Origin of the sequence: Enterobacter cloacae complex sp. FDA-CDC-AR_0132, assembly GCF_003010695.1 — a bacterium.
In the GTDB taxonomy this organism is placed as follows: Bacteria; Pseudomonadota; Gammaproteobacteria; order Enterobacterales; family Enterobacteriaceae; genus Enterobacter; species Enterobacter ludwigii.
This window is the reverse complement of the sequence record NZ_CP027618.1, coordinates 4013743-4070205: the sequence shown is the minus strand read 5'-3', so window position 1 is coordinate 4070205 and position 56463 is coordinate 4013743. Positions and strand designations below refer to the sequence as shown.

The following is a 56463-nucleotide window of genomic DNA, read 5'->3' as shown; positions in this document are numbered from 1 at the left end:
AAAATGCCAGTATCGTGGAGAGGCTGATAAAAAACGTTAGCCTCAGGGCTAATGAAAAAGGGCGTCTGGGTAATTTAACGCGCATCCGGTGCCTCCAGCATATACCCCACGCCGCGGACCGTCTGGATCAGCTTCGGCTCATAGTCATTGTCTATTTTCGCGCGAAGCCGTTTGACGGCGACATCAATCGCGTTGGTGTCGCTGTCAAAATTCATGTCCCAGACCTGGGATGCAATCAGGGAGCGGGGCAGCACTTCCCCCTGGTGTCGCATAAAAAACTCCAGCAGGCTGAACTCTTTACTGGTCAGCAGGATGCGGTTCCCCGCGCGGCTCACCTTTCTGGACACAAGATCAATCATCAGATCAGCCACCTGAAACTGGCTTTCCGTGATCACCGTATTGCCCCGTCGCAGAAGCGTCCTGACGCGGGCGAGAAGCTCCGCAAAGGCAAAGGGTTTGATCAGGTAATCATCCGCGCCCAGTTCAAGACCCTTCACCCGGTGTTCAATAGTGCCAAGGGCTGAGAGTAACAGAACCGGCATTCCCTTCCCGGCGGAACGTAGCATGCGGATGATATCCCAGCCGTTAACGTCGGGAAGCATGATATCCAGAATCAGGAGGTCATACTCGGCGGTCATGGCGAGATGATATCCGGTCAGGCCATTGTCAGCGTGGTCCACCACAAACCCCGCCTCAGTCAGCCCCTTGCTGAGGTACTCCCCGGTTTTTATCTCGTCTTCAACGATCAGTATTTTCATCTTGTTCCCCTGACTGGCTGCTCTGGACATTCTAGAGAGCCTTAAGCCGTTATCAATGACTTACGTTAAGAATGACAACATTGTCATTATCCTGTCACCAGGCAAACAGGAAGCACGCTGTAGAGTAACCCTGGTAATACTCTGGACTTCATTTGAAACATTTACCAGGTCTGCCTGGACGAGAAGCGTGATGTGCACATTAAAACGACTTAGCATTAGCACAATATTTTTCCTGGCAGGCTGCGTCTCGCTGGCACCAGAATATGCGCGCCCGCCAGCACCGGTTCCGCAGCAGTTCTCGTTATCCCGAAATAGCCTCACGCCGGTGGTGGCGGGGTATCACGACAGCGGATGGCGTAGCTTTTTTACCGATCCTCAGGTCGCAGCACTGATCGCCGAAGCCCTGAATAATAACCGTGATTTAAAAATGGCCGCCCTTAAGGTTGAAGAGGCGCGCGCGCAGTTCAACGTGACGGATGCCGACCGGTATCCGCAGGTGAATGCCTCGTCAGGTGTGACCTACAGCGGTGGGCTGAAAACGGACAAGCCGACCACACAGCAGTACGACGCAGGGTTGAACCTCAGTTACGAACTCGATTTCTTCGGCAAACTCAGGAATATGAGTGATGCTGACAGACAGAACTATTTTGCCAGCGAGGAGGCCCGCCGTGCCGTGCATATCCTGCTCGTCTCCAGCGTGTCGCAGAGCTATTTCAGCCAGCAGCTGGCCTACAAACAACGTCGTATTGCCCGCGATACGCTAAAAAACTATCAACAATCCTGGGCTTTTGTTGAACAACAGCTGGTAACGGGCAGCACCAACGTTCTGGCACTTGAACAGGCCCGGGGGCAGATTGAAAGTACCCGTGCAGAAATAGCGAAAAGAGAAGGCGAGCTGGCTCAGGCCAATAATGCCCTGCAGCAGGTTCTGGGAACCTATCGCGCGCTGCCGGCAGAGAAAGGAGGCGGCGTCGATGAGATTACCCCCGTCAAACTGCCGCCTCGTCTGCCGTCAGAAATATTGCTTCAGCGCCCGGACATTATGGAAGCGGAGTATCAACTGAAAGCGGCTGATGCCAATATTGGCGCGGCGCGCGCCGCCTTTTTCCCGTCCATTACGCTAACCAGCGGGCTTTCAGCAAGCAGTACGGAATTATCCAGCCTCTTCACCGCAGGAAGCGGGATGTGGAATTTTATTCCGAAAATTGACATTCCTGTTTTTAATGCCGGAAGGAATAAAGCCAACCTCAAACTGGCTGAAATTCGCCAGCAGCAGTCAATCGTCAATTACGAACAAAAAATTCAGGCGGCTTTTAAACAGGTCGCCGACGCGCTCGCATTGCGGGACAGCATCAGTCAGCAACTCGACGCCCAGCAGCGTTATCTTGATTCGCTACATATCACCCTGCAGCGAGCCAGAGGTTTATATTCCAGTGGCGCGGTCAGTTACATTGAAGTGCTCGATGCTGAACGTTCTCTTTTTGCAACACAACAAACCATTCTCGACCTTATCTATTCCCGACAGGTGAATGAAATTAACTTATTCACCGCGCTGGGCGGTGGTTGGGTTGAGTAATTCCTTTTAATTACTCCATCAGGAAATCAAAAAATGAACAGTTTATTTAACGCGGTCGTACTGGGTGCACTCTCCGTTATATTTTCTGCAGGCCTGCATGCTGAAACACATCAGCACGGGGAGATGAGCACAGCCGCACAAGCCACGCCAGAGCAGGTTCTCGCGGGAACCGGCGTGGTGAAAGCGGTTGATCTGAGCACTAAAAAAATCACTATCGCGCACGATGCTATTCCAGCGATTGGCTGGCCCGCCATGACCATGCGTTTCACCTTTGTCCAGGCAGACGAAACTATTCTCGCCTTAAAAGCCGGCAGCCACGTTAATTTTACGTTTGTTCAGCAGGGCAATATCTCTTTACTCAAGAGCATTAAATAGCGAGAAAAAGCATGGCCTCTTTAAGAATAAAATTTGCTGCCGTCACCCTCGGCAGCCTTATTGCAGGAGGGCTGATTTCAGTTATCGCCTGGCAGTCTGTGCATTCCGCAGAAAAAACAGAACAGACCACGACGGAGAGAAAGGTACTTTTCTGGTATGACCCGATGAAGCCGGATACCCGGTTTGATAAACCCGGCAAGTCTCCGTTTATGGATATGGATCTGGTGCCGAAATATGCCGATGAAAATGACGAAAAAAGCAGTGAGGGTATTCGTATTGATCCGACGCAGGTTCAGAACCTGGGACTCAAAACGCAGAAAGTGACGCGGGGATCGCTGAATTACGCCCAGACCATACCGGCCAACGTCAGTTATAACGAATATCAGTTTGTCATTGTGCAGGCGCGTTCTGAGGGTTTCGTCGAGAAAGTGTACCCACTGACCGTGGGCGATCATGTTAAAAAAGGGACGCCGCTTATCGATATCACCATTCCGGAATGGGTAGAAGCGCAAAGCGAGTTCCTGTTGTTATCGGGTACCGGCGGAACCCCTACCCAGATAAAAGGTGTTCTGGAGCGACTACGTCTTGCCGGCATGCCGGAAGAGGATGTTCAACGACTGCGTGCGACCCGGAGTATCCAGACCCGTTTTACTATCAAGGCCCCCATAGATGGCGTGATTACGGCGTTTAACCTGCGCACGGGCATGAACATTACCAAAGATAACGTGGTGGCACAGATTCAGGGGATGGATCCGGTCTGGATCAGTGCGGCCGTGCCGGAATCCATTGCGTATCTTCTCAAAGACAGCTCGCAGTTTGAAATTTCAGTGCCCGCGTATCCGGATAAATCATTTGCCGTTGAAAAATGGAACATTCTCCCCAGCGTGGATCAAACTACCCGCACGCTGCAGGTCCGTCTGCAGGTCTCCAACCAAGACGAAAGCCTGAAACCCGGCATGAACGCCTACCTGAAACTGAACGCCAGGAGCCAGGAGATGCTGCTGATCCCATCCCAGGCCGTGATTGATACGGGCAAAGAACAGCGGGTGATTGTGGTCGATGCGGAAGGGCGTTTTGTGCCGAAAAACATTCATGTTCTGCATGAATCTCAGCAGCAGTCCGCGATTGGCAGCGGACTGAGCGAAGGCGATGCTGTCGTGGTCAGCGGTCTGTTCCTGATTGACTCCGAAGCCAATATTAGCGGTGCATTGGAGCGCATGCGTCATCCTGAAAAAACTGACGACGCGCATTCTGGCCATTAAGGAGACGATGATGATTGAATGGATTATCCGGCGCTCCGTCGCCAACCGTTTCCTGGTGATGATGGGCGCTTTGTTTCTCAGCGTCTGGGGAACATGGACTATCATCAATACCCCTGTGGATGCATTGCCCGATCTGTCTGATGTGCAGGTGATCATTAAAACCAGCTATCCCGGTCAGGCCCCGCAGATTGTTGAAAATCAGGTCACGTATCCGCTCTCGACAACCATGCTGTCGGTACCCGGCGCAAAGACCGTGCGTGGTTTTTCCCAGTTTGGTGACTCCTATGTGTACGTCATTTTTGAAGACGGTACCGACCTGTACTGGGCCCGCTCGCGCGTTCTGGAATACCTGAACCAGGTTCAGGGCAAATTGCCTGCCGGAGTAAGCTCAGAAATAGGACCAGATGCCACCGGTGTCGGCTGGATATTTGAATATGCTCTGGTGGATCACAGCGGAAAACACGATCTTGCAGAACTGCGTTCCCTTCAGGACTGGTTCCTGAAATTCGAACTGAAAACCATCCCTAACGTCGCGGAGGTTGCGTCAGTAGGCGGCGTGGTTAAGCAGTATCAGATTCAGGTTAACCCGTTGAAGCTGGCGCAGTACGGTGTCACGCTGCCCGACGTTAAACAGGCTCTCGAATCATCTAACCAGGAAGCAGGGGGATCATCCATTGAAATGGCGGAAGCGGAGTACATGGTCCGCGCCAGCGGTTACCTTCAGTCCATTGATGATTTCAATAATATCGTCCTGAAAACGGGCGAGAACGGCGTGCCGGTTTATCTGCGCGATGTGGCCCGCGTGCAAACGGGCCCGGAAATGCGGCGTGGCATTGCAGAACTTAACGGCCAGGGCGAAGTTGCTGGTGGCGTCGTGATCCTGCGCTCGGGGAAAAACGCACGTGAAGTTATTACCGCAGTGAAAGACAAACTGGAGACGCTGAAAGCCAGCCTGCCAGAGGGTGTCGAGGTGGTGACCACCTACGATCGCAGCCAGTTAATTGACCGCGCCATTGATAACCTGAGTAACAAACTCCTTGAAGAGTTTATCGTGGTGGCCATCGTCTGTGCGCTGTTCCTCTGGCATATCCGCTCTGCGCTGGTGGCGATCGTTTCTCTGCCGCTTGGCCTGTGCATTGCCTTTATCGTCATGCATTTCCAGGGGCTAAACGCCAATATTATGTCTCTGGGCGGGATTGCCATTGCCGTGGGGGCGATGGTGGATGCCGCCATTGTGATGATTGAAAATGCGCATAAACGGCTGGAAGAGTGGGATCATCAACACCCAGGGGAGCAGATAGACAACGCAACCCGCTGGAAGGTCATTACCGATGCGTCCGTTGAAGTGGGCCCGGCGCTGTTTATCAGCCTGCTGATCATCACCTTGTCGTTCATCCCCATTTTCACGCTTGAGGGACAGGAAGGGCGCCTGTTTGGGCCGCTGGCCTTCACGAAGACGTATGCCATGGCGGGCGCGGCCGCGCTGGCAATCATCGTCATTCCTATACTGATGGGGTTCTGGATCAGAGGGAAAATCCCCGCGGAGACCAGCAACCCGCTGAACCGACTGCTGATTAATGCCTATCATCCGTTATTGCTTCGCGTGCTCCACTGGCCGAAAACGACCTTGCTGATTGCGGCGTTAACTATTTTTACGGTCATATGGCCGCTGAGTCAGGTCGGGGGGGAATTTCTGCCAAAGATCAATGAGGGCGATCTGCTGTACATGCCTTCAACGTTACCTGGCGTATCGCCGGCAGAGGCTGCCGCGCTCTTGCAGACGACAGACAAATTAATCAAAACCGTCCCTGAAGTGGCCTCCGTATTTGGTAAGACCGGTAAGGCCGAAACGGCGACCGACTCCGCGCCACTGGAAATGGTCGAAACCACCCTTCAGCTTAAACCTGAAGATCAGTGGCGACCAGGAATGACGATTGACAAGATCGTTGATGAACTGGATAAGACCGTGCGTTTGCCCGGCCTGGCTAACCTCTGGGTACCGCCGATCCGTAACCGTATAGATATGCTCTCCACCGGCATTAAAAGCCCAATCGGTATCAAGGTGTCTGGCACCGTTTTGTCTGATATTGATGTCACGGCACAACGTATCGAAGCGGTGGCCAAAACCGTGCCGGGCGTGGTTTCAGCACTGGCAGAACGTCTGGAAGGCGGACGCTACATCGACGTGGATATCAACCGCGAGAAAGCATCCCGATACGGAATGACGGTGGGTGATGTGCAGCTGTTTGTCTCATCAGCCATCGGTGGCGCAACAACCGGCGAGACGGTTGAGGGCGTAGCCCGTTACCCGATCAATATCCGCTACCCTCAGGATTACCGAAACAGCCCACAGGCACTGAAACAGATGCCCATTCTGACGCCCATGAAACAGCAAATTACCCTGGGCGATGTCGCTGATATTCGTGTCGTTTCCGGACCTACCATGCTGAAAACGGAAAATGCCCGTCCTGCCAGCTGGATTTATATTGATGCCCGTGGCAGGGATATGGTGTCGGTTGTAAACGACATTAAAACCGCTATCAGCCAGCACGTAAAATTAAGACCGGGCACCAGTGTCTCTTTCTCCGGACAGTTTGAATTGCTGGAGCACGCCAATAAAAAACTGAAACTGATGGTGCCAATGACGGTAATGATCATATTCATTTTGTTATATCTGGCATTCCGTCGTGTTGATGAGGCACTGCTTATTCTGATGAGTCTGCCATTCGCCCTGGTCGGCGGAATTTGGTTCCTGTACTGGCAGGGCTTCCATATGTCCGTGGCGACCGGAACCGGCTTTATTGCCCTGGCCGGGGTGGCAGCAGAGTTTGGCGTGGTGATGCTGATGTATTTGCGTCATGCCATTGAAGCCCATCCGGCGCTAGCCCAGCGGGAAACCTTTACCGCGGAAGGTCTCGATGAAGCCCTTTATCAGGGGGCGGTACTCCGCGTGAGACCGAAAGCGATGACCGTAGCGGTTATCATTGCAGGTCTGTTGCCCATCCTCTGGGGAACCGGTGCGGGCTCAGAAGTCATGAGCCGGATAGCCGCGCCGATGATTGGAGGAATGATTACGGCTCCGCTGTTATCCCTGTTCATTATTCCGGCCGCCTACAAATTAATCTGGCTGCGAAGACATAAATAAACGCGCGACGATATTAAAAGGACACGCTGGAGTGTCCTTTTTTATGCGTATGGGGCAGGGGGTTATTCCCCGTATGGCCCAGTGACAGAAATGTCATCAGCCCGTCACGGGATAAACAGAGGTCGGTTTTTATAATCAATGATAATTCAGACGCCGATGCATTTATCTCTGACTTTTCATTCAGCGATATTGCAGAGCATGTAAACTTAGGAGATTCGACCATGAAAAAGATCCTGTTATCCATTGTCACCATTATGGCTGTCACATCATCTGGCTGGGCAGCAGAAACGATCAACATGCACGACCAGGTTAATAACGCTCAGGCAACTGCGCATCAAACCATGGCTGAGATGCACAAGAAAATGCTCAAAGCTGGCCCCTGTAATACTCCCGAATCGGCAAAGTCTTTCTCTGCGATGAATGAGCATGAGAAGGCCGCCGTTGTGCATGAAACGGCGAACAATGGGCAGTCTTCTGTTATTCACCAGCAACAGGCAGAGAAACATCGCCGTATGAATCAGGCGAATTAACTGGCGCGTGGTGGATGTCACGGGTATACGCTCCTCGAGTGAGGGGCGTTTTCAGCATCTTTTAGAAGGTCGCAGTAAGAATGCAGCCACCGCTGAGCAGTATCATGCCGATACGGAGAAGCGCTGCAGTTGGTTTGCAGACATGACCAGGCGAGGTTACAGCGCGCGAGAATGTTCTTCTCTCTGGCTATCGTTTTTCGCCATATCCATTAATAGTGCGATACCAATATAGTTACTCCAGTTAAATGCATTTTGAAGCACGACTACCGCATTGCCTTTTTGTTTATCGAAACCGATAAAGCTTGAGTAGCCGCCAATATAGCCTACCTGATAAGTAATTTTTTCCAGACCGATAAAGTCGGTGGTCCAGGCAATACCCTGTACACCATCGGCGCGTTGAATATCGGTATTACTGACTTCAGCAAAGACGCTATCCAATAAGCGATTGTCGGTTGTCGCCACGTGATAGCGGGCATACGCGGCCAGATCTTCGGCGTTACTGTATAAACTCGCTGCCGCTACCATGTTGTTGGAAAAATGCCAGTCGGGCGTCAGCTGCCCGCGCGGGATGAATTTGGGCTGATCGCCAGCATGGCCAAGCGCACGCTGCGGGTATCCCTTTAACGTCTGGGGAGTAAAACTACTGTTAGCCATTTGCAGCGGTTGAAAAATATAGCGCGAGGCTAAACTCTGAATATCTTCGCCAGTTTTGTGTTTCAGGATATAGCCAATCAGGGCATAGCCGGTATTAGAGTATTGCGGCATTTTATGCTGCGGTGCATGCCAGTTGGCTAAATAGCGCAATACGTTATCGCTATCCAGTTCGCCATAAAAGTTATCGCCACTGCTTAAATAGCTGATGAATTTTCCCAGCATCGGAACATCCATATTCTGACGGGGCAGGCCAGAGGTGTGGGTCACCAGTTCCAGTAGAGTAATTTTTTGTGCATCTGCGCTTAAGGGCGTACCCGGTGGCAGCAATGTCGACAGGTTATCGTCCCAACTCAGCCTTCCTTCGTTCACCAGACAAGCCACCACTTCCGCCGTAATCCCTTTGCTGAGCGAACCGAGGGCAAACAAGGTATTGGACCCGATCGGGTAGCGATTGGCCGCATCGGTTACGCCCCAACTGTAAAACTGCGGAGAACCGTAATTATGGATCACCGCAACCGTCATCCCGGGAACGGATTTTTGCGCCATATAGTGACGGACCACGCTATCAACGTCGCCGTCCAGCGATTTATGGGTGAGGAGTTCCTGTGTTCCTGCCGGGGAGGACATTTGCGAGAGGGTGCCACAACCGCTCAGTGACGGGATAACAAGCAGAAGCCAGCGAAAATGTTGAGTTATGTTCTGCATACCTGTCATGTGTGGTGGTCATTAGAGCGCCCGGAATGTATCACACCTGGCCTGCGTAAACGCCATTTTTCTACGCTTTAGCCGCCAGGGGCGATTTCTGCGGTTATCCCGCCTTTATTACGCAGAAATAGTGGTTTGACAGGAATAGACGTTTTACGGGTACTCATGTGCGCCGTTTGCTTTAGATAATCCCTAAAGTGCGGCGTCTGTCTGTGGAGTTGATAATCTTCCTCACTGGCGTAAATCTCATAAAAATACCAGCGGTGGGGATCATCTACGTCTGTCGCGGCATACATGGCAAGCACACCTTTTTCTATGTTGAGCGACTGAGCCATTTCAGGAAGGACAATGTTTTTGAATTCAGTCTGATATTCTGGCTTCACCTCAACTACCACCAGATTATTGATGGTCCGCCCATCGGGTATGATGTGTTTGTCCCCTGTAAATTGCGGCACCAGTGTGATTTTCAGCTTCTGATCAATCATATCAGGAGCTTGAGCAACAAACGCTTTATATGGAGAGGCATCCAGATGTTTGCGGTAGGCCAACTCGCTTGCATAAAGCTCAACCATATATGCCTGACGCGCCTTGTCACTGCGTTTCAGCGCGTACATCGCCAGCGTGCCCGCCTCATGATCAACCGAAGCGGTGATTGTTTGCCTGGCAACCTCATCAAAATGTCTGTCCCGATCGGGCGTGATGCTTATCTCAACGATATTCATCACGGGCGTATCCTGTATACCCTGACTTTTTGCAAAGGCAGGGCTACTTATTAGCAGGTAAGCTAAAAACATGAGACTCTTTTTCATGATGATCCTTTTTTCTAAACCAGAAACAGGCTACCGCGTCCAGACCTGCTTAACGTCTTTGGTATGCGGCGTATTTTGCGCCATAACCCCCGTCAGAAAGTGGGGCTGATAACATTCTTCCAGATAGCGGATCGCCTCCGGGCTCAGCTGCAGGCTCACGGCGTTTACCGCACCTTCAACATGATGTTTTTGCGTGGCACCAACAATGGGTGATGTGACCCTGGTCAGTAGCCAGGCGAGTGATATTTCCGTCATGGATACCTGATACTGTTCGGCAAGCTCGGCAACGCGTTCGATAATGATCCGATCTTGTTCTGCCGTACGGTCATACTTCCCGCGGGCGTAGTCATCCTCGACGGCTCGCCGCGTGTGGCCTTCTTTACGGGACAGGCGGCCGCTTGCCAGCGCACTATAGGGCGTCAACGCGATCCCATCCTCAGCGCATAAACCGAAGAGTTCACGTTCATCTTCACGCATAATCAGGTTGTAGTGACTCTGCATGGAAACAAAGGGCGTCAGCCCTTCGCGTTCTGCAAGCGCGTTCGCCTTAGCCAGCTGCCAGGCGTAGCAGTTTGAGATCCCTATAGCGCGCACCTTGCCGGCAGTAACGGCGGCATGCAGCGCTTCAAGCACCTCGAGAACGGGCGTGTTGTAATCCCAGATGTGGTAAATGTAGAGGTCTATGTAGTCCATACCCAGATTTTGCAGACTCAGATCCAGCGAGCGGGCTATTGCCTGTTTTCCGCGGATCCCCTCGGCAATTTGCGCGGGCGTCCGCGGCAGAAACTTTGTAGTCAGCACCACATCATCGCGCTTCGCCATATCACGCAACGCCCGGCCAACAAACCGTTCACTCGAACCGTTCTGGTAGGCGATGGCGGTATCGTAAAAATTGATGCCCTGTTCAAGTCCGTAGCGAATGATGTGCCGGCTTTCCGTTTCGTCCAGCGTCCAGCGATGCTGGCCTGTCATCGGATCGCCAAACCCCATACATCCCATGCAGATGCGAGAGACAAGTAAGTCACTTTTACCGAGCCGGGTATACTGCATCGTTATTCTCCTTCCGAATTATTCACCAATAGCGTTAAGCAGGTCGACAAGCCTTGACGCGTGCTCCCGGGCAAGCGTTTTTTGCTGGGCGATTTTCTCGGCATCCCTGTCGGCGTAGCTGATACCGCAGGTATAAATCGGTGCCAGCATCTCAAGATTGCACAGCCTTGCCGTCGTCTCGAAGACAATGAGATACTCCTCAATGGTGTGGCCAAAGAAACCGTCAGCGGTGTAAAGCGCTTGCGGTGCCCCCGTTGTGAAGGAGAGAACCAGCTTTTTACCACCCAGTTTCGCCGTGGAACCATGCGCGAAACCGTGAACAAAAACTTCATCCAGCCACTGTTTCATGAGTCCCGGGAGTCCGTACCAGGAAAAAGGGAACTGCCAGACAATCACATCGGCCCTGAGCAGGCTTTCCTGCTCCGCTCCGATATTGAATTTGCCGTCCGGATAGAGCCAGTCCAGACGACGAATTTCAGCGTCGGGCAGGGCTGTCGCCACCTCGTCAAGGATGGTGGCGTTGGCGACAGAATGGTTAAGTTCTGGATGTCCGGAAACGATAAGGATATTTTTCATTTCTATCAGTTATGTTGAATTGATGGATGTTTAACTCAGGCGTGTTTTCAGATGCAGCGTCTTAAAAAGACGGGACGTCAGCCACGCCGTGCTTTTAGTTTTTAAATTCTTCTGAGAAGAGATTTTCCCAGTTAATAAAGGAGCCAAGAGGAATGCACTCGAAGCTTAATAAGCCTGCTTTCGCCAGAGGGAATTCGGCCATTACGTTCATCGCTTCCTCGACAGCGTCACATTCAAGGAAAATAGCGACGCCGGGTCTGTCCTGACGAAAGTAGATGTCGCGGATGAGGCCTGATTTATACAGTCCCCAGGCGTGCAATGCTTCAGCAGTAAGGTGCGGTGCATATTTTTCCGGCGATGCACCCGCGGCGGGAATATCCAGACATAAAATTCGCATCAGTCGCTCCAGTAATCAGTTTTCAGTGAGAAGAGCAGAAAGTATAAGAGCCTCTATGTATGAAGATAAGGCGAGCATTGACTTAAGCATCTTTAGTCTGTACTTAATAATCAGGCGGTAATTGCTTAAGGAAAATGCTATGAATAACGCTCTTTATAATCAGATCCGCATCTTTCAGAGCATTGCGCGTGAAGGAAATATCTCGGCAGCTGCGAGGAAACTTGAAATCACGCCGCCATCCGTCAGCAATGCGCTTAAGTTGCTGGAAGAGCATATTGGTCATCCGCTTTTTGTGCGCACGACCCGGCGTATTGAGCTGACCGAAACCGGGCAACAGTTGCTGGAACAAACGGCCGCCGCGGTGGATTCGCTGGAAAAATCGCTGGAAAGCATTCGCGATCGGAATCATGAACCCTCTGGTGTGGTAAGAATTACGCTCTCGCGTTTCGCCTATCTGTTAATTCTCAAGCCTGCAATGGCTGCGTTCTGTCAGCAATACCCAAGGATTCAACTGGAAATTTCGGTCTTCGACGGTACCGTGAATATTATCGAGGAGCGTTTTGACCTGGGGATTCGTTTTGGCGATATTCTGGAGGGTGGGGTGGTAGCACGGCCGTTAATGAAACCGTTTCGTGAAGGGTTATACGCATCCTCTGCCTATCTCGCTGAACAGGGTATGCCTGAGGTGCCGGCAGATCTCAGTCATCACCGATTGATTGGTTACCGTTTTATCACTAACAACCGCATCCTTCCGTTGATCCTGAACGATCGCGGAGAACAGTTAACCGTTGAAATGCCCGGACAGTTAATCAGCAACGATATTGATGTTATGGCAGACGGAATTCGTAACGGACTGGGAATTGGGCGCTTGTTCGAACCCATCTGGCGGTTACAGCCAGATCGGGAACAATTTGTACCTGTGATGGAGAGCTTCTGGAAAACCTATCCGCCAGTGTATCTCTATTACCCGAAAAACGCGGGGAAAACGAAAAGGGTGAAAACCCTGATTGATTTTCTGATCTCCGCGACCGAGCGATAAGGTTGCGCAGGCACAGGGCGAAGTCCCGCCAGTAGTGGCGGGAATGTGTTTAACGCTGCATGTTATTGCGTGTCTGGCGGATTTGCTGGCGCCAGGCGCGATTATGAAGGGTAAATAGCAGCATCTTATAGAAGGAAGGAGATCGTATACAGAAACCGCTGAGCAGCAACATGACAACACTCACCAGTGCGGCTGTTAAATTGACGCCTGGCCAGATGGTGCCGCTCAGAGCCGCAATCAGATAAACGACCGTCAGCAGAAGGCTTATGAATGCCAGAGAAAGATGTACCCGCACGGCGCGAATGCTGCCTTTACCCATCATAAACATCGTCAGACCGTTGATGCCGGCGAACAGAAGGGCAATCAACACTACCCACACAAATACCTTTTCTGCCGGCTGATTGAGTGCGGCGAGTACGCCGTAGCCCAACCATAGCTGCGGAATAGCAAAACTGACAATCACCCCGAGGGTGCTGATTGCCGCAGGGATACCCATAGTGTGTAGCCCCACGGGCTTACCCATCTGCTGGACCAACTGCGTTTTCAGTTCTTGCAACTGTGAAGCGTTGGCATTGTTTATACGTACCGCTATGTCGTCACAGTGTTGTAGACGACGGGATAGCTCTTTAAGCATTTGAATACTCTACGCTTAATTTGGGGAAAATGACTGTAATAGTCCTACCACATAGCGCCCAGACTTGACTGTGTTCTGTGGATTTCGAATGGTGCCCGTAAGTGAACTACCAACAAATGCCGAGGCATTGGTTACCGCATTAACCAACTCACGCTGCAGTGATTTTTGCAATGATTCGCTGGGGAATCGTTTCGGATAAACACCTGCACGAATTGCAGCCTTAACTCCGGAACTGGAGATGCCAGGATTCTGAGCTTTGATGATTTCTTCTGTAATTCGTTTTCTCTCAGCACGACTAAGGCTCTGGAACCAAGTTATAACTTTACTTGAGGAAGCCGCTTTCATCAGCTTGTAAGTTTCTAATGTACCTTTCAGTGCCGTTCCAGCAGCAGCCAGCGAAATAACATCCAAGACTGTAGAAGTGGCAATATACCAGTCCTGGCTGTCCAGCCAGGCAACATCGGATCCGTGATCGTTATTAATAGCCAGCAGTCTGCCAGCTCCAATCATGCACTGCGCACCGGTCGCGAGTGCACCTGATAGACTAATTGCAGCTATTACCCCGGATCCTCCCGCAGTCATTGGTACTGCCGCACCGGCACCAAACGCCATGACCAACGTTACGATCATCGCACCACAGGCAAAACCAGTTGAGGTAATTTCAGTGGCCAGTGACGGCGCAGTGAGAGCAGCAACAACGGCTTTTTCAGCACTGTGTTGCTTGATTTCCGGCACTTTACTTATCACCACATGGCTCACGGTGCTCTGATTAGCATCCGCGATACGGCGGGAAGGGCGTACAAGCCAGCGTTGTCTACCATCGTCAAAAATAATACCGACGTTGTAAAAATTTCGCATGCAGTCCAGCTGTTCAGCCAGTTTTTTAAAATCGATATCTGCACCTGTCTGATTACCGAGACTGCGAGAAAGGTCGTAACCAGGTAAAGTGTTGTCAGGTGAAGGTTGACCAGGGAGGTTCATCAGAGAATTCCTTCGTTCCATGAGGGCAAATGACGCTTTTGTGGACTGCCTGAATATTCAAACGGCAAGCAGAGTAATTTTATGATTTCGATGATAGCAGTGTTAAAACTTTGATCCAATATCTGGGGGCCAGCCAGAATAGGTAGGAATTAGAAAAGGGTAGGATTGCCTAATTAGCATTACTCAGGAATGGATCATAATATTCAATTTAACATAATATACATTATGCGCACTTACATAGATTAAGGCAGAATCTGGCTTTTTATGGTCGTCCTTGTTCTGGTGTTTGATAGCCTCTAATGCACCTTATCTGCTCCGAATCCTCTAAACCTGCATAGCCATCTTCACTCACGCTGTTTATTCTCTGGCTTCTCTGCCGGCGCTGCATACCAGTTATCTTCCGTCACGACGACCGCGCCTTCTGGTTGCATCACAAAGTTTGGCGACATGATTTGTACATTAAACTCGTTGAAGACATCCTGAATATTGCTGTGCAGTTCATTGCGGGCCTCCGCCAGTGATTGCCCGGCACGCAGCTTCACCTGAAGTTCATAAGCAATATACCAGTCCATCAAACTCAATTGTCTTACCAGCGGCTGTTGTGACTGATCGATACATTTCGCCCGTCTGGCGGCAATCTCCAGCATGGCATGAACTTGCCGCCATGGCGTGTCGTATCCGATAGTGACACCTGTCGTCAGGTTCACGCCACCATCTGGATTTTGCGCGCTGAGATTAGTGATTTTGCCGCTAACTACGACAGCATTCGGTACGGTTACAACGTAATTCTCCCGCGTAATGATTTTCGTCGCGAGCATACCTATCTCGGTAACTAACCCTTCGTTATCCGCGACCCGAATGATGTCGCCTTTTCTCAAGGCTCTCGAGTAAATCAGTACCAGGCCACTCATGGCATGGTTCATCACCCCGGCAGATCCCAGGGTCAACATCAGCCCAAAGAATACACTGATACCTTTAAAGGCCAGTGAATTGGCCCCGGGTAAAAACGGGTATGCCGCGGACAGAGCAAATAACCACACCACTACAGAAATTAACTTCCGCGTCGCGCCGACGGTTTCAGGATGGATCCCGGGAAGGTGTAAACGCCCTGCTTCTACCTGATTTAACAAGACTTTAAGGAGTTTTAGAATGAAGGCTGTGATAAGAAAAATAATCAGGACGATCAAAATGCCCGGCATAGCCGAGACAATGGACAGTGCGATATCCCGCAGAACACGCATGGTCCAGTCACCCAGCGATGCCCCCCAAACGCGCGTCCAGGGAAACAGACTGAATGACCAACTTAGCCAGATATAAAGCCCGAGAATACCCAGAATAATCATCAGCAAAGCATACAAACGAGTCTCAATCGCGCCGACAAACCTGCGCCAGCTTTGTGGAATGATACTGCGGTTCTCAAGAATGCGGCCTCGGTAAAAACGCCTTACTCCACGCCATGACCGCCAGGCACCGTACCAGAAAACAAACAGTGCCAGCAGCCCTGCGGCCGTTTTGCCTGCCGATAATGCCAGCCACCCGGCGTCATATTGATCGCGAAGTGCCGTACGTTGTGCCTCCATTCGAGTCAGCACACGTTGAGCAGCTTCATCAAGCGTCAGGTCGTCACCCTCATCGAGATCGGCTTGTGCCAGTAACATCACCGGCTTGCCGTTCATCACAATCAGTCTTCCCGGTTGGTTGTAACGGGTAACCGGAATAATTTTCAGGGGCTCCAGAACATCCTGTTGAGAGAAATTGCGCAGCGTATTACGAATGCGCAAAACTCGCTCTTCAGGCGTGGTCAGACCGAATTTTGCCTGCAGCATTACAATCGGCTGATGGAAAATATAAACCGTTCTGGCGCGCTCCCGATCTGTCGGCTCCTGGCGCGGCTCTGCGGCTACGCTGAGAAAGGAGATTACCGAGAGCAAGCATGACACTGTAACGAGCAGGATCCTCTTCATTTCCACCCCCTGAAACGCAAGATTATTGTTATTTTTCAATACGCCCAGAGAATGGCTGATCTCTGCTTTTTGAGCATAGACCAGCTCTACTCTTCTGCAACTGTCTTAAAAAACTCACAATGCACAATATTACTTGAAATTGCACGAAATTGCCGATTAATATGAAGCCAGAAACAAAAGACGCACAAACGTGCAAACTCATGCATTTTTACTTACTGAGGTTGATATGACACAACAGTTGATTTTAATCGCCGGCCCCTATCGTAGCGGCACCGATGGCGTGCAGGCGCGCATTGATGAAAACCTTGCTCGTCTTGAAAATGCGGCGTTAGCCGTCTATCAATGTGGCCATGTTCCGGTTATTGGCGAATGGCTGGCCTTACCGTTGGCAAAAGCGGCTGGCTCGAAATCGATGGGTGATGAAATCAGTGAAGCAATGCTGTATCCCGTCGCGCACCGACTCATTGCGAAATGTGATGCTATCTACCGGATTGCCGGCGCGTCCAAAGGGGCCGATATGGACATAGAGGTGGCGCAAACGCTGGGGCTTAAGATTTACACTGCGCTTGAGGATATCCCTCAGGTTTGATGTGACCTGCCGGCCTGTCGACTTACTGACAGGCCGGATCATAAAAGCTTTTCGCGTGGGTTATGCCTTTTCCGGTTCAGAGGTCATCACCACGGAAACCCCCTTTTCTTTTACCGCGTTAATCCAGGCGCTATCGGTATCGTCTTCAACGACAATCGTGTTCACCAGCGACAGATCGCCAATCACAAAAGATGACGCGGTATTGATTTTTTCGGGGGAAGCCAGCACAACCGTTTCGGCGGCTCTGCCGGAAAATGCACGTTTGATACTCGCCTCTTCAAAATCACCGGTCGTCAGGCCCGCATCAGGATGGATGCCAGTCACTCCCATAAAGAACAGGTCCGCATGGATTTTTTCGATGCCTTCGATAGCAGCCGCGCCAACCGCAACAATAGAGTGTTTATACAGACGGCCACCGATCAGGATAACCTCAATGGAGGGATGTTCGACAAGTCCCAGCGCAATGCCTGGGCTATGCGTGACCACGGTTATCTTCAAATCAGGAGGCAGAAACGTAATCAGCTCTGACGTGGTCGTGCCGCCGTCAATGATCACCACCTGGCCGTCAGAAATCAGCTGCGCACCTTTACGGGCGACATTTTTCTTGGCATCCATCTTTACCGATTTACGCTCAGCAAACGGGGCAATGGCCGAGGATGACGGCAGCGCCCCGCCGTGAACACGCTGTAAACGCCCTTCTGCCGCCAGCTCGCGTAAATCACGCCGAATGGTATCTTCAGACACCGCGAAAAGCGTGCTGAGCGCTTTCGACTGGACCTGACCTTCAGCCTCGAGCTTTTCAAGGATCAATTGTTTTCGCTGCGTTGTGAGCATAAGGAATTCCTGATATTGCACGTTTAATCTTGAAACTGCACGACAATGCTGTTTATGATAATTACTCTACGTAAGGAGGAACAAACGTGCAATCAAAACGTGCAGATGTACGCATCATAGAAAGTGAAACACTGTCTGATAACTGGTACATCCTGAAAAAATATACCTTTGATCTGCAGCGACGCGATGGTGAATGGCAGCGGCAAAATCGCGAAGTGTACGACCGGGGAAACGGAGCCACCATCCTGCTTTATAACCGGGATAAAAAGACGGTGATCCTGACCCGCCAGTTCCGCTTCCCTGTCTTTATTAACGGGCATAAAGATGACCTTATTGAAGCTGCTGCGGGCTTGCTCGATAACATGGATCCGGAAAGCCGGATTAAAGCAGAAGCGGAAGAAGAGACCGGCTATAGCGTTTCCAGCGTTGAGAAAATTTTTGAAGCTTACATGAGCCCGGGCTCCGTCACTGAAAAACTCTATTTTTATCTCGCCGAATACCAGCCGAAAGACAGAACCAGTGAAGGCGGTGGACTCAAAGCGGAGGGTGAGGATATCGACGTACTGGAAATGACGCTGGAAGAGGCACTGCGCGGCATTGAAACGGGCAGGATTGTCGACGGGAAAACCATCATGCTGCTTTATCATGTTGCCCTGAAAGGCATTCTGTAATTGCCGCAGGACAGACACCTGCCGCAGTGCAGGTGTCTGCGTGTGCTATTCTTGCTGAAGCATGCACAACGGAGATGCAAAGATGGCTGACTGGAACCCTTCCCTGTACCTGCGATACGGAGCCGAACGTACGCGGCCCGCCGCTGAATTGCTCGACAGAATTCCCCTGGATGACGTGTCATCCATCGTCGATCTGGGCTGCGGGCCTGGAAACAGTACGGCGCTGTTAAAACATCGCTGGGCTTCAGCGCACATCACAGGGGTCGATAACTCACCTGCGATGCTCGACGAAGCCCGCAGCGCCTTACCGGATTGCCACTTTGTTGAGGCCGATATCCGCCAGTTTAAGCCCGGCCAGCCGCTGAGCCTGATTTACGCCAATGCCTCGTTGCAGTGGGTGCCCGACCACTACGATCTTCTGCCGCACCTGGTCTCTCTGCTCACGTTAAATGGCGTACTGGCCATTCAGATGCCTGACAACTGGCTTGAGCCCACTCATGTGGCGATGCGTGAAGTTGCCTGGGAACAAGGCTATCCCGATCGGGGTCGTGAAGCCTTGCCCGGCGTGCATGCCTATTACGACATTTTGACAGACGCCGGTTGTGATGTGGATATCTGGCGGACAACCTATTTCCATAAAATGAGCTCACACCAGGCCATCATTGACTGGGTAAGCGCGACCGGTTTACGTCCGTGGCTGCAGGAGCTTAATGAGAGCGAGCAGAAACGTTTTCTCAAGCGCTACCATGAAATGCTGGAAGAGCAGTATCCGCTCCAGGAAAACGGGCAGATACTGCTGGCTTTTCCACGATTGTTTATCATTGCTCAACGTCAGCCCTGAGCAACGTTATGAGCGGGCCTCTTTAAGCAGTTGCTGGATAACTTTTTCCTGTTCTTCATAGTTACCTTCGCCAAAAGAGGTATAACGTAACTGCCCTTTGGCATCGAAATAGTAATGTGCCGGCCAGTACTGGTTCCCGAAGGCGTTCCAGATCTGGTAGTTATTATCCGTCACGACCCGATACGGCAGTTGCCATTTGTTCACCGCGTTTTTCACCGACGAGAGCGGTTTTTCCCACGGATATTCAGGCGTATGCACGCCAATGACCACCAGACCCTGGGACTGATATCGCGTGGCCCAGTCGCGGACATGCGGGAGCGTATGCTGGCAGTTGATACAGTCCCAGGTCCAGAAATCAATCAGGACGACTTTACCCCGCAATGATTCAGACGTGACAGGGTCACCATTAATCCACCCGGTTCCGCCACTTAACGAAGGCAACTGACTGCTGGGTTCGGTCATGACGACCGGCTGCAGTTTTACTGGCGCAGTGGCGGGCTTCGCCAGGGTCAATAGCGTGGTTTCAAGACGGTCTGCCACCCCATTTGCACCTTTCAGCACCGAGTTCATCCCCGTGGCGTTGAACGCCACAGCCGCTAACATCACCACGCCCGCCCCCTTGCGCAACCTTTCCATCAGCGCTGATTTGGCCCGCAGCGGTGTCATCAGTTTCCGACCGCCGGCCATAAGCAGGCCCAACATAAGCGCACATCCGCTGCCATACGCCGCCAACAGCGCGCCGGTGGTGATGGCCGAATGACCCGCAATATTGATACTGAAAATAGCCCCAAGGATCGGTCCGGCACAGGGAGACCAGAGCAGACCGACGGCCAGTCCGGCCAGGAAAGCGGAAAACATTCCGCGCGTTTGTCCGCTGCGGGTATTGAGGATATTGCCCGCGCTGACCGCAGGCCCGGCTATACGCTGGGCGAAGGACGGGAAAATTAAGGCCAGCGCGGCTGTAGCCAGAATAATGAGTGCCAGCCAGCGCCCTATTATCGTGGCATCCGTGATCCATTCACTGGCAACCGTGACAACCATCGCCACCACGGTAAACATCACGATCATCCCTGCCAGCAGAGCCAGGATATGTCTTCGCTGCCCCTGAAAACCGGCAAACAGAAGAGGTATCACCGGGAGCGTACATGGACTGAGCAGGCTTATCATCCCGCCCAGAAACGCGATTATCAAAAACATAAAAACCTCACATTACAGATGGCCTGCGACGCTGCAGTGAGGGTATTTCATCGTACGGATGTGTTTGGGATGTGTGCAAAACGGGACGATTTGTCTGCTCTCGTATCGGTCACGCAACCGGATACAAAACCGTACAATCAGCGACGCGGCAGCGTTACCGTGACCTTCAGCCCGCCTTCAGGAAGGTTTGCCAGCCGCAGTTTCCCGTCAAGCTGCGCGGTCAGCTGCGCGGCAATCGCCAGCCCCAGGCCGGTTCCGCCGGTATCACGGTTACGCGATGTTTCTACCCGATAAAAAGGCTGTAATACCGCGTCGAGTTCAGCCTCAGGTATCCCCGGCCCGCCGTCCAGAATATGGATAGCAATGTGTCCGGCAGAAGAATCATCAATCTCAATAATGGCATAGCCACCAAACTTAAGCGCGTTATCCAGGAGGTTGGTCATCACTCGGCGAAGTGCCTGCGGCCGAGTCACTATCGGCAGGCGGGCGTCGTTTGCCTGAAACTGCACGTTTTTACCAATGTCCTGATAATCACAGGCAATGCTGTTTACCCAGGCATGGAGCTCCAGCTTTAGCGAGGTCTCCTCCAGGGATTCTGATGACCGGGCATAGGCAATACCCTCCCGCACCAGGCGGGTCATGTTATCGAGGTCGTTCAATAACTTGTCGCGTAACTCGGGTTGATCGGCCATCTCGACGCGCAATTTCATGCGCGTGATGGGCGTCTGCAGGTCGTGAGAAATGGATGCCAGGATCTGCGCGCGTTCGCGAAGATAGGATTGAATGCGCGCCTGCATCGCGTTAAAGGCATGCGCGGCTCTTTGCACTTCTACCGGCCCCTTCTCCGTCATTGGTGTGTTTGCCGCCGGGTCCAGCGCGTCAACTGCACGGGTAAACTGTGAAAAAGGCCGAATCACCTGACGCACGGCGATCCAGGCACAGGCCGCAAGCAGCAGCAGCTGCAATACCAGCACGACAGGTAACCAGCTGGCGACCGGTGGCATGCGTGGTGTCAGATCGATGGTCAACGGTGCCCCATCACGTAAGGTGAGATGCGCCTGAATATGGGAAATAGGACCGGGAACGGCGGTAAACGTGAGCGGGTAGTCAGCCGTAAGGGTCTCTTTTAGCGTTCGAATGGCATCGCGTGAACGCTTATCCTCAGGCGGTGCGCCCGGTTCTCCAGGCCCGAGAATATAGCGATAGTTACCGCGCTCCAGCCGCGGCAGCCAGGCCGCCCGCTCCTGAGCGGGAAGTCGGTCAAGAATGGCCACGCTAGTGGCTACATCGTTTTCCAGATTACCCAGCATTACGGTGCGGGCGCTGTGCATGCGTTCAACCATCACCAGCGTCAGGCTGAGAGTATTGGCCAGTAAGAGTCCAGCCAGCACGATGACCAACAGCCGGGACAGCAACGAGCGTGGCCAAAGCGTCATTCATTGGCCTCTTTTATGATCACCGGCATTGTAAAGACATAACCTTCACTGCGCACGGTCTTGATATAGGCCGGCGTGCGGGCGTCTTCATTCAGACGCTGACGCACCCGGCTCACCAGCAGATCAATCGATCGTTCAAAAAGCTCGGCATCGCGCCCCTGGGTCAGATTTAGCAGTTGATCCCGGGTCAGGACGCGCTGAGGGTGATCGAGGAACACGCGCAGCAGACGATATTCCGCCCCGCTGAGCGCCACCACCATCCCTTCACTGTCGATTAAATGACGGGCCACGGTGTCCAGTTGCCATTCTCCAAACGTGACCAGTCGTCCGGCTTCCGTCACCTGTAAATTGGGGGGCATTGTGCGGAAACGACGTAAAATGGCTTTGATCCGCGCGAGTAACTCGCGTGCAACAAAAGGCTTCACGACATAATCGTCTGCCCCCATCTCCAGCCCCAGGATCCGGTCTGTTTCCTCGTTACGCGCCGTGAGCATCAGAATGGGCAAGTCTTTATGTTTACCGCTTCGGAGCTGACGACACAGCGTTAATCCGTCATCGCCGGGCATCATGACATCCAGCACCACAAGATCGATATGCTGTTTATCAAGCACAACTCGCATCTCTTTGCCATTTGCCGCGCCAGAGGCGCGATATCCGGACTTAACGAGGTAATCGACAATCAGCTCACGAATATCCCTGTCGTCATCGACGACAAGGATATGATCAATATGCTCCACAGAAATCTCCAGACTGAAGGATAACGTATTGAAAATAGCACATTTCAGAGTTTATCTGCGTCCACAACTGCGTTGACGAAATCCTGCGGATCTTCCTGCGGAGGATTGTGACCTACGGTTTTGCCAAAGGTACGGTGTTCATACTTACCGGTGAATTTCCCGGCGTAGGCCTGTGGAGCAGGATGTGGCGCCCCGTTGTTTCCGCCTTCAATGGTGATCGTCGGGACGGTAATATTCGGAAGCGTTGCCAGTTTTTGCTCATAACTGTCGTATTTGCGCTCCCCTTTTTCCAGCCCTAAACGCCAGCGATAGTTACTGAGCGTCACCGCGACATGGTCCGGGTTATCAAGGGATTTGGCACTGGCGTTAAACGTTGCATCGCTAAATTTCCAGTCAGGTGATGCCTGCGACCAGATCAAACGGGCGAAGTCATGGGTGTTTTTGGCGTAGCCTTCAGCACCACGTTCGGTGGCGAAATAGAACTGATACCACCACTGAACTTCTGCTTTCGGCGGTAAGGGTTGTTTGCCAATCTGCTGGCTGCTGATCAGGTATCCACTGACGGAGACCAGCGATTTAACGCGTTCTGGCCACAGCGCCGCGACGATGTCCGCCGTACGGGCCCCCCAGTCGTATCCTGCAAAAACGGCCTGCTTGATGTTCAGGGCATCCATCAGGTTCACAACGTCTTTCGCCATGGCCGAAGGCTGGCCGTTACGCGGCGTTTTATCTGAGAGGAAACGGGTAGTTCCGTAGCCACGCAGAGAAGGCACAATCACCCGATATCCTTTGGCAGCCAGCGCGGGAGCGACTTGCGCATAACTATGAATATCGTAGGGCCAGCCGTGTAATAAAATGATCGGTTGACCATTTTTCGGGCCGATGTCGACATAACCGACGTTAAGGTCGCCGGCGTTAATCTGCTGAGGATGATCAAACGCCGTCGCGAAATCAGTACCGGTTGCTTCGGCCTGACAGGACATGACGGTACCAAGAGAAACGGTTAAAGCCAGAGTTGAGTATGCGAGTTTGCTGAACATGTTGTTATCTCCGATTGAGTACGATTCACGGGGATATAACAACATCGGTTTGTATAGCGGATATGTGCTAATGGGCCTTTATTGCAAGCCTGTGTATGTATCAGAGGCGTTGATACAATGTGATACAAACACAGGTCATTGCGTCTTAAAGCGAGACGCGATAACGAACGTAATCGTCGGCTTCGCCATATTGGTCGTAGAGTTTACGTGCCGGGTTGTTCTGCCGCGTGACCCAGTAAAGTTTTGACCACCCTTCGCGCTTGCCTTCGTCCATCAGGGCGTCAATGAGCGCTTTTCCAGTCCCTGCTCCCCGTTGGCTGGCAGCAACAAACAGATCTTCCAGATAACAAACGGGCGCTGTCGACCAGGTTCCTTCGTGCAAAATACACATGGCGAAGCCGATGACGTTGCCGTCGCTTTCCGCAACCCGGCAAAACATCGATGATCGCTCGTCGAGCGCCCTTTGCCATGTCGCGGCGGTCACGGACTCATCGAGGACACAGTCATAAAAATGGGTGTAGCCGTCCCACAGCGGACGCCACTGGGAATAATCTTCTGCGCGTAAAGCTCTTACCGTAACAGCCATATATTCCTCATATTACAAATCGAAAGCCTTTTAAAAGCAGTTATTGGTAGTAAAGAATTCCAGCACACCGAAAAAGAATGTGATAGAGATGAAAATACCAGAAGGTGAACAAAAACATAACGCTTAAACAGGGAGAACCACGGATGACAATACCGACGCTAACGACAGAACGCCTGTTACTCATTCCCCTGGTCGCGGAAGATGCCGTCCAGATACAGCGGCTTTATCCGCGCTGGGAAATCGTTCGCTATATGGTCTCCTCAGTACCCTGGCCCTACCCGGATAACGGCGCGGAGTATTATGTTAATAACGTTGCATTGCCGGATATGGAAAAAGGCATTGCCTGGTTCTGGAGTATTCGACGTCGCGAGGCGCCGGATGAGCTGATGGGGATTATCTGCCTGTACGATGTCGAAGATAACAACCGTGGGTTCTGGTTGGCGCCGGAGTTTCAGGGTAAGGGATACATGCGTGAGGCCAGTATTGCGGCGACGGATTATTGGTTTAACACCCTGAACAAGCCGGTGTTGCGTGCGCCAAAAGCGGCTGCTAACAGCCGCTCCCGTCGTATTTCAGACAGTAGCGGCATGCGGCTTATCAGGACAGAAAAGAAAGCGTACGTCAGCGGCATGCTGGATTCCGAACTGTGGGAAATCACCCGTGACGAATGGAATGCCCGTCAGGTCAGTTGATAATACTTATCCGGTAACAGTCTTTCGGGGATCTCTTCTTCATCGTTCATCTGCAACAGGTCACGTTCCATCATGTTGCAGATGGCGTCCAGCGGCAGGTCGTTATCTTCGGTACCAAACGGGTCTTCCAGCTCTTCCGCCAGCGTATCCAGCGAGATAAAGGTGTAAGAAATCAGCGCCGACACAAAAGGTGTCATGTAGTGCAGATCGACGACCAGCGCGAACGGCAGCATGATGCAGAACAGATACACCGTACGATGAAGGATCAGCGTGTAAGCAAACGGTACAGGTGTCGTCAAAATACGCTCGCAACCCGACAGGACGATGGACATGTCGTTCAGCCGGTTGTTGAGACTGTGGAACAGGATATCTGAGAGCTCGCCATTGCGGCGCCTGACGGCAAGCCACTCCCCCATGATCAGTAAAATACGGTTCGCCGGCGAGTTGGCGTTCATCACCTTGCGTAAATCATCTTCCGGAAGATAACGGGAAAGTTGTTCGGCGTTCGTTTCCCGGCGCAGGGTCATGCGCAAACAGTTGGCAAAGGCAATCTGCAGGCGGACAAACTCGCCGAGATGTTTATCGTCCGGCAAGGTGTTTTTTACCTCGCGAAACAGAGAGCGTGCCGCTATCATCAGTTGCCCCCAAAGCTGGCGCGCCTCAACGTAGCGGGAATAGCAGGCGTTGTTTCGGAAACCGAGAAAGATAGCGATCGCCACACCGAGAATGCTAAATGGCGCAACGGTAAATTTGATGCCAAGGGACGTGTACCACGGCAGCATCAGGATCACGGCGATAGAAAGCAGGAAGTTGAGTAGCAAGCGGGTATAGATTTTTGGCAGTACCGAGCCATGCCAGACAAAGATGAGTTGTAACCAGTGCTGTTTAGGACGAACAATCATAGTGAGTTTCAGGAAAGAAAAAGAGCGTGGCTATTAAACGTGATCCCCCTCACGGTTGCAAGCATGTTAATAAAACATTGAATTTTCTGACCTGGCTAGCCTAAACCGCACGGTGCCAGAGGTGTTTTTTAAAAACAGAGCAAATAGTATGTTGTAACTAATAAGATCCCCATTAAAACCCGGCCGAAGCCGGGCAACGGTGTTAGCAGAGCGGTTTAACCGCCGCACGCATTCCTTGAAGCAGAATAGCATCCAGATCCCGCGTAACCTGCTCGACCAGGCCGTTAACCTGCGTAAGATCTTGCTCCCAGTGTTCACTCACGCTCAGTACCGATTTTACCAGTTGGCGGGTAGTGATCTGGCGATCGTGATGCTGTGTCCACAGCTGCTGGAAACGCGCCAGCCAGTGCGCGTCGTCCTGTACCGGGTAACTTTCCCCGTTACGCTCCCCGCGATAAAACGCAATCAGTGCCGCTAAAGCAAACGTCAGTCGCGCAGGCAATGACCCGGTTGCTTTCTGCCCTGCCAGCAGCTGCGGCAGAATGCGGGTGCGGTACTTGGTCATCCCGTTGAGGGCAATCGACAGCAGCTGATGCCGGATGTAAGGGTTACGGAAACGGCCCGTTACCGCACTGGCGAACGATTCTAGCTCATCACGCGGCAAATCCAGTACCGGAATAATTTCCTCATAGATAGCTTTTTCGACAAAAGCACACACGTCAGCATCGTTCATCGCCTCGCCTACCGTGTCCAGCCCGGCCTGGAAGGCTACCGGTACCAGCGCCGTGTGCGCACCGTTCAGAATGGCGACTTTACGCTCTTTGTAAGGCCGGATGTCATCCACGATCAATACGTTGAGCGGGAACTTATCAAGACGCAGTTCGCTGGCAAGGGAGTCAGGGCCCTGAATCACAAACAGATAGAAGTGTTCGGCGGTATCCAGGAACCCGTCCTGATAACCCAGTTCTGCCTGCAGGGCGACCACTTCGTCACGCGGGTAACCCGTTACAATGCGGTCAACCAGGGTCGAGCAGAAACAGTTGGCATCGTTCAACCATTCAGTAAAGGCCGTCGGCAGCGCCCACTCCTGCGCGTAGCGCAGCACCAGTTCCCGCAGCGCATCCCCGTTGTAGTCAATCAGTTCACACGGAATGATGACCCAGCCTTTGTCTGGCGCACCGTTAAAATGACTGAAACGCTCGAAGAGCAATCGCGTCAGTTTCGCCGGGTAGCTGACGGCAGGCGCATCTTCAAAGGTGTCGCCCGCGTGATAACCGATCCCCGCTTCCGTGGTATTCGAGAACACAAAGCGCATCTCCGGGTTATGAGCCAGCCTGAGGAACGCATCGTATTCGTTATAAACGTTGATTTCGCGGTTAACGGAACGGATAAGACGTGCATCGCTCACCGCGTCGCCCTTTTCGTTCAGGCCGCGAATGATCGTGGTATACAGTCCATCCTGCGTATTCAGCGACGGCGGAAAATCACTTTGAATGGGACGAACGACCACCACACCGGCGTTAAGATCGGTATGTTCGTTTAACAGGTCGATTTGCCAGTCGATAAACGCCCGCAGGAAATTGCCTTCACCAAACTGAATGATACGTTCCGGATAGTGTGGACCGGGAAAATCATGACGGTTAAGTGTGTTCACAATGGGTTCCTTTTATAATTAGTCATACAGCCTGATAAGATTGGTACGATAACTTATCAAAACTTTACGACCGGGAACCCTGTTTTGATCAATTCATGATGGAGTTGTGAAAAATAATTATAAGAATTTATAGAACACGGAGGTGGCGGTCATCGCGCCATCCGGCATCAATGCATAGCGCGGGATCTCCCCCACTTTTTGCCAGCCAGCACGCTGGTAGAACGTCTCGGCACCGCTGCCGGTGGACGTATCCAGTACCAGGACCGAAATGCCTCTGGCTCTGGCCTGTACTTCAAGTTCTTCCATCAGGGCCATTGCCGCCCCTTTACGGCGCGCTTTTTCATGGACCAGCAGTTTTGCCACATCCGCGCGATGCGGCTGATTCTCCGGCTGATCGGTGATCAACTGTACCGTGCCGATAACACCGTCCTGCGGATCGATACTGGCCAGCACAAGACGTTCATTGCGTCCCACGCTCTCAGCAATACCGCGCCAGAAAGCACGTGCTTTTTCCGGGCTAAAGGGCAACATAAAACTGACGGATGCGCCGCCGTTAACGCAGTTTTCGAGGATCGCGGACAACGCATCGAGGTGGGTGAGGATCTCTTCCCTGGTGAGGTTTTTGATGTGCAGTGAGGTATTCATTGTTTTTCCTTACGTTGAATACCGTCACTGTGCAATTAACATCTTATTAACGCAAACGGATCGATCATAGGCTTTTGTTATGTCATCTTTCGCGATGGCGCTGCTGCTTCATGGCATACATCTTTTCATCGGCCTCTTTTAGCCACTGTTGCAGGTCATGACCATTATGGTCGAATTCACTGAGGCCCCACGAGAACAGAAGCGACCACGGATGCAGTTTGCGGGCATTATAATTTTCGACCTGCTCGGCCAGATACTGCATCGCAATCCAGGCCCCCTGCTCATCCGTATCGGCGAACAGCACGGCAAACTCATCCCCGCCAAAGCGAACCAGCAGATCCGCCTCACGGAAGGAGGAACGCATCAGTTGCGCCATCACGTTCAGCGCCTTATCCCCTTCCTCGTGGCCGTAGCGATCGTTTATCTCCTTAAAACGATCCAGATCCAGCCAGCCGAGGGTTAACGGCTCTGCACGGCGTCGGGCGACGGACAGGGTAAACCGGACGAGCTGATTAAAGCCCCGACGGTTGAATAAGCCCGTCAGTTCATCGGTAGTCGCCGCACTGACGGCGGCAAATTCATCTTCTGCCAGCGCGCCCAGATCTCCCAGCACGGCAAGATCGGCCGCCGTAAACTCGCGCGGAGAATAATCAATCAGGCAAAGCGATCCGACGCTCGCGCCGTCGCGCAGACGCAGCGGGAAACCAGCGTAGAAACGAACGCCAGGCTCACCGGCCACCAGCGGATTATCGGCAAAGCGGTCATCCTGACGCATGTCCCCCACCACCAGCGGCGCTTCGCTGAGTATCGTATGGCCACAAAATGAGATATTGCGCGGGACAGAGTCCGGTGCCTGGCCATCAGCCGACTTCACGATCAGCGAATGCTCATCGATAAGATTGACCATCGCCAGCGGCACCTGGAAAAAGCGTTTTGCCAGACGCGTCAGACGGTCAAAGGCCGGCGAACTGTCGATTTCAAGCAGGCCTGATTCGCGCAGCGAGTTCAGACGTTCCGTTTCGTTTTCAGGGGTTGCAGGTGTTTTCATAACGTCTCCTGACGCAAGCTTTACTAAAAGCGTAGCTTAAACAGAGACATTGTCAGTGTACGAATATCCTGTTCAGACGCTATTTGTTAACGTCACTGGCTCATGACGACTAATGCAGTGATGTTTCGCTGCCGGACGTTGCAGTAACCTGCTCATCCGACAACCGGGCGCTGGTCCGATTTCGCCCCGCTTTCTTTGAGCGATAGAGATGATCGTCCGCTTCAGCCATCAGCTTATTAAAGACCTCCGTCAACTGCCATGACTCAGATTTACCGCTGCCCAGGCCAATGCTGACGGTCAGATACAGCGTCTGCTGGCGCCAGGTAAACGGATGATGTGCGACGGTGGTTCGGATGCGTTCAGCCAGTTCAAAACCGTGCTGCGCATCCCCGGAGTTCACGACCACCGCGAACTCTTCTCCGCCCATTCGCGCCACCATACCGTCCTCACCGACAACCTGCTGAACCTGCCGGGCAAAGGCCGCCAGTATGCGATCACCGCACTCGTGACCGTAGTTATCATTGATGCTTTTGAAGTAATCGATATCCAGCAGCATGACGGTTAAAAAACGCGAATGCCGGTGCGCCTCTTCTTGCTTTAACGCTTCATAAAGCCCGGAGCGGGAATAGACATGCGTCAGAAAATCATAATCTGCCCGCAGTGACACCTGACGAATCAGTGAATTAATGGCCGCCACGCTGACGGAGACCATCACCGGACAAATAGCCATAGTGGCAATGCCCAGCCGGGCTGAGAACATCATCGGGGTCGAAAGCGGTGTCGCGACGGCAATATTGATAATGGAGTTGGCAACCAGAATGATCTCAACGGCGCCCGTGAGAAACGTCAGTAAACAGGTGACGGGCAGCGGGTAGCGTACCGCACACCAGATAAGCGCCGGCAGCGGGAAACAGAGGCTCCCCGCGCCGCCAATCACCACCGACGCGACCACCGAGACTATCAACGCCATAACCGGGAACAGCTGCTCCAGGCGTAGCTGAATATCACGCACGGGCAGGCTAATCGTCAGCATACACGGCACAATCAGCACCCCCGTTGAAAACTGCTCGCTAAACCAGTCGGCAAACAGCGGCCAGAAGGTGTGACTGTCGATACCGACCGACCCCACCGCGCCAAGCAAGGCACACAGCAGCGCAGCAATCAGGCAGTAGTTAAACAGACGCAGCGCATTAAGCGGATCGGGGGTTTTCATCAGCCGTTTATCACGCAGAACCAGTATGGCGACCACGACGATAAAAATCATATTGGACAGGTTAATCACCAGCGAGGCCATTCCCCAGCTGGTGGTGACCGCGTCGTACATCAGCATGGCAACATACGCGACCGCGTAGTTATGCAGACGATTCAGATAAGCATAACGGGCGAATACTCCCGCCATAACGCCATTCAGTGGCCAGAACAGCGACAACGCTTCAACCAGACGCAATTCAGCACCCACAAAATAGAATAAGGTGGTGAGAATAAAGATCCACGACGCATTACGCAGCGGAGTATCGGGTTGAAAAAACCTGAAGGCAGAGAGAGCAGAACGCATTAAATATCATTCCGTATAATAACTTATGGCGATTATGTCGATCGTCAGCAGGATCTGAACTAACTTAACCTGCATCTATAACACAAATACAACAGGATCATAACTCGTCAAGTTTAGGCGTTCATCTGCAGCACCAGCCAGTGGTGGATCACGCTGACAATATAATGCTGTTGCTGCGCGCTGAGTTGAACACCCTGCGGAATGTTATGCCACTTTGCCAGACAGCCACGACAACAGGTGGCGGTGGCATGCTGAGCGATAAACACCGGATGACCGCGCATGGGCGTCTGTTTCCCGTCATTGGTGGGATGGGCCGGTGCAAGACGCCGGGCAACAAAATCGGCGGCGTGCTGGTCAATGGTTTCGGCACCTTTGTCCCAGCAGTACTGCCGTTCCTTCGTGCCTAAGCGAAAGCGCGAACGAAAAGGTGATCGCGCCAGGCGGGCAAAAAGCGGATCCAGGGTCGACATCAGTATACGGAACGTCCCAGACGTTGGGTCAGTTTCTCCAGAACTGCCACACCGGCAAGTGAATTTCCCGTTTCATCCAGCTCCGGGCTCCAGACGGCAATCGCCATTTCGTGAGGCACGATTGCCACCACCCCGCCGCCGACACCCGATTTAGCCGGAAGACCGACGCGCCAGGCAAACTCTCCGGCGTTCTGATACATCCCGCTGGTCGCCATCAGGGCATTCACCTGACGCGCCTGCATGGGCGAGACAACATCTTGCGCGAGGTGCGGCGCATGCCCCTGATGGGCGAGGAACAAGAATGTCTGTGCCAGTTCAACACAGCTCATTTCCAGCGCGCAGTAATGAAAATAGTTTTGCAGCACGGTGGCGACATCGTTATGGAAGTTACCAAACGATTTCATGAGCCAGGCGATAGCCGCGTTACGGGCGGAGTGTTCAAACTCCGAGCGCGCCACCACCGCATTGTAGGCAATATCCGCGACGCCCGAGAGCTGACGGACAATTTCAAGCATACGCTGGCGAGGGGCGCTGAGACGGCTTTGCAGCATATCGCAAACCACCAGCGCACCGGCATTGATAAACGGGTTACGCGGCTTACCCTGTTCAATTTCGAGCTGAAGCAGTGAGTTGAAAGGCTGCCCGGATGGATCCTTCCCCACGCGATGCCAGATTTCGTCTTCCTCATACTGACGCATGGCCGCAACCAGACTGAGTACTTTTGAAATCGACTGAATTGAAAAACGCTCGGTGGCGTCACCGGCCTGGTAACGCTGCCCGTCTACCGTACAAATGGCAATACCCAGCTTATTCCCGCTGACTGAGGCAAGGGCCGGAATATAGTCGGCAACCTTCCCTTTTCCAATTAACGGACGAACCTGCGACAGAATCTCGTCCAACATCTCATTATGGATGACCGCAGCCACACTTTGCTCCTTGCCCTCAGGCTAAAACGGGCTGCGAGTATAACAGAGGCTTATATGTTGCGTCAGGCGCTAAGACGAAAACGCGAAACCGCCTGCAATAAAAGATCGGATTGCTTATGCAGCCGTTCAGAGGCATCCGACGCGTCAGACACCAGCATGTCGGTCTGACGGGAAACCTGATTCAACGCCTGAAGCTGCCGCGTCATCTGATGAATGCTCTCCCCCTGGCTCAGGGTCGCGACCGAGATCTCATTCAGCAGACTGCTTAAATTAGCCACCAGCCCGATCACCTGCTGCAGATTATCTTCCAGCAGGTTAACGGCCCGTGAACCGTCTTCGATGCCCTGCAAAGAGTGATTGATCAGCGCCTGAATAGTCTGCGTCGAGTGGCTGCTCTTTCTGGCCAGCAGCCCCACTTCCCGGGCGACAACGGCGAAACCGCGCCCGTGGTTCCCCGCATGGGCGGCCTCGATGGCCGCATTCAGTGCCAGAATGTTGGTCTGAAACGCCACGCTGTCGATCATCGCCACGATCCCGCGCATCTCTGACGATCGGTCAACGATCGCCTGCATGGAGGCATTGACGGTTGTCATCATCCGATCGCCGCCCGCGGCTACCTGGCGCGCCTCGTCCGCCCTGGAGCTGGCGAGCTTTGCATAACCTGTATTCCCTTCCACGTGGTTTTCCAGCGCGGCAATGTGTGTCGTCACATCCTCAAGCTCTTTCGCCTGACGAGCCGACTGCAGATACAGCTTCTGGTTGCCCTGTGCCAGCGAGCCTATATTTTCAACCATTGCGTGGGTGGCATTGCTGACCTGGGTCACCAGTTCCTGCAGTCCGTGTTGCAGGGTGGAAACACTGTCGCTTAACTGTCCGATCTCCTTGTTAAAGCGCAGTACGCCCGGCGGAGTACCGGACAGGTCTCCTGCCGCCAGTTGGTTAATGTGAGCAATCAACCGTCGCAGCGGCGTAATGACCCAGCGGGACATGCCGAACCACACCAGAATGGCGATGGCAAGTAGCAGAACCGGCGCTATCAGAAAAAGCGTTTGCAGGCCAGAGAGTTGCGCCATCAGACTCTGGCGGCCCTGCATCGCCTGCTTCTCGCTGGCCTGCTGATAGCGGGCATAGTTTTCGTTGAAGTCAGTCTGAAAAGCCTGGGCAGGTACGACAAAAAAGGCGTCGATCGTGTTGGTCTTGATGAGCCCTTCCGCCTGCTCCTTGATGGCACCGTAGAAAAGCTGGTAGCTGGTGATCAGGGCATCATCTTTTGGCGGATTGAGCGCCAGCCAGGCGTTCCAGGCCTGCTGAGAAACCGTCAGCGACGCCTGAGCTTCGTCCATCAGGCTGTGCCAGCTTCCTTCAGAGCCGGTCTCTTTATCCTGCATAAACCAGACGCCGGAGCGGTTAAGCAGATCGCTTGCTGCCAGCAGAGACACGCGGGCCAGATCCAGTTTGCTCTGTTGCTGGTATGCCAGCAGATTTTGCTGCTCGTTGCGCTGAGCGTCCTTCAGGGAAGCATTGAGCAAAAATGAAGAGGAGAGTTGCAGTGCGGAGAAAAGACCAATAATACAGAAAATACCGGTCAGCAGGCCAAACTGACGAGGGATGAGGCGCTGCGCAATACGGCGAAAAATTTGCGTTAGGTTCATAATTTTCTTCAGTAACAAGACGTTAGACGCGTGCGAGTCTACGAAACGAAAATGACAGAACCATTGCAGGAAAATGACAACGGCCTTCGTGCTGAAGGCCGTTATCGGAGAGCGAACTAGACTCTGTTCTTCCATACCGTTTGCACGTTACAGAACTCGTGCAGACCGAAGTGGGAAAGCTCACGACCAAAACCGCTCTTCTTCACGCCGCCAAAGGCCACGCGCGCATCGCTGGCGCTGAAACCATTGATGAACACCCCACCGCACTCCAGCTCACGGGAAAATTTCTCCGCCAGCGTATCGTTCGCGGTAAAGACGGTTGCGGACAGACCAAAGTCGCTGTCGTTAGCCAGCTGCAGCGCGTGCTCCGCGTCTTTCGCAACGCTAACCGCCGCAACCGGACCAAACAGCTCCTGACGAAATGCCGTCATGCTGGCAGTGACATTCCCCAGCACGGTCGGTGCATAGTAGTTACCTTCACCGGCGACTTTCTCCCCGCCAAGCAGCAGCGTGGCGCCTTCGGCCAGCGTGGCCTGCACCTGCTGATGCAATTCATCACGCAGGTCAAATCGCGCCATCGGGCCAATAAAGTTTTCTTCGCTATCCGGCGCCCCCATCTTCAGGGCTGCCGTCGCCTCGACAAAGCGCTGGGTGAAAGCATCAGCGATGCCCTCTTCCACAATAAAGCGTTTAGCGGCGGCGCAAACCTGTCCGGTATTCTGATAACGTCCGGCCACGGCTGCTTTCACCGCCAGATCCAAATCAGCATCATTGAGCACAATAAACGGATCTGAACCGCCCAGCTCCAGAACGCATTTCTTGAGTGCTGCCCCTGCCTGCGCACCAATCGCCGCACCCGCGCGCACGCTGCCGGTTACGGTTACGGCGGCAATACGACGGTCGTTGATCGCCTGGCTCACGCCCTCATTCGTGGCATTCACCCAGCCAAAGACACCCTGCGGAAAACCGGCGTCAGCAAATACCTGCGCAATGAGGTCAGCCGAGCCGAGTACGTTTGGCGCATGCTTGAGCAGATAGCTGTTCCCGGCCAGCAGGATGGGTACCGCGCCTCGCAGTACCTGCCAGAGCGGGAAGTTCCACGGCATGACGGCAAGAACAGGTCCCAGCGGCCGGTATTCAATCACCGCGTTTTGGTTTTCTACCAGGGTCGGTTCAGGCTGCAGCATTGCCGGGCCGTGTTCCGCATACCAGTCGCAGAGGCTGGCGGATTTTGCCACTTCAGCACGCGCCTGCAAAATGGGTTTGCCCATCTCACGGGAGATCATTCGGGCCATCTCGTCTGCACGGTTTCGCAGCGCGCTGGCGAGATCGCGCAGCTTCTGCGCCCGGTCTGAAACGCTTACGCGTCTCCACTGACGAAAACCGGCATCAGCCTGCGCAATTGCGCGTTCGACGTCGTCGGTGCTCGCCCACGGATACGCCGCGAGCGTCTCGCCGGTGGCTGGGTTAACAGAGAGGGCATGTGTAGCAGAGGAATAAGTCATGATGGTCTCCACGTAATAACGGTTGATTCATTGTGGCGCACTCTGCTATTTCTTAAAAATGAATAATACTAACCACCTTGTTCACGAATCGAGAATGGTATGGACTTAACTCAGCTTGAAATGTTTAACGCCGTGGCGCTCACCGGCAGCATCACCCAGGCGGCGCAAAAGGTGCATCGCGTTCCGTCGAACCTGACCACCCGCATCCGCCAGCTGGAGGCCGATCTTGGCGTTGAGCTGTTTATTCGTGAGAACCAGCGTTTACGTTTATCTCCCGCCGGGCATAACTTCCTGCGCTACAGCAAGCAGATCCTGGCACTGGTCGATGAGGCACGAATGGTCGTCGCCGGTGATGAACCGCAGGGATTATTTGCGCTTGGTGCGCTGGAGAGTACCGCCGCCGTGCGTATTCCGGAAAGCCTGGCGCAGTTTAACCAGCGCTATCCACGTATCCAGTTTGCCCTCTCTACCGGGCCGTCCGGCACAATGATTGACGGCGTACTGCAGGGAACCTTAAGCGCCGCGTTTGTCGACGGCCCCCTTTCGCATCCGGAACTGGAAGGCATGCCGGTTTACCGGGAAGAGATGATGCTGGTCACGCCCGCCGGGCATGCAGAAGTGGCACGCGCCACGCAGGTAAGCGGCAGTGACGTCTACGCCTTTCGCGCAAACTGTTCGTATCGCCGACATCTGGAAAGCTGGTTTCACGCCGACAGAGCCACGCCCGGGCGTATTCACGAGATGGAGTCTTATCACGGCATGCTCGCCTGCGTCATCGCGGGCGCCGGTATCGCGCTGATGCCTCGTTCGATGCTGGAAAGTATGCCAGGCCACCATCAGGTGGAAGCCTGGCCGCTGGCAGAAAACTGGCGCTGGCTCACCACCTGGCTGGTCTGGCGCCGCGGGGCTATGACCCGCCCGCTGGAGGCTTTTATAGCGCTGCTAAACGAACGTCAACCACCAGTGCCTTCTCCATAAACAGGCTCAGCGGGTCATCAACATACGGCGGAAACGCCGGACGTTGCTCATAGCCGCACTGCTCATACAAACGGACGGCGGCATGTTGCCGGATGCCCGTCTCCAGGCGAAGCGTGTGGCAGTGACGGCTCAGGGCTTCATCTTCCAGCGCCGCCAGCAGCATCTCGCCGAGATGTTGCCCGCGATGAGCCGGATCGATATACACCCGTTTCATTTCACCGGTCCCGTCGCCGTTGAGTACCACGGCACCACACCCGACGGCATGAAGCTGCCGGTCCCGAATAATCATCAGGATCAGTGAGGCTGTCGGCAGTTTGGTCAGATCGAGCAGGTGGTTACTTTCAGCGGGATAGAGTTCGCTCTGATAGCGGTCAAGCGCGGCAATCAGATGCAAAATATCAGGGTGATGTGCAGATTCAGCGGTAATGGAATACATGGCGGGCTCCTTGTTGTTTTTATTTCAACATAGCGCAGCCCTGCACACGTGCTTCATACCGTTAACTTATATCAGCATTGCGGTTCAGGCTGACGAGGGTATCTCTTAGCCAGCGGTGTCCTGCGTGGTTATGGCTGCGTTCATGCCAGATAAGACTGACGTCAAACGTCTCTTTCAGCCAGGGGAGTTCCACCACGGTGAGCGGGTTAATGGTTCCCATAATTAATCGTCGGGGCACCAGTGCTACCAGATGGCTCATCTGCACCATGCCGGGAACAAACAGAAATGATGCCGCAGACACCGCAACCTTACGTTGCAACCCTGACTCCGCCAGCATGACATCCAGCGGCGTGGTAAAACCGCCCCCCGAGGGGGACACGATAATATGCTCAAGTTTTGCGAACGCTTCCATTGTCAGTTGATCGTTCAGTTCGGGATGCTGAGGGCGTCCGATAAGCACGTACGATTCGTCATAAAGATGTTGCGTTCTGAGCTGCGCCTGCGCAGGGTCTGGCGTGGCAATGGCAGCATCAACATCGCCTGAGCTCAGTTGATGGGCCAGCTGATGCGGATCGTAATTCCTGACAGCAATACGCACGCCGGGGGCAATCTCTTGCAGGGTCACAATCAGCGGCATAATGACCGCGGCCTGCACGTAATCAGTACAGGCCAGAGAGACCGTTAGCGAATCGTGCAGCGGATCAAAGTCCTCATGTGATTGCAGCGTATCCCGTATTTTTGCCAGCGCCCCGCCAAGCGTCGCCATCAGCTCAAGAGCTTTGGGAGTTGGCGTCATCCCCCTGCGCCCCGGGATCAATAACGGATCGTTAAACATCCCCCTCAGCCGGTTAAGCTGCGCGCTGACGGCAGGCTGGCTAAGACAAAGCCGGCTGGCGGCCCTGGTGACATTTTGCTCCGCGACCAGCGCTTCCAGAGTCAGCAGCAGGTTTACGTCAGGCTTTTTGGTATTCATAGGATGGATATCATGTAAGAAATAAATCGATTTCACGCTCGCCGTCCGCATTCCGATAATGCACTACCGCAACAACACAGAGCGAGAATGAAATGTTGTATGATAAAAAACCACTCATAACAGTTTTTGGTGCCACCAGTAAACAAGGACGTAGCGTAACCAGAACCCTGCTGCAAAGTGGGCGCTATCGGGTGCGCGCCTTAACGCAAAACACGGACTCTCCTGCGGCGAAACAGCTGGCGGAACGGGGCGCTGAACTGAGACAAATCACCTTTAAGACGGGCAATGATGCGCATCTGATCGGGGCGTTTGCCGAGTCAGACGGAGCGTTTCTGATGACACCGGGTTTCATCCCCGTATCGACGCAGATGCCAACGGGTGAAACGGCGCTGGGTTACAGGCTTGCAGATGCCGCCGTCAACGCCGGCGTAAAACACCTTGTCTTCAGCAGTCTGGAAAACGTCGAGAGAATAACGGCCGGAACTCTATGGGCTCCTCATTTCAGCGATAAGGGCCGAATTGAAGAGTATATCCGCACACTCCCCGTCAGCGCGTCGTTTATTCAACTGGCGTTCTTTTACACCAATCTGGCCGAATATTATCCGCCGCGTAAAGAAGGTGACGAGCTGATCTTTCCCCTCTATCTCCCGGAAGACGTTCGGGTGCCCTTTGTCGACCCGCTCACGGCAACCGGCCCTGCGGTGCTTGAGATGTTCGATAACCCCGAACACTACAACGGCATGACGTTACCCGTTGTCGGTGAGTGTCTTTCGCCGCGTGAGATGGTGGAAACCTTCACGGAGGTCACCGGCATAAAAGCCCGGTATCGCTCAGCCTACACGCGAGAAGAACTCCTTCACCACTTCCCCGATTTCGCAGACAACGCGGCACTGGTCAGTGAAATTACCGGCATGACGGAATATGCCGTGAACTACGGCTATTACGGAAAAGACCGGGATCTTACCTGGAGCAGAACCATAAACCCTGCCACCTTAACGTGGCGTGAATTTCTGATTGCGTCTGGCTGGCAGGGGGAAAAACGAACGTTTGATTAACGCAAACCACCGTCATTCCCGATGATGAAATGACGGTGGCCCATTCCTGGCTTACATCGCCTGGCGTAAATAGATATGCCCTTTCAGATACAGGGTGGCCTGACCGCCGATTAACACCCGGTCCCCCGCCAGCTCACAGCGTAAATCCCCGCCCCGTCGCGAGACCTGGCGCGCGTTCAGCACGGTTTTGCCCAGCTTTTCGCTCCAGTAGGGAATCAACATGCTGTGAGTGGACCCCGTGACCGGATCTTCCGGCACCCCTTCTCCCGGACAGAAGAAGCGGCTGACGAAGTCATATTCATCGCCCGGTGCCGTGACGCAGACCATCTTATCCAGCGGAATCATTGCTGAGATATCCGGCGTAAGGGCCTCTACCTGCTGCTGGTTCTCCAGCACCACCATGTAGTCGCGCCCGACACGCACCTCTTTTGCCCGCTCAATGCCCAGCGCGCTCAACAGCAGCGCTGGCGGATTATCGACGACCGCCGTCGGCCAGGCCGGGAAGTTGAGCGTCAACCAGTCACCGCTGCGTTTTACCGTCAGCTCGCCGACGAAACGGGTGGTGAAGGTGATTTCCGTGTGTGGATAATCAAGGTATTCGAAAATGACATGCGATGCCGCCAGTGTGGCATGTCCACACAGGTTAATTTCGTCAAGGGTAGTGAACCAGCGCAGCTCGAATCCGCCGTCAGTGCGTACGAAAAAGGCCGTCTCAGACTGATTGTGCTGTTGCGCCATGTTGAGCAGCGTCTCGTCCGGCAGCCACTCTTCCAGGGGGCAAACCGCCGCTGCGTTGCCGCCAAACGCCCTGTCGCTGAAGGCATCGACCAGATAGAAATCAATTTCCTGCATTGTCTCTTCCTCTTTTGTTATGGTTATTTAGCGCAGAAAGACGGTGCCTTTCAGATAAAGCGAGGCCTGCCCGCTCATCAGCACGCGTGAACCTTTCAGTTCGCAGCGCATATCACCGCCACGAGCCGACACCTGGCGGGCAAACATCGCTGTTTTACCCAGTTTTTCACTCCAGTAGGGAATAAGCATTGTATGCGCGGATCCGGTGACCGGATCTTCCCAGACGGCAACTCCCGGTGAGAAAAAGCGGCTCACAAAATCATAATCCCCCTCTCCCCGCGCCGTCACGCTGACCTTATGTTCGCCAGGCGTCATTGCCGAGATATTCGGCGAGAGCGCCTCAACCTGCTGGCGGTTTTCCAGAACCACCACCCAGGCTCGCCCCTTACGGGCTTCAACGTAATGGTCGATCCCCAGCGCCGCAAGCATCGCCGGCGGGGGCGTCTCTTCCTGCGTCGGGCATGCCGGGAAGTCCAGCGTCATCCAGTCCCCTTCCCGGCTAACCGTCAGCTGGCCAGAGGCGGTATCAAAGTGGATACGCGGGTCAGGATAGTTGAGTTCATTAAACAGGACGTACGCGGCTGCCAGTGTGGCATGTCCGCAAAGGTTGACTTCGGTAAGGGTGGTAAACCAGCGTAACTCAATTCCCGCTTTACTGCAGACGAAAAACGCCGTTTCCGACTGATTATGCTGCTGTGCCATTCTGAGCAGTGTCTCATCAGGCAACCATGCGTCTAACGCGCACACGGCCGCCGGGTTTCCACCAAAAGAGGCATTGCTGAACGCATCTACCAGATAAAAATCAATCTCCTGCATTGTCTTACCGCCTGTTTTTGTTGTGATGTTCTTTTATATTCAATGAAAACCATGCCCCCGGCTACCGCTTTTACCAGGTGAATTTTGAGATCTGCATCACATAATGGTTGAGTTTTCGCCGGTTGACGTTTTAAGATCGTCCCCACTTCTTTTCAGCAACGAATCTCCGACATCGCTATGACAACGAACACAGTTACCCGCAGAGTCGCGTGGCTACGCGTGGTCACGCTGGCAATTGCCGCGTTTATTTTTAATACCACAGAATTTGTTCCGGTTGGGCTGTTGTCTGACATCGCTGAAAGTTTCCAGATGGAAACCGCGCAGGTGGGCATTATGTTGACCATCTATGCCTGGGTGGTGGCACTGATGTCACTGCCGTTTATGCTGCTGACCAGCCAGATGGAACGGCGAAAGCTGCTGATCGGGCTGTTTGCCCTGTTTATCGTCAGCCACGTCCTGTCGTTTCTGGCGTGGAACTTTACGGTGCTGGTCATCAGCCGCGTCGGTATCGCCTTTGCCCATGCCGTATTCTGGTCGATCACCGCGTCACTGGCCATCCGCCTGGCACCTGCGGGAAAACGCGCGCAGGCATTGAGCCTGATAGCCACCGGCACGGCACTGGCTATGGTCCTGGGCCTGCCGATTGGCCGTATCGTTGGGCAATACTTTGGCTGGCGAACCACGTTCTTCGCTATCGGCATGGGGGCAATGATCACCCTGGTCTGCCTGATTAAACTGCTGCCGAAGCTGCCAAGCGAACACTCCGGCTCGCTGAAAAGCCTGCCGCTGTTAATGCGTCGTCCGGCATTGCTGAGTATCTATCTGCTGACGGTCATTGTGGTCACGGCACATTACACCGCCTACAGCTATATTGAGCCGTTCGTTCAGGTCGTGGCCGGCTTTAGCGCCAACTTTGCCACCGTTCTGCTGTTGATCCTGGGGGGCGCGGGCATTATTGGCAGTATTCTGTTTGGTAAGCTCGGCAATCAGCACGCGTCGGCGCTGGTCAGCAGCGCCATTGGTTTACTGCTGGCGTGCCTGGTGTTACTCATGCCAGCGGCGGGCAGCGAGGGTCATCTGGCCGTCCTGAGCCTGTTCTGGGGAGTGGCGATCATGATTATCGGTCTGGGTATGCAGGTGAAGGTGCTGGCCCTCGCCCCGGACGCAACGGATGTGGCGATGTCACTGTTCTCGGGGATTTTCAATCTCGGTATTGGCGCGGGCGCGCTTCTGGGAAATCAGATTAGCCTTCACGTGTCGATGTCTGCGATTGGCTATCTGGGTGCCATTCCGGCACTGGTGGCGCTCATCTGGTCCCTGCTCATCTTCCGTAAATGGCCGGTCGCACTGGAAGAACAGGCCCATCACGGGTAGACCGCAGTCAACGTAAAACGGCAACCGAGGTTGCCGTTTTGCATTACCGGGCGGGTGATTAATGGTACGTCTTAATAATCTCCAGCACGCCGTTGATAATAAACTGCACGCCCATACACACCAGTAAGAAGCCCATCAGGCGGGAAATCGCCTCAATACCACCCTTGCCGACCCAGCGCATGATCGCGCCTGAACTGCGCAAGGATGCCCATACGATGATACCAATCAGTGCAAAAATCAGCGGGGGCGCAACCGTGATGACCCAGTCCGGGAAGGTCGAACCATCCCGCACCGTAGACGCGGAGCTGATGATCATCGCTATCGTTCCTGGCCCCGCCGTACTGGGCATCGCCAGCGGGACAAAAGCAATATTCGCGCTGGGCTCGGTTTCCAGCTCTTCGGATTTGCTTTTGGCCTCAGGTGACTCATGCGCTTTCTGCGCAGGGAACAGCATACGGAACCCGATGAAGGCGACAATCAGTCCGCCAGCAATACGCAGACCCGGGATGGAGATTCCGAAGGTGTTCATCACCAGCTGTCCGGCGTAGTAAGCCACCATCATGATGGCAAACACATAGACCGAGGCCATCATCGACTGATGGTTACGCTCGGCGCTGTTCATGTTCCCTGCCAGCCCCAAGAAGAGCGCAACCGTCGTTAGCGGGTTAGCCAACGGCAGCAGTACCACCAGCCCCAGACCAATTGCTTTAATCAAATCCAACATAGTGCGTCGTTGTCCTTATCCATGTTTATCACCGCAATTATAGGGTGAAAGTGTGACGTTCAGCCATTCGCTCAACGTAACGATTATTTACGGTCATTAACGATAACCCTTCGTTATCTATTTGAATTGAAAGCATGCAAAAAAAGTTCATGAAACGTTTTAGCAATTCGTGGCATCCGTTGATCCATTCAGTTGACTTATACTTGCCTGAGCAATAATATCTGCCGTGACTAAACTACTTGCCAGGGCAACCATTGTGAAAAGCACCAGTGATCTCTTTAACGACATTATTCCGCTGGGTCGTCTTATTCATATGGTTAACCAGAAAAAAGATCGCCTGCTCAATGACTATCTGTCACCGCTGGATATCACCGCCACGCAGTTCAAAGTGCTGTGCTCCATTCGCTGCGAAGTGTGTATCACGCCGGTTGAGCTGAAAAAGGTGCTCTCTGTCGATCTGGGTGCGCTAACCCGCATGCTCGATCGTCTCGTTTGCAAAGGATGGATAGAACGAAGCCCTAACCCGAATGACAAACGCGGCGTCCTGGTGAAACTCACCAGCGATGGCGCGGCGATGTGCGAGCAATGTCATCAACTAGTAGGACAAACACTGCATCAGGAACTAACAAAAAACTTAACGGCAGATGAAGTGGCAACGCTTGAGCTTTTGCTTAAGAAAATACTGCCGTAAACAGAAAAAGAGGTATGACGATGTCCAGACGCAATACTGACGCTATTACTATTCATAGCATTTTGGACTGGATCGAAGATAACCTGGAATCGCCGCTCTCCCTTGAAAAAGTGTCAGAGCGTTCAGGTTACTCCAAATGGCACCTGCAACGGATGTTCAAAAAAGAGACCGGCCATTCATTAGGTCAATATATTCGCAGCCGCAAGCTGACGGAAATTGCCCAGAAGCTGAAAGAAAGCAATGAGCCGATCCTTTATCTGGCGGAACGTTACGGTTTTGAATCACAGCAAACCCTGACGCGTACGTTTAAGAACTACTTCGACGTGCCGCCTCACAAATACCGTATTACCAGCGTGCCGGGTGAATCCCGATACCTGTATCCACTAAAACATTGTAGTTAATCATCGCCTGTAAAGACGTAACCGAGGAAATCATGAAAGTTACAGCCTCCGCCGCCCTCGCCTTGCTGGTGCTGTTTTCCAGCCAGACCTTCGCGGAGCAAACACCTCGTGCAACGCAGCAAAATAATCGTGACACGATGATTTTGCCGTCAGCACATGACCAGTCACCTTATGACTTCAACCACATGGGTGCTGGTAGTGACAAATCCGACGAGTTAGGCGTGCCTTATTATAATCAGCACAGCTTCTGATTCGTTTTTGCCCCGCGGATGCGGGGCTTTTTTTATGCCTATCCTCTTGCCCGCGTTACCCGACGCACGCGCAAACCAAACACGTTGATGTACAGCCCGGCCATGATCAGCACGGCCCCCAGCAGCTGCAGCGCACTCAGCTTTTCATCGAGCAACAGCGCGGCGCTGGCCAACCCTACCACCGGAACCAGCAGGGATAACGGCGCCACGCGCCAGGTTTCGTAGCGACCCAGCAGCGATCCCCAGATCCCATAACCAATAATGGTGGCCACAAACGCCAGGTAGATCAGCGATAAAATGGTGGTGAGATCGATTTCCACCAGGCTTTTCAGCATCACGTCCGGCCCATCAAAAATGAGCGCCGCCACCATAAACGGAACAATGGGGATCAAGGCGCTCCAGACCACCAGCGACATCACCTTCGGGCGCGCCTCATGCTGCATAATTAGCTTGTTGAAGATATTCCCGCAGGCCCAGCTCAGCCCCGCTGCCAGCGTTAACATAAAGCCCAGTAACGCCACGTGCTGCCCGTTCAGGCTGGCTTCTATCAGCACCAGCACGCCGAACACCGCAAGAGTGATCCCCGCCAGCTGTTTACCCTGCAGACGCTCGCCAAAGACAAACGCCCCGAGAATGATGGTAAAGAACGCCTGAGCCTGTAACACCAGAGAAGCCAGACCGGCGGGCATCCCGAACTTAATGGCGCAGAACAGAAACGCGAACTGGCCAAAGCTGATGGTCAGGCCGTATCCCAGTAAGAGTCTGAACGGAATTTTCGGGCGCGCGACAAAGAAGAGCGCCGGGAAAGCCACCAGCAGAAAACGCAAACCGGCCAGCATGAGTGGGGGCATGTTATGCAACCCAAGCTTGATGACCACAAAATTCAGACCCCATACGATGACCACCAGCAACGCCAGCAGCCCGTCTTTTCGCGTCATACTCTGCCCCTGAATGATTAAATTTTTGTAAACACTTCAAGGTAACGAAAAAAACATGCCACGAGAAGATCATTATTTCTGGCAGTCAACTGAAGCACTTACGGATAAATTAGGTGCTATACAAGCCCCTTATGTCGTGATACTCCTGATATATACCTAAAATAATACACGTTGCAGGATGGCGGCGAGCAAGCGCGGCCAGAATCTCTGCGGCTCAAAAAAAACAAACGCAATTGTCAGGCAGGAATATGAAACCATCACTCAGGCGCTCAACCGCAGCGCTGCTGGCGTCGTCGTTATTATTAACCATTGGTCGTGGGGCAACGCTGCCGTTTATGACCATCTATCTCACGCGCGTATTTAATATGAGCGTTGAGAATATTGGTTATGCCCTGACCATTGCGCTTACCGTCGGTGTGGTATTCAGTATGGGGTTTGGCATCCTCGCCGATAAGTTTGATAAAAAGCGCTACATGCTGATTTCTATCGTCGCCTTTATTGCCGGGTTTGTTGCTATCCCGCTGGTGGATAACGTCACGCTGGTGGTGCTCTTCTTTTCCCTGATTAACTGCGCCTATTCGGTATTTTCAACGGTGCTGAAGGCCTGGTTTGCCGATGTGCTGACCTCGAGCCAAAAAGCGCGCGTTTTCTCGCTAAACTATAGCTTCCTGAACATTGGCTGGACGATCGGGCCGCCGGTGGGCACCTTACTGGTGATGTACAGCCTGCAGCTGCCGTTCTGGCTGGCCGCTTTTTGTGCCGCACTGCCGCTCGGTTTTATCCATTTCTTCGTGCAAAAAAGCGTTGCGCTCGATGCCACCGAAGAGAAAATGCCGTGGCAACCGTCAGTACTGCTTAAAGACCGCGCCCTCTTCTGGTACACCCTTTCCGGCCTGCTGGCGTCGTATGTGGGCGGGTCATTCGCCAGCTGTATTTCGCAGTACGTGCTGGCTGCGAATGCCGACAGCAACTTTGCGCAAAACGTGGTCGCCGTGGTGCTGCCGGTGAATGCTGCGGTGGTCGTCACCCTGCAATACGTTATCGGTCGCAAGATCTCCGCCACCAATATACGTCCGCTGATGACGGCGGGAACACTCTTCTTCGTCCTGGGTCTGGGCGGTTTTATGCTCTCCGGGGAAAACCTGGTCTACTGGGGCATTGCGGCAGCGGTGTTTACGCTGGGTGAGATTATCTATGCACCGGGCGAATATATGCTGATCGACAATATTGCCCCGCCGGGTATGAAAGCGAGTTACTTCTCTGCCCAGGCGCTGGGCTGGCTTGGGGCGGCGGCAAACCCGATGATCACCGGTATTATCCTTACCAACCTGCCGCACTGGTCACTGTTTGCGATCATGATGGTTGCCATCGTGATTGCCTGGCTGATGATTTTGCGCGGGATGAGCGTGAAGGCGTGGTGCGAAATGCCGAAAGTGGCTTAAGTCCTCGACGCCGGGCGGCATGACGCCCACCCGGCATCGGGCAGGCCATTAATGGTGCAGCATCTCATCGACCACCTGCTGTTTGTACATTTCGTTCGGGTAGTACGTCGGCCAGTTATCCATCTCTTTTAACAGCGCCTCGTGGGAGGTGTTGCCCATAAAGATATGGAAATGGGAAGAGGCTTTTGGGGCGATAGTATGGTCGCTGAACTGGACAAACTTCGGCGCCTTGCTGTCCGGATCTTTACACTCGAACAGATAGCGAACCCCTTTCTTACCTGATGCATAAGTCAGGATCTTATAGCCGCTGTAATCATACTGGCAGCGACTGATAGCCTTACCTTTGTGGAATTCCATCACGTTGTTTTCGATGCCGATAGTCTCAACGTCCGTCGCATACCCTGTGCGGTAGTAAGCTTTCACCTCGTCGAAGGATTTTTTATCCTTCTGCGCTTTCTGTTTAAAAACCGGATCCAGCGCGCCATCGAGCAAAAACGGATAGACGGATTGCCATGTCCCATCCCAGTCAGACAGCTTTCTGTCTTTGACGTCTTTATCCTCAAAGACGCCGTTCGCCGCCTTCTGTTCCGCTTCCGTCATCTGATGACCATGCGAATGGGCAAACAGCTGACCGCTTACCAGCAGCGCCCCCAGAGTCATTGCAAATTTGCCAAGATGTGCAGCCAAAACAAACTCCTCACTCCGTTTTATAAGAATGAGGATGTTATAATATAACATTTCAAATCGCAACCAATCCGCGAACGCCCTCTTGTTCCATTGTATCGCCCCGTCCACGCTGGATGATGGTCCCGCGCGACATCAGCAGATAGCTATCGGCAAGTTCAGCGGCGAAGTCGTAAAACTGCTCTACGAGCAGGATTGCCATATCCCCTCTGTCCGCCAGCTTGCGGATCACCAGGCCTATCTCTTTGATTACCGACGGCTGAATACCTTCCGTAGGTTCGTCGAGGATTAACAGCTGTGGCCGGCTCGCCAGAGCGCGACCAATCGCCAGCTGTTGCTGCTGACCACCGGAGAGATCGCCTCCACGACGATGCTTCATCTCTTTAAGCACCGGGAACAACTGCCAGATATCCTCCGGGACGCGCTTTGCGTCGCGGGCGGGGAAGCGTGACAGCCCGAGCAACAGATTCTCCTCGACCGTTAAGCGTGGAAAAATCTCACGCCCCTGCGGAACATAGGCCACACCCGACTGCACGCGCTGGTGCGGTTTGCTGTGGGTGATTTTTTTTCCCTGCCAGATAATGTCGCCTGTTTTTACCGGGATCAGGCCCATCAGACACTTGAGCAGCGTGGTTTTCCCCACCCCGTTGCGCCCCAGCAGACAGGTCACTTCACCGGTCGCCGCTTCAAAACTGACCCCGCGCAGAATATGACTACCGCCGTAATACTGATTCAGTTCGTTCACCTGTAACATGACGGCTCCTTAGCGTCCCAGATAGACTTCTATGACCTGCTCATTCGCCTGTACCTGGCGAAGTGACCCTTCCGCCAGCACGCGTCCCTGGTGCAGTACCGTCACGTGATCGGCAATGGTTTCGACAAAGCCCATATCGTGCTCGACCACCATCAGGGAGTGTTTGCCCGCAAGGGTTCTGAACAGCTCAGCCGTATAGTCGGTCTCCGCGTCGGTCATTCCGGCCGCCGGTTCATCCAGCAACAGCAGATGCGGGTCCTGCACCAGCAGCATGCCAATCTCCAGAAACTGCTTTTGCCCGTGCGAAAGCAGCCCGGCGCGGCGATTGCGCTCGCCGCCAAGCCGCAGCAAGAGCAGCATCTCGTCAATACGGTCCCGTTGCTCGCCGTTGAGTCTGGCCCGCAGGCTCGCCCAGACGGATTTGTCGGTTTTCATCGCAATCTCAAGGTTTTCCCACACCGTGAGCGCTTCAAAGACCGTGGGCTTCTGGAACTTACGTCCGATGCCCTGGCGGGCAATCTCGGCGGGTTCGAGCGCCGTCAGGTCGATGGACTGATCGTACAGCGCTCTGCCGCTTTTAGGCCGCGTCTTGCCGGTAATCACGTCCATTAATGTCGTTTTTCCCGCACCGTTTGGGCCAATCACGCAGCGCAATTCACCCACGCCAATGTTCAGTGAGAGGTCCGTCAGCGCCTGAAAACCATCGAAATTCACGTTGATGGCTTCAAGTTGCAGTACCGGATCGGTCTGGTCGCGATAGCGATCCCCGGGTAACTGGCGGGTAAATAATCCTTCGGCTGGCTGCATTAGTGTTCTCCCTTACGAAACAGACCGTAGACACCGCGCGGTAAAAACAGCGTCACGGCAATGAAAATCAGCCCCAGAAACAGCTGCCAGTATTCCGGCAGGGCGACGGTAAAGACGCTCTTCGCACCGTTTACCAGCGCCGCGCCTATCACCGGGCCGACCAGCGTGCCGCGCCCCCCCAGCGCGACCCAGATGGCCGCTTCAATTGAGTTGGTTGGCGACATTTCACCCGGGTTGATAATGCCCACCTGCGGCACATACAGTGCACCGGCCAGACCGCAGAGTACGGCTGAAAGTGTCCACACCAGCAGCTTGAAACCACGGGGATCGTACCCGCAAAACGTCAGGCGGTTTTCGGCGTCACGCACCGCGGTCAGAATGCGACCGAACTTACTTTTCGCCAGCGCGAAGCCTGTGCCCAGCGCTATCAGCAACAGCATCACGGTAGCCAGAAACAGCGCAATACGGGTGGTGGTCGCGGTAACGGAAAACCCAAGCAGCGTGGTAAAACCGGTAAAGCCGTTATTCCCGCCAAAGCCGGTTTCATTGCGAAAGAACAGCAACATCCCCGCGTACGTCAGCGCCTGGGTCATGATCGAAAAATAGACCCCTTTGATTTTTGAGCGAAAGGCAAACCAGCCAAACACCAGCGCCAGCATCCCCGGCACCATCACAATTAATACCAGTGCCCAGACAAAGTGCTGCGTCCCCCACCAGAACCACGGCAGTTCACTCCAGGAGAGAAACGACATAAACGCGGGCAGCCCGTCACCCGCCGCCTGGCGCATCAGGTACATGCCCATCGCATAGCCGCCCAGCGCGAAGAAGATACCGTGCCCCAGGGAGAGCATTCCGGCATAGCCCCACACCAGATCGAGCGCCACGGCGACGATGGCATAACAGAGGATCTTACCCGTGAGCGTGAGCATCCAGGTCGAGATCGCCAGCGGATGCGTCGCGGGCAGTAAGGCGAAAAACGGTAAAACCAGCAGGCAGGCCACGATCAGGCTACCAGCTATCTGCGTCGTGCGTGGCGCTTTGCGCGCCAGCGTTAAGGTAAGCGGCTGGCTCATCAGTCAGTAACCCTCCCTTTCAGTGCGAATAACCCCTGCGGACGTTTCTGAATAAACAGAATAATCGCCACCAGGATCAGGATTTTGCCCAATACTGCCCCCATTTGCGGTTCGAGAATTTTATTAAAGATCCCCAGCCCAAACGCCGCGGCCACGCTACCTGCCAGTTGACCCACCCCGCCAAGCACCACCACGAGGAACGAGTCGATGATATAACCCTGGCCCAGTTCTGGCCCAACGTTGCCTAACTGCGATAACGCCACGCCCCCCAGACCCGCAATCCCCGAGCCAAGCCCAAAGGCCAGCATATCGACGCGACCTGTCGGTACCCCGCAGCAGGCCGCCATACTGCGATTTTGCGTTACTGCGCGCACGTTCAGACCAAGACGGGTTTTGTTCAGAATGAGCCACGTGAAGAACAGCACCAGCAGCACAAAACCCAGTACCACAATGCGGTTCCACGGCAGCGTCAGATTGGCAAACACCTGCACGCCACCGGACAGCCATGCCGGGTTTGCCACCTCCAGGTTCTGGGCGCCAAACGTCATGCGTACCAGCTGAATAATCATCAGGCTAATACCCCATGTCGCCAGCAGCGTTTCCAGCGGTCGGCCATACAAATGACGAATAACGGTACGCTCAAGCACCATCCCGATGCTGGCGGTCACAATAAACGCCACCGGCAGTGCAACGATCGGGTAGAGCGCCAGCCACTGTGGGGCGAAGCCGGCCATCACCTGCTGAACCATCCAGGTGGCGTACGCGCCCAGCATCAGCATCTCCCCGTGGGCCATGTTAATCACCCCCAGCAGGCCGTAGGTAATTGCCAGCCCCAGCGCGGCGAGCAACAGTACCGACCCCAGCGAGAGCCCCATAAACGCCTGACCAAGCAGATCGCCCCACATCAGGCGATGCTCAATCTGTTTCAGACTTTCGGCAGCGGCAGCACGCACGCCGGCATCCGGCTCCGATGCTGCCTGCGTATACGGCGTCAGCCGGGACTGAACGTCCGGATCGTCTGATTGCCCTAACAGCACCACAGCGTTCAGGCGCACCGCAGCCTGCGGACTTGCCAGCTGGAGGTTCGCCAGCGCCAGCATCAGCGACTGACGGGCCACATCATCCGTTTCGCTGCTCACCCGTTTTTGCAGGAAATCGAGCATTTCAGGCTGTGCATCCCGCTGGAGTTGACGAGCTGCCGCACGCCTTTCCGTGACACTGTCACTCACAAGTTGATGGGTTGCCATTGCCGTCGCCACCAGATTGCGCAGCCGGTTGGTCAGACGCACGGCTTTGGTTTGGCCTGCTGCGGCTTTTGTTTCACCCAGGGGAACCATTGCCCCCTGGCGTTGTGCAAACGCATGTTTCTGGCTGTCGGTATAGAGACTTTCACTTTGTAGCGCCTGGAGCAGCGGCAACCGTGCCGCCTCCGGTGCGGTTGCCCACTGCGTCAACAGTTCTGCCTGCTGGCTGCGACTGGCGGCCACGAATTGGTCGGCATCCGATGCCTGCACCATCCCTGGCAGCAGTCCGGTAAGCCACACAATAGCGATGATCGTGCGTATGGCGTTCATGACTTTTCTCCCTGCGGTGATAACTTAGTTGCTGGCGGTTTTCATCGGCTGATCGGGCTTTTTGTCATTACCGGCAATGAAGGGACTCCACGGCTGCGCGCGCACCGGCTGTTCCGTCTGCCAGACCACATTAAACTGGCCGTTACCTTCAATTTCGCCAATCATGACCGGCTTATGCAGATGGTGGTTGGTGGCATCCATGGTGAGCGTAAAGCCTGAAGGTGCCTTGAAGGACTGACCGGCCATTGCCGCCCGAACTTTATCGACGTCGGTGGTACCTGCTTTTTCAACCGCCTGCGCCCACATGTGGATCCCGACGTAGGTGGCTTCCATCGGGTCGTTGGTGACCACGGTGTCGGCGTTCGGCAATTTGTGTGCCCTGGCATACGCTTTGTAATCCGCCACAAACGCCTGGTTGGTCGGGTTATCAACGGACTCAAAGTAGTTCCACGCCGCCAGGTTGCCCACCAGCGGTTTGGTGTCGATCCCGCGCAGCTCCTCTTCTCCCACGGAGAAGGCTACAACCGGAACATCGGTAGCTTTCAGGCCCTGGTTAGCCAGCTCTTTATAGAACGGAACGTTGGAGTCGCCGTTGATGGTGGAAACCACCGCGGTTTTCCCTCCGGCAGAGAATTTTTTGATACTGGAAACGATTGTCTGGTAATCGCTGTGACCAAACGGGGTGTATACCTCTTCTATGTCTTTGTCTTCCACCCCTTTCGAATGCAGGAAAGCACGCAAGATTTTGTTCGTGGTGCGGGGATAAACGTAATCGGTGCCTAACAGGAAGAAGCGTTTCGCGCTGCCTCCGTCTTCACTCATCAGGTACTCCACCGCCGGGATCGCCTGCTGGTTTGGCGCGGCGCCGGTATAGAAGACGTTAGGTGACATCTCTTCACCCTCATACTGCACCGGGTAGAACAGCAGTCCGTTCAGCTCCTCAAACACCGGCAGCACCGATTTACGCGACACCGACGTCCAGCAACCAAACACCACTGCCACTTTGTCCTGGCTCAGCAGCTGGCGCGCTTTTTCAGCAAACAGCGGCCAGTTCGAGGCCGGGTCAACCACTACCGGTTCCAGCTTCTTACCCAGCACGCCCCCTTTGGCGTTGATCTCATCGATGGTCATCAGCGCAACATCTTTAAGCGGCGTTTCGGAAATCGCCATCGTGCCGGAAAGGGAATGCATGATCCCCACCTTGATGGTATCGGCCGCCTGAGCGCCAAAACTCATCCCCATAGCTACGACAGACGCGGACAATGCGAAGGCTTTTAATAAGGTACGACGGTGCATATTTTCACTCCTGAAAAAGAAAGCTGTGCAAAGGCGTCCGTTACGGCGTGGACGCAGAAAATAAAAACGTCAGCTTAGAGAGAGCAAAAAGGATGCCAGGATGGATAAAGCGCTATGACAGGAGAAGTAACGAAGGATGTAAAAAGAACGACTCAGAATGGTACAGCGCTGCACTTTTATAATGCAGCGCTGTGGCGGAGGGTTTACCAGACTTCGCTGGCGATCTGCGTCACCAGGCGGACTTTGTCCCACTGCTGGGTTTCGCTCAGGCTGTTGCCCTCTTCGGTAGAGGCAAATCCGCACTGCGGGCTCAGGCAAATCTGCTCTTTAGCCACGTATTTCGCCGCCTCTTCCAGACGCGCCTTCACCCCTTCCGGGTTCTCCAGCTCGCCATTTTTGGTGGTAATAAGGCCGAGCACCACCTGCTGCTTGCCCGGGCGAACAAAACGCAGTGGTGCAAAATCACCGCTCCGGTCATTGTCGTACTCAAGGAAAAAGGCATCCACGTTGACCGTCCCGAACAGCACTTCAGCCACCGGCTCATAGCCCCCTTCGGAAATCCAGGTTGAACGGAAGTTTCCGCGACAGACATGCAGCCCGATGGTGAGATCGTCCGGCTTGCCCTCCAGTGCCTTATTCAGAACGCGGGCATATATACGCGCCAGCTCGTCGGCATCGTCACCACGCTCGCGGATCTGACGACGTTGATCGTCCGAACAGAGATAGGCCCAGACAGTGTCATCCAGCTGCAGATAACGGCAGCCCGCGTCGTAAAACGCCCGAATCGCGTCCCGCCAGGTGGTCGCCAGATCGTCAAAATAGTCCTTCAGATCCGGGTAGACCGTCGCATCAATGTCTTTGCGCCCACCGCGGAAATGCAGCACGCTCGGGCTGGGAATGGTCATCTTCGGCTGAGCATTCCCGCTAATGCTTTTCAGGTAGCGGAAATCCTCCAGCATCGGGTGATCGCCAAAGCCCAGTTTGCCGGTCACGCGCACGCCGTGGGCTTTGGTCTGTACACCGTTGAACTGAATACCCTGCTGAGAATCGTAACGCTCAACACCCTGCAGACCGTCGAAGAAATCAAAGTGCCACCAGGCACGACGAAATTCACCGTCGGTCACCACATGCAAGCCACAGGCGCACTGCTGCTCGACAACATGGCGGATCGCCTCATCCTCAACCGCACGAAGCTGCCCGGCATCAATTTCGCCGCTGGCGAATTTCAGGCGAGCCTGTTTGATGGCATCCGGACGTAAAAAGCTGCCAACTACATCGGCGCGGTATGGGGCATGGTGTCGTTGCATGGAAATCTCCTCTATCTGCCGACAATAATTGCCTGCAGTGATAATTCATTATTTGAATCTTTAGACTTCTGGATGTCTAAATGTCCAAAAAAGATGTCATACCTGCCGCCAGCCGGCAAACGAGAAAATTTCACGGGTGTTGAAAAAAATTCATCTTCACAGTGCGGAGAGCGATTCCTGGCTCGCAAACTCAAACTTTTCATCTTCCCAGCCGGTGATCCCACCGAGCATAATTTTCACCGGCAGCCCCAGACGCGCCAGCTTCAGCGCGGCTCTGTCCGCACCGTTGCAGTGAGGCCCGGCGCAATAGACCACAAACAGCGTGCCGTCAGGCCACTGGGCCATGCGTTCGGCGGTGATCTGACGCCACGGCATATGTAGCGCACCGGGAACGTGACGGCGGGCGAACTGCTGCGGGCTCCCGACGACGTGCAGCAGGACGAAATCCTGTTCATGATTCGTGATGGCATGATGCACATCGGCGCAATCGGTCTCGACGCTCAGGCGGCGCAGAAAATGGGTAACGGCTTCCTGGGGTTCAGCAGCCGGAAATTCAGTAACATAACTCATGATCCTTCCTCATCTTTGGCGTTTGTGTTAACACTACTCTATCCACAAATTCAGCCCGTGAATGCGCTCGCTTATGCCAGAAAACAGCAAAAAGATGACAAACTTAAGACAGATTTCCCGCCCTCAGGTCATTGTGCTGGCGTATGACGGTTTGTGTACCTTTGAGTTTGGCGTGGCAGTGGAAATCTTTGGTCTGCCGCGTCCGGAACTGGGAGACGAATGGTATCGTTTTGCCGTGGCGGGCGTAGACAGCGGTGAACTTCGGGCGACCGGGGGGATTCGCCTCATCACCGACGGCGATTTAACCCTGCTTGAGACGGCCGACCTGATCGTTGTGCCCGGCTGGCGAGGACTCGATTCACCGGTTCCGCCCGCGCTCTGCGCGGCATTACGTAAGGCCAATGCGCGGGGATGCCAGCTTTTGTCGATCTGTTCCGGCGTGTTTGTTCTTGCCGCTGCCGGGCTGCTGTATGGGCGTAAAGCCACAACGCACTGGCGCTATATTGAGGCGCTTAAGGCCCGGTACCCGGCCATCGAGGTGGTTGAAGATGTACTTTATCAGGACGACGGCGACATTCTCACCTCGGCGGGCAGCGCGGCAGGCATCGATTTATGCCTGCACGTGGTCCGGCGGGATTATGGGATGGAAATCGCCAACACCGTAGCGCGTCGTCTGGTCATTCCCCCGCACCGGGATGGCTCACTGCCGCAGCAGCTAAGCCGCCCGGTGGCGCAACTGCGCGAAAGTCAGCGTCTCGGTCAGCTGTTTGATTTTCTGCACACCCATCTTGCCGTATCGCACAGCGTTGATTCACTGGCGCGTCGGGTCGGCATGAGTCAACGCACCTTTCTGCGCCGCTTTCAGGATGCGACCGGCACCACGCCCGCGCGCTGGCTGCTCAATGAGCGCCTGCTGAGGGCAAAAGATTATCTGGAAAGCAGTCGCTTAAGTATCGACAGCATCGCAGAGCAGACCGGATTCGGTCAGGCATCGACCCTGCGTCACCATTTTCGGCAGCAGTTCGCCCTTTCACCGGCCCAGTATCGCAAACACTATTCGCGGCCTGCCCGCTAGTGGCCGGATTGCAGACAAAAAAAACCGCCATAATATGGCGGTAAATGCTTGCATGGATAGATTTGTATTTTGGTCTCTACGTCCCGACACTCCATGGCCGGGCAGCGGATCTCTTACAAACTAACATCCATAGTCTCAATGAAAGGTAAACAGCCTGATTAACCCGCTTTGGTATTGATTTGCAAATAACGCATCAGACCCTGCTCCGCGCTCTGTTTTGCATCATCATTGATGGCTTCCAGATAAAACGAACGCGACACACCATACGGTGCTTTTTCAGACGGATAAACCGCGAACTCGAATGTTTTACCTCTTGCCTGATTGGTGCAGCCTAATTGCCAGCGCTGGTCATCAATTTTGGTGCTATTACAGGCCACGCGTCCGTAATCGCTGGTTAAATATGACCCAACACGCGCTTTCGCGGACTGAATATATTCTGGTTCGTCATTACTAATAGAGTAAATACCTGCACCCGCCCCAACAGCAACCACCAGCAGCGCAAGCGCTATCATTTTTTTCATTTAACAAGACCCATTCCTTAGCCAGAGTTTAACCATTATATAGGATTTATCCTTAAAGCTAGTGGCTAATTACGTACCAAAATTGGCGGTTAACAAACTTGATGCTAATTTTAGGAAAAGTCTCATCACAGCTGTCGCCGCACAGAATTTGACACTCTCTTTGCGCTAATTTGAATTTTTGAATAATTTCCCGAAGAAATTATTGGCATGATAGTCCCGCGATGGCATTCAACGGTGAAATAATGATGAGAAAAGGGTTAACGCTGATATTGCTGGTGTGTGGATTATTTTCAGGTCAGCTCATGGCAGGACATAAAGGCCATGAATATGTGTGGGTAAAGAATGTGGAACATCAGCTCCGCCATGAAGCGGATAGCGATGAATTACGCAGCGTTGCAGAAGAGTCAGCGGAAGGTTTGCGCGAACACCACCTGTG

The 56463-nt window shown here is 53.8% G+C and carries 59 protein-coding genes (2 of these 59 cut by a window edge); 19 read left to right on the top strand and 40 right to left on the bottom strand.

From position 1 onward, the window contains the following. Together AM379_RS19720 and silR are read right to left on the bottom strand one after the other, a co-directional pair. Positions 1-85, bottom strand: the 5' portion of a protein-coding gene (locus AM379_RS19720; RefSeq protein WP_047356474.1) for a Cu(+)/Ag(+) sensor histidine kinase. 1376 nt of this gene lie to the left of the window's left edge; only the first 85 of its 1461 coding nucleotides appear in the window; its start codon is at positions 83-85; its stop codon lies beyond the left edge, outside the window. Beyond that, the gene (gene silR, locus AM379_RS19715; protein WP_032670366.1) at positions 75-758 is read right to left on the bottom strand and encodes a copper/silver response regulator transcription factor SilR; all 684 of its coding nucleotides are present in this window, start codon (positions 756-758) and stop codon (positions 75-77) included. The genes AM379_RS19720 and silR overlap by 11 nt, the downstream gene beginning before the upstream one ends. Positions 759-948: 190 nt before the next feature. Here silR and AM379_RS19710 point away from each other — a divergent pair, with 190 nt between their 5' ends. The 5 genes from AM379_RS19710 (at position 949) to AM379_RS19690 (ending at position 7646) form a co-directional block, all read left to right on the top strand. After that, the gene (locus AM379_RS19710; RefSeq protein ID WP_049022558.1) at positions 949-2334 is read left to right on the top strand and encodes an efflux transporter outer membrane subunit; all 1386 of its coding nucleotides are present in this window, start codon (positions 949-951) and stop codon (positions 2332-2334) included. A 33-nt stretch (positions 2335-2367) separates the two neighbouring features. Further along, a complete protein-coding gene (gene cusF, locus AM379_RS19705; RefSeq protein WP_106504117.1) occupies positions 2368-2709 on the top strand; it encodes a cation efflux system protein CusF in 342 nt (113 codons plus the stop codon). A gap of 11 nt (positions 2710-2720) precedes the next feature. After that, positions 2721-3971, top strand: coding sequence for an efflux RND transporter periplasmic adaptor subunit (locus tag AM379_RS19700; RefSeq protein WP_106504116.1), 1251 nt, complete (start codon positions 2721-2723; stop codon positions 3969-3971). 10 nt (positions 3972-3981) lie between these two features. After that, the gene (gene silA / locus AM379_RS19695; RefSeq protein WP_106504115.1) at positions 3982-7116 is read left to right on the top strand and encodes a Cu(+)/Ag(+) efflux RND transporter permease subunit SilA; all 3135 of its coding nucleotides are present in this window, start codon (positions 3982-3984) and stop codon (positions 7114-7116) included. A gap of 221 nt (positions 7117-7337) precedes the next feature. Beyond that, positions 7338-7646 carry a hypothetical protein gene (locus AM379_RS19690; RefSeq protein ID WP_032678164.1) on the top strand — a complete coding sequence of 103 codons (309 nt, stop codon included), beginning with the start codon at positions 7338-7340 and terminating at the stop codon, positions 7644-7646. A gap of 156 nt (positions 7647-7802) precedes the next feature. Here AM379_RS19690 and AM379_RS19685 read toward each other — a convergent pair whose 3' ends face one another. The 5 genes from AM379_RS19685 to AM379_RS19665 all read right to left on the bottom strand — a co-directional run bounded on the left by AM379_RS19685 (position 7803) and on the right by AM379_RS19665 (position 11837). Next, positions 7803-9005 carry a serine hydrolase domain-containing protein gene (locus AM379_RS19685; RefSeq protein ID WP_106504371.1) on the bottom strand — a complete coding sequence of 401 codons (1203 nt, stop codon included), beginning with the start codon at positions 9003-9005 and terminating at the stop codon, positions 7803-7805. 77 nt (positions 9006-9082) lie between these two features. Then, a complete protein-coding gene (locus tag AM379_RS19680) occupies positions 9083-9814 on the bottom strand; it encodes a putative quinol monooxygenase (protein ID WP_106504114.1) in 732 nt (243 codons plus the stop codon). A gap of 30 nt (positions 9815-9844) precedes the next feature. Next, the gene (locus AM379_RS19675) at positions 9845-10864 is read right to left on the bottom strand and encodes an aldo/keto reductase (protein ID WP_106504113.1); all 1020 of its coding nucleotides are present in this window, start codon (positions 10862-10864) and stop codon (positions 9845-9847) included. Positions 10865-10882: 18 nt separating this feature from the next. Further along, on the bottom strand, positions 10883-11440 hold the full coding sequence (locus AM379_RS19670) for an NAD(P)H-dependent oxidoreductase (RefSeq protein WP_106504112.1): 558 nt from the start codon (positions 11438-11440) through the stop codon (positions 10883-10885). A gap of 94 nt (positions 11441-11534) precedes the next feature. Next, on the bottom strand, positions 11535-11837 hold the full coding sequence (locus AM379_RS19665) for a hypothetical protein (protein WP_025204181.1): 303 nt from the start codon (positions 11835-11837) through the stop codon (positions 11535-11537). Between the two features lie 139 nt (positions 11838-11976). On the opposite strand from AM379_RS19665, the gene AM379_RS19660 reads away from it, so the two are divergent. Next, positions 11977-12876, top strand: coding sequence for a LysR family transcriptional regulator (locus AM379_RS19660; RefSeq protein ID WP_106504111.1), 900 nt, complete (start codon positions 11977-11979; stop codon positions 12874-12876). A 49-nt stretch (positions 12877-12925) separates the two neighbouring features. On the opposite strand, the gene AM379_RS19655 is transcribed toward AM379_RS19660, so the two are convergent. The 3 genes from AM379_RS19655 to AM379_RS19645 all read right to left on the bottom strand — a co-directional run bounded on the left by AM379_RS19655 (position 12926) and on the right by AM379_RS19645 (position 16455). Continuing rightward, positions 12926-13510: a hypothetical protein gene (locus AM379_RS19655; RefSeq protein ID WP_106504110.1), complete on the bottom strand. Its 585-nt coding sequence runs from the start codon at positions 13508-13510 to the stop codon at positions 12926-12928. 15 nt (positions 13511-13525) lie between these two features. Next, positions 13526-14491, bottom strand: a complete 966-nt coding sequence (locus tag AM379_RS19650; RefSeq protein ID WP_032678158.1) for a hypothetical protein — start codon at positions 14489-14491, stop codon at positions 13526-13528. Between the two features lie 344 nt (positions 14492-14835). Beyond that, entirely contained in the window at positions 14836-16455 is a 1620-nt protein-coding gene (locus tag AM379_RS19645; protein ID WP_032678157.1) for a mechanosensitive ion channel family protein, read from the bottom strand. A gap of 226 nt (positions 16456-16681) precedes the next feature. Here AM379_RS19645 and AM379_RS19640 point away from each other — a divergent pair, with 226 nt between their 5' ends. After that, positions 16682-17044 carry a DUF4406 domain-containing protein gene (locus AM379_RS19640; protein WP_032678156.1) on the top strand — a complete coding sequence of 121 codons (363 nt, stop codon included), beginning with the start codon at positions 16682-16684 and terminating at the stop codon, positions 17042-17044. 60 nt (positions 17045-17104) lie between these two features. Here the strand turns inward: AM379_RS19640 and AM379_RS19635 are convergent, their stop codons facing one another. After that, positions 17105-17878, bottom strand: coding sequence for a DeoR/GlpR family DNA-binding transcription regulator (locus tag AM379_RS19635; protein WP_020884137.1), 774 nt, complete (start codon positions 17876-17878; stop codon positions 17105-17107). 86 nt (positions 17879-17964) lie between these two features. Here AM379_RS19635 and AM379_RS19630 point away from each other — a divergent pair, with 86 nt between their 5' ends. Together AM379_RS19630 and tam are read left to right on the top strand one after the other, a co-directional pair. Continuing rightward, positions 17965-18549 (top strand): NUDIX domain-containing protein, encoded by a 585-nt coding sequence (locus AM379_RS19630; protein ID WP_032678155.1) that lies wholly within the window; start codon positions 17965-17967, stop codon positions 18547-18549. Positions 18550-18631: 82 nt separating this feature from the next. Further along, positions 18632-19390, top strand: coding sequence for a trans-aconitate 2-methyltransferase (gene tam, locus AM379_RS19625; RefSeq protein WP_032678154.1), 759 nt, complete (start codon positions 18632-18634; stop codon positions 19388-19390). Positions 19391-19396: 6 nt separating this feature from the next. On the opposite strand, the gene AM379_RS19620 is transcribed toward tam, so the two are convergent. The 5 genes from AM379_RS19620 to AM379_RS19600 form a co-directional block, all read right to left on the bottom strand. Then, positions 19397-20587, bottom strand: a complete 1191-nt coding sequence (locus AM379_RS19620; RefSeq protein ID WP_032678153.1) for a cytochrome c biogenesis protein/redoxin — start codon at positions 20585-20587, stop codon at positions 19397-19399. Positions 20588-20724: 137 nt separating this feature from the next. Beyond that, positions 20725-22023 carry an ATP-binding protein gene (locus tag AM379_RS19615; RefSeq protein WP_106504109.1) on the bottom strand — a complete coding sequence of 433 codons (1299 nt, stop codon included), beginning with the start codon at positions 22021-22023 and terminating at the stop codon, positions 20725-20727. Then, positions 22020-22760: a response regulator gene (locus AM379_RS19610; protein WP_032678151.1), complete on the bottom strand. Its 741-nt coding sequence runs from the start codon at positions 22758-22760 to the stop codon at positions 22020-22022. Before AM379_RS19610 ends, AM379_RS19615 begins: the two co-directional genes overlap by 4 nt. Before the next feature lie 44 nt (positions 22761-22804). Continuing rightward, a complete protein-coding gene (locus tag AM379_RS19605; RefSeq protein ID WP_032678150.1) occupies positions 22805-23800 on the bottom strand; it encodes an alpha/beta fold hydrolase in 996 nt (331 codons plus the stop codon). Positions 23801-23945: 145 nt separating this feature from the next. Then, the gene (locus tag AM379_RS19600; RefSeq protein ID WP_014170062.1) at positions 23946-24386 is read right to left on the bottom strand and encodes a GNAT family N-acetyltransferase; all 441 of its coding nucleotides are present in this window, start codon (positions 24384-24386) and stop codon (positions 23946-23948) included. A gap of 143 nt (positions 24387-24529) precedes the next feature. Between AM379_RS19600 and AM379_RS19595 the strand changes: the two genes are divergently transcribed. Then, entirely contained in the window at positions 24530-25078 is a 549-nt protein-coding gene (locus AM379_RS19595; protein WP_050736792.1) for a GNAT family N-acetyltransferase, read from the top strand. Here the strand turns inward: AM379_RS19595 and AM379_RS19590 are convergent. The 9 genes from AM379_RS19590 to sad all read right to left on the bottom strand — a co-directional run bounded on the left by AM379_RS19590 (position 25066) and on the right by sad (position 35435). Beyond that, positions 25066-25980 (bottom strand): bestrophin family protein, encoded by a 915-nt coding sequence (locus tag AM379_RS19590; RefSeq protein WP_014170060.1) that lies wholly within the window; start codon positions 25978-25980, stop codon positions 25066-25068. The two genes, AM379_RS19595 and AM379_RS19590, sit on opposite strands and share 13 nt — an antisense overlap. Before the next feature lie 202 nt (positions 25981-26182). After that, on the bottom strand, positions 26183-27634 hold the full coding sequence (locus AM379_RS19585; protein ID WP_106504108.1) for a tagaturonate reductase: 1452 nt from the start codon (positions 27632-27634) through the stop codon (positions 26183-26185). A gap of 117 nt (positions 27635-27751) precedes the next feature. Next, the gene (locus AM379_RS19580) at positions 27752-28279 is read right to left on the bottom strand and encodes a GNAT family N-acetyltransferase (protein ID WP_020884147.1); all 528 of its coding nucleotides are present in this window, start codon (positions 28277-28279) and stop codon (positions 27752-27754) included. 82 nt (positions 28280-28361) lie between these two features. Continuing rightward, entirely contained in the window at positions 28362-29327 is a 966-nt protein-coding gene (locus AM379_RS19575; RefSeq protein WP_014170057.1) for a sensor domain-containing diguanylate cyclase, read from the bottom strand. Positions 29328-29436: 109 nt separating this feature from the next. Then, positions 29437-30882 (bottom strand): sensor domain-containing diguanylate cyclase, encoded by a 1446-nt coding sequence (locus AM379_RS19570; RefSeq protein ID WP_020884148.1) that lies wholly within the window; start codon positions 30880-30882, stop codon positions 29437-29439. Positions 30883-30995: 113 nt separating this feature from the next. Further along, positions 30996-31352, bottom strand: coding sequence for a DUF4186 domain-containing protein (locus AM379_RS19565; protein WP_025204199.1), 357 nt, complete (start codon positions 31350-31352; stop codon positions 30996-30998). Then, positions 31352-32278 (bottom strand): glutaminase B, encoded by a 927-nt coding sequence (gene glsB, locus AM379_RS19560; RefSeq protein ID WP_025204200.1) that lies wholly within the window; start codon positions 32276-32278, stop codon positions 31352-31354. Before glsB ends, AM379_RS19565 begins: the two co-directional genes overlap by 1 nt. Before the next feature lie 62 nt (positions 32279-32340). Then, positions 32341-33930: a methyl-accepting chemotaxis protein gene (locus AM379_RS19555; protein ID WP_106504107.1), complete on the bottom strand. Its 1590-nt coding sequence runs from the start codon at positions 33928-33930 to the stop codon at positions 32341-32343. 116 nt (positions 33931-34046) lie between these two features. Next, positions 34047-35435 (bottom strand): succinate-semialdehyde dehydrogenase, encoded by a 1389-nt coding sequence (gene sad, locus AM379_RS19550; protein ID WP_032681013.1) that lies wholly within the window; start codon positions 35433-35435, stop codon positions 34047-34049. Between the two features lie 99 nt (positions 35436-35534). Here sad and ptrR point away from each other — a divergent pair, with 99 nt between their 5' ends. After that, the gene (ptrR, locus tag AM379_RS19545) at positions 35535-36413 is read left to right on the top strand and encodes a putrescine utilization regulator PtrR (RefSeq protein WP_063214464.1); all 879 of its coding nucleotides are present in this window, start codon (positions 35535-35537) and stop codon (positions 36411-36413) included. On the opposite strand, the gene AM379_RS19540 is transcribed toward ptrR, so the two are convergent. Beyond that, positions 36367-36849: a GNAT family N-acetyltransferase gene (locus AM379_RS19540; protein WP_025204203.1), complete on the bottom strand. Its 483-nt coding sequence runs from the start codon at positions 36847-36849 to the stop codon at positions 36367-36369. The genes ptrR and AM379_RS19540 overlap by 47 nt on opposite strands. A gap of 61 nt (positions 36850-36910) precedes the next feature. Next, a complete protein-coding gene (locus AM379_RS19535) occupies positions 36911-37822 on the bottom strand; it encodes a LysR family transcriptional regulator (protein WP_236900304.1) in 912 nt (303 codons plus the stop codon). 92 nt (positions 37823-37914) lie between these two features. On the opposite strand from AM379_RS19535, the gene AM379_RS19530 reads away from it, so the two are divergent. Then, positions 37915-38877 (top strand): NmrA/HSCARG family protein, encoded by a 963-nt coding sequence (locus tag AM379_RS19530; protein ID WP_106504106.1) that lies wholly within the window; start codon positions 37915-37917, stop codon positions 38875-38877. A gap of 51 nt (positions 38878-38928) precedes the next feature. On the opposite strand, the gene AM379_RS19525 is transcribed toward AM379_RS19530, so the two are convergent. Both AM379_RS19525 and AM379_RS19520 read right to left on the bottom strand, forming a co-directional pair. Next, on the bottom strand, positions 38929-39729 hold the full coding sequence (locus AM379_RS19525; protein WP_032681016.1) for a PhzF family phenazine biosynthesis protein: 801 nt from the start codon (positions 39727-39729) through the stop codon (positions 38929-38931). A 27-nt stretch (positions 39730-39756) separates the two neighbouring features. Continuing rightward, positions 39757-40545 carry a PhzF family phenazine biosynthesis protein gene (locus AM379_RS19520; RefSeq protein WP_106504105.1) on the bottom strand — a complete coding sequence of 263 codons (789 nt, stop codon included), beginning with the start codon at positions 40543-40545 and terminating at the stop codon, positions 39757-39759. Positions 40546-40722: 177 nt separating this feature from the next. Here AM379_RS19520 and AM379_RS19515 point away from each other — a divergent pair, with 177 nt between their 5' ends. After that, positions 40723-41919: a sugar transporter gene (locus AM379_RS19515; protein ID WP_020884157.1), complete on the top strand. Its 1197-nt coding sequence runs from the start codon at positions 40723-40725 to the stop codon at positions 41917-41919. 58 nt (positions 41920-41977) lie between these two features. Here AM379_RS19515 and AM379_RS19510 read toward each other — a convergent pair whose 3' ends face one another. Continuing rightward, complete coding sequence (locus AM379_RS19510; RefSeq protein WP_014170045.1) at positions 41978-42643, bottom strand: MarC family NAAT transporter; 666 nt, start codon at positions 42641-42643, stop codon at positions 41978-41980. Positions 42644-42899: 256 nt separating this feature from the next. Between AM379_RS19510 and marR the strand changes: the two genes are divergently transcribed. From marR to marB, 3 genes are read left to right on the top strand one after another with little or no spacing between them, the layout of a single operon-like run. After that, the gene (gene marR, locus AM379_RS19505) at positions 42900-43334 is read left to right on the top strand and encodes a multiple antibiotic resistance transcriptional regulator MarR (RefSeq protein ID WP_020884159.1); all 435 of its coding nucleotides are present in this window, start codon (positions 42900-42902) and stop codon (positions 43332-43334) included. Positions 43335-43354: 20 nt separating this feature from the next. After that, positions 43355-43735, top strand: a complete 381-nt coding sequence (gene marA, locus AM379_RS19500) for an MDR efflux pump AcrAB transcriptional activator MarA (protein WP_008502237.1) — start codon at positions 43355-43357, stop codon at positions 43733-43735. A 32-nt stretch (positions 43736-43767) separates the two neighbouring features. Next, positions 43768-43986 carry a multiple antibiotic resistance protein MarB gene (gene marB, locus AM379_RS19495; protein WP_014170042.1) on the top strand — a complete coding sequence of 73 codons (219 nt, stop codon included), beginning with the start codon at positions 43768-43770 and terminating at the stop codon, positions 43984-43986. A gap of 38 nt (positions 43987-44024) precedes the next feature. On the opposite strand, the gene eamA is transcribed toward marB, so the two are convergent. Continuing rightward, the gene (gene eamA, locus AM379_RS19490; protein WP_020884160.1) at positions 44025-44924 is read right to left on the bottom strand and encodes an O-acetylserine/cysteine exporter; all 900 of its coding nucleotides are present in this window, start codon (positions 44922-44924) and stop codon (positions 44025-44027) included. A gap of 203 nt (positions 44925-45127) precedes the next feature. Between eamA and ydeE the strand changes: the two genes are divergently transcribed. Then, positions 45128-46366 carry an efflux MFS transporter YdeE gene (gene ydeE / locus AM379_RS19485; protein ID WP_425592151.1) on the top strand — a complete coding sequence of 413 codons (1239 nt, stop codon included), beginning with the start codon at positions 45128-45130 and terminating at the stop codon, positions 46364-46366. 48 nt (positions 46367-46414) lie between these two features. On the opposite strand, the gene zinT is transcribed toward ydeE, so the two are convergent. The 8 genes from zinT to AM379_RS19445 all read right to left on the bottom strand — a co-directional run bounded on the left by zinT (position 46415) and on the right by AM379_RS19445 (position 54431). Then, complete coding sequence (zinT, locus tag AM379_RS19480) at positions 46415-47053, bottom strand: metal-binding protein ZinT (RefSeq protein WP_106504370.1); 639 nt, start codon at positions 47051-47053, stop codon at positions 46415-46417. A gap of 52 nt (positions 47054-47105) precedes the next feature. After that, positions 47106-47804, bottom strand: a complete 699-nt coding sequence (gene urtE / locus AM379_RS19475; RefSeq protein ID WP_014170038.1) for an urea ABC transporter ATP-binding subunit UrtE — start codon at positions 47802-47804, stop codon at positions 47106-47108. Positions 47805-47813: 9 nt separating this feature from the next. Further along, entirely contained in the window at positions 47814-48611 is a 798-nt protein-coding gene (urtD, locus tag AM379_RS19470; protein ID WP_014170037.1) for an urea ABC transporter ATP-binding protein UrtD, read from the bottom strand. Next, complete coding sequence (gene urtC, locus AM379_RS19465) at positions 48611-49684, bottom strand: urea ABC transporter permease subunit UrtC (RefSeq protein ID WP_020884164.1); 1074 nt, start codon at positions 49682-49684, stop codon at positions 48611-48613. The genes urtD and urtC overlap by 1 nt, the downstream gene beginning before the upstream one ends. Further along, positions 49684-51258 (bottom strand): urea ABC transporter permease subunit UrtB, encoded by a 1575-nt coding sequence (urtB, locus tag AM379_RS19460; RefSeq protein ID WP_106504104.1) that lies wholly within the window; start codon positions 51256-51258, stop codon positions 49684-49686. The genes urtC and urtB overlap by 1 nt, the downstream gene beginning before the upstream one ends. A 24-nt stretch (positions 51259-51282) precedes the next feature. Beyond that, complete coding sequence (gene urtA / locus AM379_RS19455) at positions 51283-52554, bottom strand: urea ABC transporter substrate-binding protein (RefSeq protein WP_020884166.1); 1272 nt, start codon at positions 52552-52554, stop codon at positions 51283-51285. A gap of 203 nt (positions 52555-52757) precedes the next feature. Further along, positions 52758-53861, bottom strand: a complete 1104-nt coding sequence (locus tag AM379_RS19450; RefSeq protein WP_047356507.1) for a cobalamin-independent methionine synthase II family protein — start codon at positions 53859-53861, stop codon at positions 52758-52760. Positions 53862-54017: 156 nt separating this feature from the next. Then, positions 54018-54431, bottom strand: coding sequence for a rhodanese-like domain-containing protein (locus AM379_RS19445; RefSeq protein ID WP_025204217.1), 414 nt, complete (start codon positions 54429-54431; stop codon positions 54018-54020). A 73-nt stretch (positions 54432-54504) separates the two neighbouring features. Here AM379_RS19445 and ftrA point away from each other — a divergent pair, with 73 nt between their 5' ends. Then, the gene (gene ftrA / locus AM379_RS19440; RefSeq protein ID WP_106504103.1) at positions 54505-55506 is read left to right on the top strand and encodes a transcriptional regulator FtrA; all 1002 of its coding nucleotides are present in this window, start codon (positions 54505-54507) and stop codon (positions 55504-55506) included. A gap of 158 nt (positions 55507-55664) precedes the next feature. On the opposite strand, the gene AM379_RS19435 is transcribed toward ftrA, so the two are convergent. Beyond that, positions 55665-56027 (bottom strand): hypothetical protein, encoded by a 363-nt coding sequence (locus tag AM379_RS19435; RefSeq protein ID WP_020884170.1) that lies wholly within the window; start codon positions 56025-56027, stop codon positions 55665-55667. A gap of 242 nt (positions 56028-56269) precedes the next feature. Here AM379_RS19435 and AM379_RS19430 point away from each other — a divergent pair, with 242 nt between their 5' ends. Beyond that, positions 56270-56463, top strand: partial view of a DUF2554 family protein gene (locus tag AM379_RS19430; RefSeq protein ID WP_025204219.1) — the 5' portion only. Its footprint extends 37 nt past the window's final position; only the first 194 of its 231 coding nucleotides appear in the window; the start codon lies at positions 56270-56272; the stop codon falls past the right edge of the window.

Bases quoted from the DNA above. Each gene is read 5' to 3' on its own strand.
- AM379_RS19680 (WP_106504114.1), bottom strand. From the start codon at position 9,814: ATGAAAAAGAGTCTCATGTTTTTAGCTTACCTGCTAATAAGTAGCCCT.
- AM379_RS19670 (WP_106504112.1), bottom strand. From the start codon at position 11,440: ATGAAAAATATCCTTATCGTTTCCGGACATCCAGAACTTAACCATTCT.
- AM379_RS19685 (WP_106504371.1), bottom strand. From the start codon at position 9,005: ATGCAGAACATAACTCAACATTTTCGCTGGCTTCTGCTTGTTATCCCG.
- ftrA (WP_106504103.1), top strand. From the start codon at position 54,505: ATGCCAGAAAACAGCAAAAAGATGACAAACTTAAGACAGATTTCCCGC.
- sad (WP_032681013.1), bottom strand. From the start codon at position 35,435: ATGACTTATTCCTCTGCTACACATGCCCTCTCTGTTAACCCAGCCACC.
- AM379_RS19520 (WP_106504105.1), bottom strand. From the start codon at position 40,545: ATGCAGGAGATTGATTTTTATCTGGTAGATGCGTTCAGCAATGCCTCT.
- urtE (WP_014170038.1), bottom strand. From the start codon at position 47,804: ATGTTACAGGTGAACGAACTGAATCAGTATTACGGCGGTAGTCATATT.
- AM379_RS19650 (WP_032678158.1), bottom strand. From the start codon at position 14,491: ATGAACCTCCCTGGTCAACCTTCACCTGACAACACTTTACCTGGTTAC.
- AM379_RS19580 (WP_020884147.1), bottom strand. From the start codon at position 28,279: ATGAATACCTCACTGCACATCAAAAACCTCACCAGGGAAGAGATCCTC.
- AM379_RS19570 (WP_020884148.1), bottom strand. From the start codon at position 30,882: ATGCGTTCTGCTCTCTCTGCCTTCAGGTTTTTTCAACCCGATACTCCG.
- ptrR (WP_063214464.1), top strand. From the start codon at position 35,535: ATGGACTTAACTCAGCTTGAAATGTTTAACGCCGTGGCGCTCACCGGC.
- AM379_RS19590 (WP_014170060.1), bottom strand. From the start codon at position 25,980: ATGATTGTTCGTCCTAAACAGCACTGGTTACAACTCATCTTTGTCTGG.
- AM379_RS19665 (WP_025204181.1), bottom strand. From the start codon at position 11,837: ATGCGAATTTTATGTCTGGATATTCCCGCCGCGGGTGCATCGCCGGAA.
- marB (WP_014170042.1), top strand. From the start codon at position 43,768: ATGAAAGTTACAGCCTCCGCCGCCCTCGCCTTGCTGGTGCTGTTTTCC.
- AM379_RS19655 (WP_106504110.1), bottom strand. From the start codon at position 13,510: ATGCTTAAAGAGCTATCCCGTCGTCTACAACACTGTGACGACATAGCG.
- cusF (WP_106504117.1), top strand. From the start codon at position 2,368: ATGAACAGTTTATTTAACGCGGTCGTACTGGGTGCACTCTCCGTTATA.
- AM379_RS19690 (WP_032678164.1), top strand. From the start codon at position 7,338: ATGAAAAAGATCCTGTTATCCATTGTCACCATTATGGCTGTCACATCA.
- AM379_RS19510 (WP_014170045.1), bottom strand. From the start codon at position 42,643: ATGTTGGATTTGATTAAAGCAATTGGTCTGGGGCTGGTGGTACTGCTG.
- AM379_RS19605 (WP_032678150.1), bottom strand. From the start codon at position 23,800: ATGTTCAGCAAACTCGCATACTCAACTCTGGCTTTAACCGTTTCTCTT.
- AM379_RS19660 (WP_106504111.1), top strand. From the start codon at position 11,977: ATGAATAACGCTCTTTATAATCAGATCCGCATCTTTCAGAGCATTGCG.
- AM379_RS19640 (WP_032678156.1), top strand. From the start codon at position 16,682: ATGACACAACAGTTGATTTTAATCGCCGGCCCCTATCGTAGCGGCACC.
- urtD (WP_014170037.1), bottom strand. From the start codon at position 48,611: ATGCAGCCAGCCGAAGGATTATTTACCCGCCAGTTACCCGGGGATCGC.
- AM379_RS19675 (WP_106504113.1), bottom strand. From the start codon at position 10,864: ATGCAGTATACCCGGCTCGGTAAAAGTGACTTACTTGTCTCTCGCATC.
- silA (WP_106504115.1), top strand. From the start codon at position 3,982: ATGATTGAATGGATTATCCGGCGCTCCGTCGCCAACCGTTTCCTGGTG.
- AM379_RS19525 (WP_032681016.1), bottom strand. From the start codon at position 39,729: ATGCAGGAAATTGATTTCTATCTGGTCGATGCCTTCAGCGACAGGGCG.
- AM379_RS19515 (WP_020884157.1), top strand. From the start codon at position 40,723: ATGACAACGAACACAGTTACCCGCAGAGTCGCGTGGCTACGCGTGGTC.
- AM379_RS19700 (WP_106504116.1), top strand. From the start codon at position 2,721: ATGGCCTCTTTAAGAATAAAATTTGCTGCCGTCACCCTCGGCAGCCTT.
- AM379_RS19635 (WP_020884137.1), bottom strand. From the start codon at position 17,878: ATGCTCACAACGCAGCGAAAACAATTGATCCTTGAAAAGCTCGAGGCT.
- AM379_RS19600 (WP_014170062.1), bottom strand. From the start codon at position 24,386: ATGGCTGTTACGGTAAGAGCTTTACGCGCAGAAGATTATTCCCAGTGG.
- tam (WP_032678154.1), top strand. From the start codon at position 18,632: ATGGCTGACTGGAACCCTTCCCTGTACCTGCGATACGGAGCCGAACGT.
- AM379_RS19450 (WP_047356507.1), bottom strand. From the start codon at position 53,861: ATGCAACGACACCATGCCCCATACCGCGCCGATGTAGTTGGCAGCTTT.
- urtC (WP_020884164.1), bottom strand. From the start codon at position 49,684: ATGAGCCAGCCGCTTACCTTAACGCTGGCGCGCAAAGCGCCACGCACG.
- AM379_RS19535 (WP_236900304.1), bottom strand. From the start codon at position 37,822: ATGAATACCAAAAAGCCTGACGTAAACCTGCTGCTGACTCTGGAAGCG.
- AM379_RS19555 (WP_106504107.1), bottom strand. From the start codon at position 33,930: ATGAACCTAACGCAAATTTTTCGCCGTATTGCGCAGCGCCTCATCCCT.
- AM379_RS19435 (WP_020884170.1), bottom strand. From the start codon at position 56,027: ATGAAAAAAATGATAGCGCTTGCGCTGCTGGTGGTTGCTGTTGGGGCG.
- eamA (WP_020884160.1), bottom strand. From the start codon at position 44,924: ATGACGCGAAAAGACGGGCTGCTGGCGTTGCTGGTGGTCATCGTATGG.
- urtA (WP_020884166.1), bottom strand. From the start codon at position 52,554: ATGCACCGTCGTACCTTATTAAAAGCCTTCGCATTGTCCGCGTCTGTC.
- AM379_RS19620 (WP_032678153.1), bottom strand. From the start codon at position 20,587: ATGTTTTTGATAATCGCGTTTCTGGGCGGGATGATAAGCCTGCTCAGT.
- AM379_RS19595 (WP_050736792.1), top strand. From the start codon at position 24,530: ATGACAATACCGACGCTAACGACAGAACGCCTGTTACTCATTCCCCTG.
- AM379_RS19565 (WP_025204199.1), bottom strand. From the start codon at position 31,352: ATGTCGACCCTGGATCCGCTTTTTGCCCGCCTGGCGCGATCACCTTTT.
- AM379_RS19540 (WP_025204203.1), bottom strand. From the start codon at position 36,849: ATGTATTCCATTACCGCTGAATCTGCACATCACCCTGATATTTTGCAT.
- AM379_RS19615 (WP_106504109.1), bottom strand. From the start codon at position 22,023: ATGACGCTTTGGCCACGCTCGTTGCTGTCCCGGCTGTTGGTCATCGTG.
- AM379_RS19645 (WP_032678157.1), bottom strand. From the start codon at position 16,455: ATGAAGAGGATCCTGCTCGTTACAGTGTCATGCTTGCTCTCGGTAATC.
- urtB (WP_106504104.1), bottom strand. From the start codon at position 51,258: ATGAACGCCATACGCACGATCATCGCTATTGTGTGGCTTACCGGACTG.
- AM379_RS19575 (WP_014170057.1), bottom strand. From the start codon at position 29,327: ATGAAAACACCTGCAACCCCTGAAAACGAAACGGAACGTCTGAACTCG.
- silR (WP_032670366.1), bottom strand. From the start codon at position 758: ATGAAAATACTGATCGTTGAAGACGAGATAAAAACCGGGGAGTACCTC.
- AM379_RS19710 (WP_049022558.1), top strand. From the start codon at position 949: ATGTGCACATTAAAACGACTTAGCATTAGCACAATATTTTTCCTGGCA.
- AM379_RS19445 (WP_025204217.1), bottom strand. From the start codon at position 54,431: ATGAGTTATGTTACTGAATTTCCGGCTGCTGAACCCCAGGAAGCCGTT.
- AM379_RS19530 (WP_106504106.1), top strand. From the start codon at position 37,915: ATGTTGTATGATAAAAAACCACTCATAACAGTTTTTGGTGCCACCAGT.
- marA (WP_008502237.1), top strand. From the start codon at position 43,355: ATGTCCAGACGCAATACTGACGCTATTACTATTCATAGCATTTTGGAC.